50 protein-coding genes and 1 pseudogene (1 of these 51 running past the window's edge) are annotated in these 57671 nt (G+C 67.6%); 27 read left to right on the top strand and 24 right to left on the bottom strand.

The features are described 5' to 3' along the window. The 4 genes in view from Vse01_RS19710 to Vse01_RS19695 are tightly spaced (at most 1 nt apart) and all read right to left on the bottom strand, a layout consistent with a single transcriptional unit that may run on beyond the window. Positions 1-1699: the 5' portion of an ABC transporter ATP-binding protein gene (locus Vse01_RS19710; RefSeq protein WP_093409582.1), read on the bottom strand. It extends 110 nt beyond the left edge of the window; only the first 1699 of its 1809 coding nucleotides appear in the window; its start codon is at positions 1697-1699; its stop codon lies beyond the left edge, outside the window. Next, positions 1696-3417, bottom strand: coding sequence for an ABC transporter ATP-binding protein (locus Vse01_RS19705; RefSeq protein WP_093409585.1), 1722 nt, complete (start codon positions 3415-3417; stop codon positions 1696-1698). The genes Vse01_RS19710 and Vse01_RS19705 overlap by 4 nt, the downstream gene beginning before the upstream one ends. A gap of 1 nt (position 3418) precedes the next feature. Then, positions 3419-4468 (bottom strand): Gfo/Idh/MocA family protein, encoded by a 1050-nt coding sequence (locus Vse01_RS19700; protein ID WP_204019258.1) that lies wholly within the window; start codon positions 4466-4468, stop codon positions 3419-3421. After that, on the bottom strand, positions 4461-5714 hold the full coding sequence (locus Vse01_RS19695) for an aminotransferase class III-fold pyridoxal phosphate-dependent enzyme (RefSeq protein WP_170863593.1): 1254 nt from the start codon (positions 5712-5714) through the stop codon (positions 4461-4463). Before Vse01_RS19695 ends, Vse01_RS19700 begins: the two co-directional genes overlap by 8 nt. Positions 5715-6083: 369 nt before the next feature. Between Vse01_RS19695 and Vse01_RS19690 the strand changes: the two genes are divergently transcribed. The 6 genes from Vse01_RS19690 to Vse01_RS19665 all read left to right on the top strand — a co-directional run bounded on the left by Vse01_RS19690 (position 6084) and on the right by Vse01_RS19665 (position 11759). Continuing rightward, positions 6084-6968 carry a sugar phosphate isomerase family gene (locus Vse01_RS19690; protein WP_093409592.1) on the top strand — a complete coding sequence of 295 codons (885 nt, stop codon included), beginning with the start codon at positions 6084-6086 and terminating at the stop codon, positions 6966-6968. Between the two features lie 13 nt (positions 6969-6981). After that, positions 6982-7929: a PfkB family carbohydrate kinase gene (locus Vse01_RS19685; RefSeq protein WP_170863594.1), complete on the top strand. Its 948-nt coding sequence runs from the start codon at positions 6982-6984 to the stop codon at positions 7927-7929. Between the two features lie 129 nt (positions 7930-8058). Next, positions 8059-9003 (top strand): nucleoside hydrolase, encoded by a 945-nt coding sequence (locus tag Vse01_RS19680; protein ID WP_139233228.1) that lies wholly within the window; start codon positions 8059-8061, stop codon positions 9001-9003. A 298-nt stretch (positions 9004-9301) separates the two neighbouring features. After that, the gene (locus tag Vse01_RS19675; RefSeq protein ID WP_139233229.1) at positions 9302-10381 is read left to right on the top strand and encodes a trypsin-like serine peptidase; all 1080 of its coding nucleotides are present in this window, start codon (positions 9302-9304) and stop codon (positions 10379-10381) included. A 189-nt stretch (positions 10382-10570) separates the two neighbouring features. Further along, positions 10571-10879, top strand: a complete 309-nt coding sequence (locus Vse01_RS29650) for a transposase family protein (protein ID WP_307818689.1) — start codon at positions 10571-10573, stop codon at positions 10877-10879. A 49-nt stretch (positions 10880-10928) separates the two neighbouring features. Continuing rightward, positions 10929-11759: a TrmH family RNA methyltransferase gene (locus tag Vse01_RS19665; RefSeq protein ID WP_093409600.1), complete on the top strand. Its 831-nt coding sequence runs from the start codon at positions 10929-10931 to the stop codon at positions 11757-11759. 185 nt (positions 11760-11944) lie between these two features. Here Vse01_RS19665 and Vse01_RS19660 read toward each other — a convergent pair whose 3' ends face one another. Continuing rightward, entirely contained in the window at positions 11945-12337 is a 393-nt protein-coding gene (locus Vse01_RS19660; RefSeq protein WP_232511416.1) for an FtsX-like permease family protein, read from the bottom strand. A 123-nt stretch (positions 12338-12460) separates the two neighbouring features. Between Vse01_RS19660 and Vse01_RS19655 the strand changes: the two are divergent. Further along, a pseudogene (locus Vse01_RS19655) lies at positions 12461-12901 on the top strand (LuxR C-terminal-related transcriptional regulator); the annotation flags it as partial. 257 nt (positions 12902-13158) lie between these two features. Continuing rightward, positions 13159-14601: an endo-1,4-beta-xylanase gene (locus Vse01_RS19650; protein WP_307818688.1), complete on the top strand. Its 1443-nt coding sequence runs from the start codon at positions 13159-13161 to the stop codon at positions 14599-14601. 76 nt (positions 14602-14677) lie between these two features. Here the strand turns inward: Vse01_RS19650 and Vse01_RS19645 are convergent, their stop codons facing one another. After that, on the bottom strand, positions 14678-15286 hold the full coding sequence (locus Vse01_RS19645; RefSeq protein ID WP_093409605.1) for a nucleotidyltransferase domain-containing protein: 609 nt from the start codon (positions 15284-15286) through the stop codon (positions 14678-14680). Between the two features lie 334 nt (positions 15287-15620). Here Vse01_RS19645 and Vse01_RS19640 point away from each other — a divergent pair, with 334 nt between their 5' ends. Beyond that, positions 15621-18368 carry an ATP-binding protein gene (locus Vse01_RS19640; RefSeq protein ID WP_093409607.1) on the top strand — a complete coding sequence of 916 codons (2748 nt, stop codon included), beginning with the start codon at positions 15621-15623 and terminating at the stop codon, positions 18366-18368. An 85-nt stretch (positions 18369-18453) separates the two neighbouring features. On the opposite strand, the gene Vse01_RS19635 is transcribed toward Vse01_RS19640, so the two are convergent. The 4 genes from Vse01_RS19635 to Vse01_RS19620 all read right to left on the bottom strand — a co-directional run bounded on the left by Vse01_RS19635 (position 18454) and on the right by Vse01_RS19620 (position 23002). Further along, positions 18454-19395, bottom strand: coding sequence for a DUF5996 family protein (locus Vse01_RS19635; RefSeq protein ID WP_093409610.1), 942 nt, complete (start codon positions 19393-19395; stop codon positions 18454-18456). Positions 19396-19474: 79 nt separating this feature from the next. After that, entirely contained in the window at positions 19475-20200 is a 726-nt protein-coding gene (locus tag Vse01_RS19630) for a flavodoxin family protein (RefSeq protein ID WP_093409612.1), read from the bottom strand. Between the two features lie 147 nt (positions 20201-20347). After that, positions 20348-21616 carry a glutaminase gene (locus Vse01_RS19625; RefSeq protein WP_093409615.1) on the bottom strand — a complete coding sequence of 423 codons (1269 nt, stop codon included), beginning with the start codon at positions 21614-21616 and terminating at the stop codon, positions 20348-20350. Between the two features lie 417 nt (positions 21617-22033). Then, the gene (locus Vse01_RS19620; RefSeq protein WP_093409617.1) at positions 22034-23002 is read right to left on the bottom strand and encodes a glycoside hydrolase family 6 protein; all 969 of its coding nucleotides are present in this window, start codon (positions 23000-23002) and stop codon (positions 22034-22036) included. A 274-nt stretch (positions 23003-23276) separates the two neighbouring features. Between Vse01_RS19620 and Vse01_RS19615 the strand changes: the two genes are divergently transcribed. Continuing rightward, positions 23277-24290, top strand: a complete 1014-nt coding sequence (locus tag Vse01_RS19615; RefSeq protein ID WP_170863595.1) for a LacI family DNA-binding transcriptional regulator — start codon at positions 23277-23279, stop codon at positions 24288-24290. A gap of 152 nt (positions 24291-24442) precedes the next feature. Here Vse01_RS19615 and Vse01_RS19610 read toward each other — a convergent pair whose 3' ends face one another. From Vse01_RS19610 to Vse01_RS19600, 3 genes are all read right to left on the bottom strand, one after another. After that, entirely contained in the window at positions 24443-25267 is an 825-nt protein-coding gene (locus tag Vse01_RS19610) for an alpha/beta fold hydrolase (protein ID WP_093409620.1), read from the bottom strand. A 19-nt stretch (positions 25268-25286) separates the two neighbouring features. After that, positions 25287-25856 (bottom strand): DJ-1/PfpI family protein, encoded by a 570-nt coding sequence (locus Vse01_RS19605; RefSeq protein ID WP_093409622.1) that lies wholly within the window; start codon positions 25854-25856, stop codon positions 25287-25289. Positions 25857-25940: 84 nt separating this feature from the next. Then, complete coding sequence (locus Vse01_RS19600; RefSeq protein WP_093409625.1) at positions 25941-26684, bottom strand: GntR family transcriptional regulator; 744 nt, start codon at positions 26682-26684, stop codon at positions 25941-25943. Positions 26685-27126: 442 nt separating this feature from the next. Here Vse01_RS19600 and Vse01_RS19595 point away from each other — a divergent pair, with 442 nt between their 5' ends. The 9 genes from Vse01_RS19595 to Vse01_RS29645 all read left to right on the top strand — a co-directional run bounded on the left by Vse01_RS19595 (position 27127) and on the right by Vse01_RS29645 (position 36505). Further along, positions 27127-28512: a sugar ABC transporter substrate-binding protein gene (locus Vse01_RS19595; RefSeq protein ID WP_232511418.1), complete on the top strand. Its 1386-nt coding sequence runs from the start codon at positions 27127-27129 to the stop codon at positions 28510-28512. A gap of 98 nt (positions 28513-28610) precedes the next feature. Continuing rightward, complete coding sequence (locus Vse01_RS19590) at positions 28611-29456, top strand: carbohydrate ABC transporter permease (protein ID WP_232511419.1); 846 nt, start codon at positions 28611-28613, stop codon at positions 29454-29456. Continuing rightward, the gene (locus Vse01_RS19585) at positions 29456-30367 is read left to right on the top strand and encodes a carbohydrate ABC transporter permease (RefSeq protein ID WP_093409632.1); all 912 of its coding nucleotides are present in this window, start codon (positions 29456-29458) and stop codon (positions 30365-30367) included. The genes Vse01_RS19590 and Vse01_RS19585 overlap by 1 nt, the downstream gene beginning before the upstream one ends. Next, entirely contained in the window at positions 30367-31434 is a 1068-nt protein-coding gene (locus tag Vse01_RS19580) for an ABC transporter ATP-binding protein (RefSeq protein WP_093409635.1), read from the top strand. The genes Vse01_RS19585 and Vse01_RS19580 overlap by 1 nt, the downstream gene beginning before the upstream one ends. After that, positions 31434-32510, top strand: coding sequence for an ABC transporter ATP-binding protein (locus Vse01_RS19575; protein ID WP_093409637.1), 1077 nt, complete (start codon positions 31434-31436; stop codon positions 32508-32510). The genes Vse01_RS19580 and Vse01_RS19575 overlap by 1 nt, the downstream gene beginning before the upstream one ends. Before the next feature lie 132 nt (positions 32511-32642). Further along, entirely contained in the window at positions 32643-34103 is a 1461-nt protein-coding gene (locus Vse01_RS19570) for an NAD-dependent succinate-semialdehyde dehydrogenase (RefSeq protein ID WP_093409640.1), read from the top strand. Next, positions 34100-34387: a hypothetical protein gene (locus Vse01_RS19565; protein ID WP_093409642.1), complete on the top strand. Its 288-nt coding sequence runs from the start codon at positions 34100-34102 to the stop codon at positions 34385-34387. The genes Vse01_RS19570 and Vse01_RS19565 overlap by 4 nt, the downstream gene beginning before the upstream one ends. A gap of 1 nt (position 34388) precedes the next feature. Continuing rightward, the gene (locus Vse01_RS19560) at positions 34389-35642 is read left to right on the top strand and encodes an iron-containing alcohol dehydrogenase (RefSeq protein ID WP_093409645.1); all 1254 of its coding nucleotides are present in this window, start codon (positions 34389-34391) and stop codon (positions 35640-35642) included. 224 nt (positions 35643-35866) lie between these two features. Further along, positions 35867-36505, top strand: coding sequence for an NUDIX domain-containing protein (locus Vse01_RS29645; protein WP_275415511.1), 639 nt, complete (start codon positions 35867-35869; stop codon positions 36503-36505). Between the two features lie 864 nt (positions 36506-37369). Here Vse01_RS29645 and Vse01_RS29820 read toward each other — a convergent pair. Both Vse01_RS29820 and kilB read right to left on the bottom strand, forming a co-directional pair. Beyond that, a complete protein-coding gene (locus Vse01_RS29820) occupies positions 37370-38068 on the bottom strand; it encodes a glycosyltransferase (protein WP_373870686.1) in 699 nt (232 codons plus the stop codon). Between the two features lie 58 nt (positions 38069-38126). After that, positions 38127-38627, bottom strand: a complete 501-nt coding sequence (gene kilB, locus Vse01_RS29950) for a plasmid transfer protein KilB (protein ID WP_507762951.1) — start codon at positions 38625-38627, stop codon at positions 38127-38129. Positions 38628-38857: 230 nt separating this feature from the next. On the opposite strand from kilB, the gene Vse01_RS19545 reads away from it, so the two are divergent. Then, positions 38858-39355, top strand: coding sequence for a hypothetical protein (locus Vse01_RS19545; protein ID WP_204019257.1), 498 nt, complete (start codon positions 38858-38860; stop codon positions 39353-39355). A 721-nt stretch (positions 39356-40076) separates the two neighbouring features. On the opposite strand, the gene Vse01_RS19540 is transcribed toward Vse01_RS19545, so the two are convergent. Together Vse01_RS19540 and Vse01_RS19535 are read right to left on the bottom strand one after the other, a co-directional pair. Beyond that, the gene (locus tag Vse01_RS19540; protein WP_093409652.1) at positions 40077-40760 is read right to left on the bottom strand and encodes a response regulator; all 684 of its coding nucleotides are present in this window, start codon (positions 40758-40760) and stop codon (positions 40077-40079) included. Continuing rightward, positions 40757-41986 carry a sensor histidine kinase gene (locus Vse01_RS19535; protein WP_093409655.1) on the bottom strand — a complete coding sequence of 410 codons (1230 nt, stop codon included), beginning with the start codon at positions 41984-41986 and terminating at the stop codon, positions 40757-40759. The genes Vse01_RS19540 and Vse01_RS19535 overlap by 4 nt, the downstream gene beginning before the upstream one ends. A 343-nt stretch (positions 41987-42329) precedes the next feature. Here Vse01_RS19535 and Vse01_RS19530 point away from each other — a divergent pair, with 343 nt between their 5' ends. Beyond that, positions 42330-43121, top strand: coding sequence for a hypothetical protein (locus Vse01_RS19530; protein ID WP_093409658.1), 792 nt, complete (start codon positions 42330-42332; stop codon positions 43119-43121). Positions 43122-43155: 34 nt separating this feature from the next. Continuing rightward, positions 43156-43530, top strand: coding sequence for a hypothetical protein (locus Vse01_RS19525; protein ID WP_093409660.1), 375 nt, complete (start codon positions 43156-43158; stop codon positions 43528-43530). A 697-nt stretch (positions 43531-44227) separates the two neighbouring features. Here the strand turns inward: Vse01_RS19525 and Vse01_RS19520 are convergent. From Vse01_RS19520 to Vse01_RS19505, 4 genes are all read right to left on the bottom strand, one after another. Beyond that, entirely contained in the window at positions 44228-44428 is a 201-nt protein-coding gene (locus Vse01_RS19520; protein ID WP_139233231.1) for a hypothetical protein, read from the bottom strand. After that, positions 44425-47187, bottom strand: a complete 2763-nt coding sequence (locus Vse01_RS19515) for a tetratricopeptide repeat protein (protein ID WP_139233232.1) — start codon at positions 47185-47187, stop codon at positions 44425-44427. Before Vse01_RS19515 ends, Vse01_RS19520 begins: the two co-directional genes overlap by 4 nt. Before the next feature lie 554 nt (positions 47188-47741). Next, positions 47742-48932: a sensor histidine kinase gene (locus tag Vse01_RS19510; protein ID WP_093409667.1), complete on the bottom strand. Its 1191-nt coding sequence runs from the start codon at positions 48930-48932 to the stop codon at positions 47742-47744. Positions 48933-48934: 2 nt separating this feature from the next. After that, entirely contained in the window at positions 48935-49588 is a 654-nt protein-coding gene (locus Vse01_RS19505) for a response regulator transcription factor (protein WP_093409671.1), read from the bottom strand. 169 nt (positions 49589-49757) lie between these two features. Between Vse01_RS19505 and Vse01_RS19500 the strand changes: the two genes are divergently transcribed. The 3 genes from Vse01_RS19500 to Vse01_RS29640 all read left to right on the top strand — a co-directional run bounded on the left by Vse01_RS19500 (position 49758) and on the right by Vse01_RS29640 (position 51855). Further along, the gene (locus tag Vse01_RS19500) at positions 49758-50648 is read left to right on the top strand and encodes an ABC transporter ATP-binding protein (RefSeq protein ID WP_093409674.1); all 891 of its coding nucleotides are present in this window, start codon (positions 49758-49760) and stop codon (positions 50646-50648) included. Further along, positions 50645-51640 carry an ABC-2 membrane transporter-related protein gene (locus Vse01_RS19495; RefSeq protein ID WP_093409676.1) on the top strand — a complete coding sequence of 332 codons (996 nt, stop codon included), beginning with the start codon at positions 50645-50647 and terminating at the stop codon, positions 51638-51640. Before Vse01_RS19500 ends, Vse01_RS19495 begins: the two co-directional genes overlap by 4 nt. Positions 51641-51726: 86 nt before the next feature. Beyond that, positions 51727-51855, top strand: a complete 129-nt coding sequence (locus Vse01_RS29640; protein ID WP_275415510.1) for a hypothetical protein — start codon at positions 51727-51729, stop codon at positions 51853-51855. A gap of 187 nt (positions 51856-52042) precedes the next feature. Here the strand turns inward: Vse01_RS29640 and Vse01_RS19490 are convergent, their stop codons facing one another. From Vse01_RS19490 to Vse01_RS19480, 3 genes are read right to left on the bottom strand one after another with little or no spacing between them, the layout of a single operon-like run. Next, complete coding sequence (locus Vse01_RS19490) at positions 52043-53386, bottom strand: MFS transporter (RefSeq protein ID WP_093409679.1); 1344 nt, start codon at positions 53384-53386, stop codon at positions 52043-52045. Continuing rightward, positions 53383-54210, bottom strand: coding sequence for an SDR family NAD(P)-dependent oxidoreductase (locus Vse01_RS19485; protein ID WP_232511420.1), 828 nt, complete (start codon positions 54208-54210; stop codon positions 53383-53385). Before Vse01_RS19485 ends, Vse01_RS19490 begins: the two co-directional genes overlap by 4 nt. Continuing rightward, positions 54207-55550, bottom strand: a complete 1344-nt coding sequence (locus Vse01_RS19480; RefSeq protein WP_093409684.1) for a flavin-containing monooxygenase — start codon at positions 55548-55550, stop codon at positions 54207-54209. Before Vse01_RS19480 ends, Vse01_RS19485 begins: the two co-directional genes overlap by 4 nt. A 125-nt stretch (positions 55551-55675) precedes the next feature. Between Vse01_RS19480 and Vse01_RS19475 the strand changes: the two genes are divergently transcribed. Together Vse01_RS19475 and Vse01_RS19470 are read left to right on the top strand one after the other, a co-directional pair. Continuing rightward, positions 55676-56806, top strand: coding sequence for a PucR family transcriptional regulator (locus Vse01_RS19475; protein WP_093409686.1), 1131 nt, complete (start codon positions 55676-55678; stop codon positions 56804-56806). A 337-nt stretch (positions 56807-57143) separates the two neighbouring features. Continuing rightward, positions 57144-57461: a hypothetical protein gene (locus Vse01_RS19470; RefSeq protein ID WP_093409689.1), complete on the top strand. Its 318-nt coding sequence runs from the start codon at positions 57144-57146 to the stop codon at positions 57459-57461. Positions 57462-57671 lie beyond the last annotated feature (210 nt).

The raw sequence follows: 57671 nt of genomic DNA, 5'->3' as shown, positions 1-57671 counted from the left end.
AGTCACCCTCCTCGACCACCCGCCCGTGGTCGAGCACCAGTAGCCGGTCCACGTGACGGATGGTGGCGAGCCGGTGCGCGATCACCAGGACCGTCCGGTCGGCCATGAGCCGCGTCAGCGCCTGCTGGATTCCAGCCTCGGTGAGCGGATCGATGCTCGCGGTCGGCTCGTCGAGCAGCAGGATTGCCGGTTGTTTGAGGAAGATGCGGGCCAGCGCGATGAGTTGGCGCTGGCCGGTGGACAGTTCCCGTCCGAGGCTGGCCATCTGATCGTCCAGCGCGAAGGGTATGCAGCGGGCCCAGACTTCACCGAGTTGGTCGACCGCCCGTTGCACGTCGGCCCGGTCGGCGCCGGGCCGGGCGTAGGCGATGTTCTCGGCGAGGGTGCCGGCGAAGATGAACGGAAGTTGTGGCACCACGCCAAGCCGGTGCCGGTATTCGGCCAGGTCCAGTCGGCGGATGTCGCGGCCGTCGATGAGCAACGCGCCCTGCTGAAACTCGTACCCGCGAAGGACCAGTTTTGAGAGGGTCGACTTGCCCGCGCCGGTACGTCCCACGACGGCCACTGTCTCGCCTGCGGCTATCCGCAGGTTGAGCCGGTCGAAGACGGGCGCCCCGGAACCGTACCCGAATCGCAGATCACGGATCTCGATCTCGCCGCGCAGGTCGGCGACTGGCTCGGCGGCGGTCTGCCGAACGCTGTCCTCGCTGTCGATGAGTGCGAAGACCCGTTCGCTGGCGGCCAGCCCCTGCTGGAACAGGCTCCAGAACGAGGCGGCCTGGGTGAGCGGCAGCCACAACAGCCCGAGCGCGTGCAGCGCGAAGTACCAGTCCCCGGCGGAGAGGCTCCCATCGATGGCAAGGCTGCCGCCGCCGACGAGTAGCGCGGCGGTGCCCAGCACCGAGATCATGGTCAGCACCGGCAGGATGACCGTGTAGATCAGGCCCTGCCGGACGTAGACCAGATAGGACAGTCGGTTCACTCGCCGGAAGTCCTGGTAGAGGCTCTCCTCCCGGCCGAAGCTCTTGGCTATCAGGATGCCCACCATCGACTCGTGCACGGTCGAGTTGACCTGGGCCATGACCTGCCGGGTGCGCAGGGCGGCGACGCGGGCGATTCGGCGGAACAGCAACGCGACGCCTACCAGGAGGGGCGTCACGACCAGCAGGATCAGGCCGAGACGAGGGTCGACGGCGAACACCACCGACCCGAGTACCACTACCAGCACCATCTGGCTGAAGAAGTTCAGCGTCAGCGTCATGACCGCGCTGAAGGACTCGGTGTCGCCGGTCACCCGGCTCAGCACCTTGCCCACTGAATGCCGGTCGTGGAAAGAGGCGTCCCGAGCCAGCGCCGCCTCTGCCACCTCCCGTTGCAATCGCAGCACGAGGTCACCGACCAGCCAGGCGATGAGCCGCTGCCGGCCCCAGTTCATGGCCCATGCCGCCGCCGCGGCGACGATGACGAACGCGCTGATCGTCCAGGTGAGATGGCTGCCATCACGCACCTGGTCGATCATCCGGGCGATGGCCACCGGAACCGCTGAAGTCAGTATCGAAGCGCCCACTGTCAGGACCACGGCGAGCGCGATACGCCGGGTACCCGGGCGCAGCCGGTGGCCGATCCGGGCGATCAACTCGCGGTTACGGTAGACCCGGTCGTAGTCGTCAGGATGCAACCCGGCGAAGAGGTCGCTCATCGGTATATCTCCTGATACAACGCGCAGTGATCGATCAGCTCGGCGTGGCTGCCAAGGCCGGCCACCTCTCCCCGGTCGAGCACCAGGATCAGGTCGGCCCGCCGGATCTGGTCAGGGCGGTGCGACACGAGGATGGTGGTCCGTCCGGTGGTCAGGGCGTCGATCGCGTCGGTGATCTCTTGAGCGGTCCGCGCGTCGATCGCGCTGGTCGCGTCGTCAAGCGTGAGGATGGGTGGGTCGGCGATCAAAGCCCGGCTGATCACCAGACGTTGCCGCTGGCCACCGGAAAGGGTGCTGCCACCCTCGTTGAGTACGGTGTCGTAGCCCTGCGGCAGTTGGCGGATGAATCCGTCCGCGCGGGCAAGCTGAGCGACCTTGGACACCTCGTCCGAGCTGACTGGTCGGTGGACACCGAAGGCGACGTTGTCGAACACACTCTTGGAGAACAGGAACGCGTCCTGGTGCACGTTTCCGATCTGCCGCCGCAGCGCGCCCGGCTGCCAGTCCGAGATGTCTCGCCCGTCGATGAGAACCCGCCCGCCGGTGACGTCGTAGGTGCGGTTGACGAGCTTCGTGAGCATGGTCTTTCCGCTGCCCGTCGGGCCGACCACGGCGAGTGTCCGGCCGGCAGGCAGGTGGAAGGACACGTCCCGCAGGATCACCCGCCCCTGGTAGGTGAAGCTCACCCGGTCGAAGGTCACGCTTCCGGTCACCATCGCGGTGGTGCCGCCGGTTTGTTCACGCTGGTCGGAGTCGGCATCGGTCAACTCGTGCATCCGGGCGCAGGCCACGTATCCCTCCTGGATCACCGGGACGGACTGCTCCGACATCGAGATAGGCACCGCGAACAGACCCAGCCAACCGAGGTAGGTGATCACCTGGGCAAGGGCCAGCTCACCGGCGGAGAAGAGTGCCAGCGAGTGCACCGCCCCTGCCGCCATACCCAGCCCGAAACCCAAGGCCGGCAGGTACACGGCCTGTGCGTGACCGCGCCGGACATAGGCGTCCCGGTACGCCGTGGCTGCGGTGTCGAACTTTGCGAGCTCGTTCCGCTCCTGGCCGGATGCCTGCACCGTGGCCATACCGGTCAGAGTCTCGGAGAACTGTTCGTTGAGATCGGTGAACCTGCGCCGCAGCCTGCGGGTCAACGGATGCAACCGGCGCACGTGCCGCCAAAGCGCGAAGGTGAACACGGTGACGAGCAGCGCTGGTGCCAGCAGCAGCTCCGCGCGCATCGTGGCGATGAATATGATCGGGATAGCGAGCGCGATCACTCCGTTGAAGGCGGTCGCGACGCCGGGACTGATCAGGTAATCGACGAGTCGGGCGTCGTTGATGGTGCGGGCCAGGATGTCCCCGATCCGCTGCCGGTCGTGGAATGCCTGACCCTTGTCCAGCAGGCTGCGGAAGAGCTGGTCGCGGGCATCCCGCTTGACCCGCTGCGCGACGATCTCCATCGATCCGGCGGAGAGCAGGTCCGCCAGGAACCGTCCGACGCCCAGCGCGGCGATCACCAACGCAGCGTTCACCACCACTGTGAGGGCCGGGTCTTGACGAGTCAGCTCGTCGAAGGCACGGCCCACGTACAGCGGTATCAGGGTGGCGAGCAGGTGCGCGGCCACCGTGGCGACGGTGAATAGCAACAGCAGCCAGCCCTGCGGCCGAAGATGGACCGACAGCCAGCCCAGAGTGCCAGCCCTGCCGGTCCGGTCGGCCATGCTAGCGCACCTCCACACGATCGGCTCGGCGGCTCTTTCCGTTTCCGCCTGCCGGAGCAGTCAGGTGTGGTGCTGAACCGAGCTGAGCCAGGGCCTGGTCGATGAGTATCGAAGCACCGAGCGCGTCACCGATGATCGGCGCGGGCTTGTCCGTCGGCGCCTTACCGCGGCAGTGGTCGAGGAACGCGGCGAGTTCCGGCCCGAAGCCGCTGCGCGCCCAGCCGTCGTCGAGGTTGCGTGTGCTGTGCAGCAACGTTCCGGAAGGACGTCCGGCATCGACGTCGAGCCGGATCTGCTCCAGCGATCCGGCAGTGAACCGGCTGCCGTCGACCGTGTGCACACTGAGCCCCACGAGGAAACTCTTGGTGTGATTGCCCATCCGCAAGGTGGTCAGCGAACCGTCCTCGTGTCGCAGGGTGACGTTGATGAGGAAGCGATGTTCACCGTTGCGGATCGCGTGCGCGTCCACCCGCCGTACCTGCGCGGGCGAGAACCAGCGAGCCAGGTCGAAAGCGTGCACCCCGTTTTGCCGGAGCCAGGATTCCAGGGTCGTGTCGCACCCCCACTGAGGCGCGGACGGATGCCGACTGTAGAAGTCGATGGTCGTCTCGACCGGCGCGCGCCGCGCCGCAGCGGTGAGCGCGTGCAGATGCTGCAGGGTTTCGGCATACCGGAAGTTGAAACCCACCTGGACGTGCAGACCGGAACCTTGGATCACCTCGTCGAGCTGCCTCAGGGCAGGGGTCGACGGAGCCGCCGGCTTCTCAACGAAGCAGTGGACGCCCCGCCGCACGAGGTAGTCGGTGATCTGGAAGGACGGTATCGGGGGGACCGCGATCAGGGCGGCGTCGATGGTGCTCAGATCGAGTTCCTCGACCGCACCGGCCAACACGGTCGCCCGGGTGACGGCGCCCATCGACGCAACCAGGTCAGGATCGGGGTCGACGCAGGCCACCGTCTGGTGGGCGGGCAGGCGATGCAGGAACGGTTGAAGGTTCTGGCGCATCTGGCGGCCGCAGCCGACCAGCGCGAGACGCAGCGGGTCACTCATCATCTGCCTCGCCATCAGTCGACCACAGGCGCAGCGCACGAGTGGCTCGGTCCTCGAGGTCGGCCCAGTCGGTCTGGCCGTGGGCGAGGCAGACGAAGGACGGATGCCCCTCCAGCAGCAGGATTCCGTTGGCCGCGAATGCGGCGAGCAGGTTCTCCCGGCGGGTCTTGTCCCCGAGAACGTCGTCGGAATAGACCAACTCGAACATGCCTCCACCGAGCACCGGTTGGGCCCACACCGAACCGGCCACGCCCGCCGACTTGGCCGCCTGGGAGAACGTCTCCGCTACTCTGGTGCCGATTCGTCCCAGTTCGGCCCAGCCGTCCGGCGAATCGCCGATCGGCTGTTCCAGGATGTCCCGGGCGGCCAGGGCGGCATAGGCTGCGAGCATCTCCTTGGAGAAGGTGCCACTGAGCCGGGCGCGTTCAGCGTGGATCAGTAGTTCGGGCCGTCCGATCAGGACGCTGATCGGCGCTCCGTTCGCCAGCGCCTTGCCGATGACGATGAGGTCTGTTTCCAGCCCGAGATCGTGCGCGTAGCCAAGAGGGGATATCCGGCCACCGGTCTTGGTCTCGTCGAAGACAGTGAGAAGTCCCGCTTCGTGGCACATCGCGAGTGCCTGGGCAAGCACAGCGGGAGTCGTGAACGACGCCAGGTAGGCATCGAAGACGAAGCAGCCCAGCCGGTCCCGGTGAGTGTCGATGATCTCGGCGAGGGATTCCAGTCGCAGGTCGACCCAGTTGTGCACGGCCTCGTCACCAGTGACTCCGCGCATCCCGTCGACATAGCGGAGCTTCTGGCGAAACGGTGAATGCAGCGGCTCATGCCACTTGAGCGAATTCGCGACCTGTGAGTCGTGCCAGCCTATGTACCCACTGCGGATGACACCGAGTCGACCGGTTTCCATCGCGGCGATACGCAGTGCGCCCGTTATCGCCTCCGAAGCGGTCTTGAAAAAGGCTCCCCGCGCACCCGGCCGTGGCGCGAGCAGTCGATCCAGATATTCTTCATGAAAGCGCGAGTACCCGGGCATCATGACGCCGTTGCTCAGGTAGCGGCTGAACCGCTCGGTGAATTCTGGTGTCGCGTGGCCGAGAATCACTGGCCCGTAGCCCATGACGAAGTCAAGGTAGGTCGCTCCATCGACAGCCTCGACCTCGCCCCCCTTTCCCTTGGAGAACAAGAGCTGCTTGTTGTTGGACCGAAATTTCTTGGTGATCTTCGAATGGGCAATTCGCTGGCTCACGACTGTGCGACTCCTCAGCAAGAGAAACGATCCACGCTTCAATCGAGGTATCGGTGGACTCAAGATCGTTACGCGGCCACGACACCGAAACAGGTTAACGTACGGTTACTGGGGCGTGACGCTAGTGGAATCATCGCCTGATGTCAACGTTCGAAAATGGTTGTGGATCGACACCATACGGGTGGTTTTTATCGTATTTGAACTATGCGCCAGTGGCTCCTGGCCGCAGCCTGGGCTGCCACAGGGTTCGTTGATGCGCATAAGTGGGGCTTGGGCGAATCGGCGTGATTCGCCTTGATTTTTCTTGCCTTATCGAAATCATTGATCTCAGCGCCGGTCTCCGATATTTTATCTGGCGAGGAGTGTGATATGTTTCGGTATCCCCGGTATGCGCACGAGCTGACCGATGAAAACCTGACGATGACAGCCGAAGAGCTGGCAAAGGTCTCCCGCTACCCGCTGACAATCCACCGAGACACGGCCGACCTGTATGAGCGGCTCGCCCGAGACATGGCGGATGAGCTACGCACCAACAATGATCGCGGTGCACCCACCCGGTGGATACTGCCGGTCGGCCCGAAAGCGCAATACCCCATCTTGGCGAACATCTGCAATGCCGAGGGGATCAGCTGGGCCAACGTTTTCGCGTTCCACATGGACGAGTTCCTGGACTGGCAGGGCCGGCCACTGCCGTCCACCCATCCGTTCAGCTTCCGTGGCTTCTGCGACCGCAATCTGTACAACCTGCTCCGACCGGACCTGCGGCCGAATCCTGACCAGATCATCTTCCCGGACGTGTTCGCCCCGGATCAGTTCGCCGTCCGGCTGGCAGAGGTCGGCGGCGCTGACACATGCTTCGCCGGCTTCGGATACCGGGGTCACCTGGCCTTCAACGAGCCGCCGTCGAGCCGCTGGCACCACTACAGCGTGGACGAGTTCGCCGAGTCCACCACCCGCGTGGTCACCTTGCTGGAGGACACGATCGTCGCGCACTCACACCGCACCACCGGTGGCTACACACAGGCCATCCCCCGGATGGCGGTGACCGTGGGGATGGCCGAGATCCTGTCCGCGCGACGGCTGCACCTGATTACCGATGGCGGCGCCTGGAAGCGCTACATCGTACGAGTGCTGCTCCTGACCACTGAACCTGACGTGTCGATGCCGGTCACGCTCGCCCACCGACATCCCCACGTCGAGGTCACGGTCGACGCGAGCAGCATCGCACCGTGTGCACTGGGAATCACGCCATGAGCGGGCCCCTGCCGTGACAGTCCTCGCGGTCGGCGCCTACACCGTCGACTTCTACATTTTCGGTGATCGACTGCCGTCGGTGGGCGAGACTGTGGCGGCGACCGGCACCGCGTCCGCGCACGGAGGCAAGGCTGCCAACGTAGCGGTGGCCGCGGCACGGCTCGGCGGGCGAGCACGCTTCATCGGCGCGGTGGGCGGAGACCAGGAAGGTGCCGAGGCGCTGGCCACGCTGACCCGCGACGGGGTGGACGTATCCGCTTGCCCACGCACAGATCCGCCCACCGCACGCAGCTTCATCTGCCTGGATTCCCGTGGGCAGCAGTACATCATGACCTGGGCTGGTGCGGCGGACGGTCTCACAGCTGACGTGGCCGCCGCAGGAGCCGCGCTGTTGCGGCCGGGTGCGGTCCTGGTGCTACAGGGCGAGATTCCGGTGGCGGTGTCGGCAGCAGCAGCCGCCGCCGCGGTGCCCGGCGTCACCGTGGTGCTCAATCCGAGCCCGGTTGAGCCCTTCACCCAGCCGAGGTCCGATCCGGACGCCGCTCGACTGCTGGCTCGCGCGGACCTGGTGGTGCTCAACGCCGCCGAGTGTCGACGGTTGATCGGCGAGCGCGCCGGTAGCACGCCCAGCGGCCTCTCCGCCGAGGCCGCGCAGTTGCGCCGACAGATCAGGACCGCGACCGTGGTGGTGACCGTGGGCGCTCAGGGAGCGCTTGTCATCCGCGAAGGCAGTGAGATGCACGTGCCAGCGCCTGAGGTGAAGGTGGTCGATACGACAGGCGCTGGCGACGGCTTCGTCGGCGCGCTGGCCGCCGGCATTGCGGCGGGCATGCCGCTTGCGGAAGCGGTGCTGCTGGCCTGCCGCGCCGCCGCGGTGTCGGTGACGCGGCAATTCTGCATACCGAGCTATCCCCGTGCGAGCGAGTTGAGCCATGCCCCACTGAGTCCGCGACAGTGCTAGCCCTGTGTCGAAGTCCCTGGCCGGTCCACGTCGGGCCCAGACGACGGCCGGCCGCGTTCCGGCCTGGCGACGCGTTTCACCTGCGAACGGTATTCGGCATTGGCATGCCATCTGAATCGGAGGACCTTTGTGACTGAGACCCGGACACCTGCCCGCGCCGTGATCATGGATCACGACGGCTCCCTTGACGATCTGCTGTCGTTACTGCTGCTGACCCGCTACGACGTGGACCTGCAGGGGGTCGCCGTCACGCCGGCCGACTGTCTGCTGGCGCCTGCGTTGTCAGTCACTCACCGGATTCTCGACTTGGCCGACCTCCCGCACGTGCAGGTAGCGCCCGGCAGTCTCTCCGGCCCCCACCCGTTTCCGATGGCATGGCGAACAGACGCGCTGCGGGTGGAGGCGCTGCCCGTGCTCAACCGCTTTCCGCCGCGGGAGCGTACGTCCGGACCGGTCCTCCCGGCGCACGAACAACTCGTGAAGTGGATCGAACAGGCGGCCACCCCCTTGACCATTCTCGTCACCGGGCCGCTCACCAACCTCGCCTGGTGCTTGGACAAGCACCCATGGCTTGAACAGGCGATCGGCGAAATCGTCTTCATGGGAGGCGCGTTCGACGTGGAGGGCAACGTGGAAGAACCGGGCCACGACGGTTCCGCAGAATGGAACGTCTACTGCGACCCGAAGGCGGCCCAGCGAGTCTTCGCCACCCAGATACCTATCACCCTCTTCCCGCTCGACGTGACAAACCAGGTACCGGTCACCGATGAATTCGTCCGCGCGTTCGGGGCGCACTACGGCAATCCGGCTAGCGATCTGGCAGGTTCGTTGCTCGCCATGACCTTTGGCACCGTCGAGACGGTTGGCTCGCCGTACTGCTGTTGGGACAGCCTGGCCACGTCGTATCTCGCCGCACCTGAGCTGTTCACCTTCGACCAGGTGCGGTGCACTGTCGTGGTGGATGGCGCAAGCGAGGGGCGCACGGTACGTGCCGACGACGGACGCGTCGTGCGATGTGCGATCACGGTGAAGCAGGAGGACTTCTACCGGCATTGTCTCCAACTGCTGACCTGAAACGCTCGGGCCCGACTGGTGCGTTTGCTCTGCAAGCCCGACGGCGCGGGAGAGCGATTGCCTCCACGATGCGCTTGCCGGCATCGGGCCCGCCGGGCGGGGCCACGACAACGACGGCAGATCGGCGACCCTGGATCGGCAATTGATCGACGGACGTCTGTCTCTTTCTCGACATCGGCAACCCAACGGTGTCCAACCTGGTTCAGGATGGCCGCATGACCAGCCGTTCAGGACCAAAACTCGAGATCGACCGGGGCGATCCCCGGCATCTCACACGACCCGGGAAGAGGGATGTTCGATGGGAGCAAGAACAATCGGTGGTCGGCGCCTAAGTTACCCCATCCTGGCCCTGGCCTTGGCCCTGCCGCTGTTGACCGTCGGTCAGCCGGCGAAGGCGGCTCCGCACGCCGACGGTGACAGCATCCGTCAGGTGGGCACGGCCGTCAGCGCCGAGGCGTGGGCGGCCGGCAGACAGCGGTACGGCGCGCAGGTGACTGCCGACTCGGCGATCGAGGCGTACTGGACGCCCGAGCGGATGCGCAATGCCAGGCCCGTCGAGGAGTCTCCCTCGTACAAGGCCGCGGCGCGGCGTTTCGCCCAGAGTGGCGGGACATCGTCCGCCGCGCCGACCAACCGGTCCAGGCCGGTGGATGTGCCTCCGCTGGCGGGCCTGATGGGCACCCCGGGCATGTCCACGCAGGCCATCAACCCGAACCTCGGCTCCAACCACCCGACCGCCCGGTCCAACGGCAAGGTCTTCTTCAACATGGACGGCGGATCGTGGGTCTGCTCCGGCGCGGTCATCAACTCGGTCGGCTTCAACACCGTGTGGACGGCTGGCCACTGCATCCACGGCGGTCCCGGCAGCAGTCTCGCCACCAACTGGTCGTTCGTCCCGGCGTACGACGATGACCTGGCCAACCCTCGGCCGCACGGCACCTGGACGGCCCGCGAGCTGTGGACCTGGAGCAGTTGGATCGACAGCTCCAACTGGGAGGCCGACATGGCCGTGGCCATCATGAACACCCGGAACGGCGTCCGCATCGTGAACCAGTTCGGGGGCCACGGCTTCCGTACGCACCAGGGCTTCACGGTCGGCATCAACAACTTCGGCTACCCGAGCGGCGCGCCGTTCGACGGCGGCAACCTGTTGAGGTGCAGCGGCAACTCGACCCAGTCCGGGGCGCGGATCCGCATCAACTGCGACCTGACCGCAGGCGCCAGCGGCGGCCCGTGGTTGATCAACTGGGATGGGAACTGGGGCTATCTCAACGGGGTCAACAGCACGCTCAACTCGTACGCGGCACCGACCCTGTGGTGGTCACCCTATTTCGACGACACCGCGTCGGAGTTGTACAACTTCACCGCCCCTCGCTGACCGATGTCCGGTGACAGATATCTCGTCCGGTAGTGCGCCCTTGACCTGAGCGGGCCTCCTCCAATGGCAAATGATCGAGCGACTGGTCGCCGTTGGAGCTGGCCCGCGCCGCGAGTGGAGCGGGTCGGACCGCATCGGTGATCATGGAGTTCGCTACGCTTCACGACGCCCCGAGGATCTCACCCGCCGGTGCCCTCAAGCCCGATCACCGCACTGTCCGTGGCCGCCGGCTACCCCGACGCGTCACCACCCGCCGTCACCGAGGATGAGGCGTCAGGACTGCTACGCGCCTTGTCGCGCGTACCGGATCCCCGCGACCATCGCGGGGTGCGGTACCCGATGACAGGTCTCCTCGCGGTCACGGTGTGCGCGGTCCTGGCTGGCGCATCGTCGTTCGCCGGGGGCGACATACCCCGTCCGTTCCTGAGATGCTGCCGGAGGGTCTTGCAGGAGTCGGAGCCCGTGGCCGTCCGGCCGGCATCCGCCCCGTGGCCGTGAACACGTGACAGGGGCAAGGCTCTGGCGGGCAACGTCGACGGAGGCGGGGTTGGCAGTGGTGCTGCGAGTGAGTGGCCGCAATGCTCGGTTCCAGCAGTGGGAAGCTCTCCTCGGCAACCGGACCAAGCGGCAGCGACGCGGCGAGTTCATCGTGCAGGGCGTGCGCCCGATCACCATGGCCGTCGCACACGGTTGGCAGGTCCGGGAGCTGCTCTACGACGCCAACGCTCACCTGTCCGGCTGGGCACGCCAGACCCTGGACACAGTCCGGGCCGAGACGTTCGCCGTCTCGCGTGACCTGATGCACGACCTCGGCGGTAAGGCAGACACAGTGCCAGAGCTGCTGGCCGTGGTCGCGCTGCCGGAGGACGACCTCCGCCGGATCCCGGTTTCTCCGACCATGCTCACCGTCGTGTTCGATCGGCCCACCAGCCCGGGCAATATCGGGACCCTCGTTCGGTCGGCGGACGCCTTCGGCGCCGGCGGCGTCATCGTCACCGGCCACGCCGCCGACGTGTACGACCCGAAGGCGGTCCGGGCGAGCACCGGCTCACTGTTCGCCCTGCCCGTGGTCCGGGTTCCCTCCCACCAGGCCGTTCTTTCCTGGGTCGCGGACATCCGTGCCGACGGCGTCGGCATGAGCATCATGGGCACCGATGAGCGCGGCATCCTTGACGCCGCCGAGTACGACTTCACACAACCCACCCTGACGTTGATCGGCAACGAGACCACCGGTCTCAGCTCCGGTTGGCGCGAAGCCTGCGACCAACTCGTCCGGATCCCCATGTTCGGGTCCGCCAGCTCGCTGAACGCGGCGACCGCCGCGACCGTCGTGCTGTACGAATCGGCACGCCAGCGGGCCGCCGCCACCCGGCGATAGCGCACCGATCGCAGGCCTCCGCCGGCAGCTGACCACCGAGGCCGACGACCAGGACGTGCTCCCCCAGCGCCGGTCAGGACGCTTCGGCTTTGGACGCTCGGTCCTTGGTGGAGAGCCTTCGCGGACGCTGCTGGAGGAAACAACCGCCCGACCCGGGCCTCGTGACGCGGACGGCGGTGGGGGGCTCACGCCACGACGTCGACGGGCGACCGCGCGGGTTGGTGGCGTAGTGACCGCCAGGTCGGCAGCGCGCTCGCCAGCACCGCCAGCAGCAGGCAGAGGCCCACCACCCCGCCGACCACCGACCACCGACCACCGACCACCGACCACCGACCACCGACCACCGACCATGGCACCACCAGGTCGACCGGTACACCGGCCTGCTCGGCGAGTCCGGCACGGATGCTCAGCAAACCGACGAACGCCACAGCGCCTCCGAGCAGCGCCCCGATCAGCACCACCAGGGCGGACTCGGCCGCGACCAGCCAGATGACCTGCCGGCGGGTCGCTCCGGCCAGCCGGATCAGCCGCAGGTCTGGCACCCGGCCGACAGCGGCCATCAGCAGCGTGTTCGCCACCGCGACAGCCCCGTAGCCGGCAGAGACACCGATCAGCAGCAGCGTGGCCAGCCAGACGAGGCGATCCTCCGCACGATCCGCCTCGGCCGCCCACCCTTCGACGTCGATGATCCGCGCTCCGTCGACACCCGGGTCGTCATCCTGACCACCTTCGACCTGGACGAGTACGTCTACGGGGCGCTGCGCGCCGGGGCCAGCGGGTTCCTGCTCAAGGACACCCCGCCGGCGGACCTGCTGGCCGGCATCCGGGTGGTGGCCGCCGGCGAAGGGCTGCTCGCGCCGACGGTGACCCGCCGGCTGATCGACGAGTTCGCGCGTCGGCCCGAGCCGGCCCGGCCGCTGCCGCGACGGCTGGAGGCGGTGACCGAGCGGGAACGGGAAGTGCTCACGCTGATCGCCCGCGGCCTGTCCAACACGGAACTGGCCATGCACCTCAATCTCAGCCCGACCACCGTCAAGACGCACGTCGGACGATTGTTGACCAAGCTGGCGGTCCGTGATCGGGCGCAGCTGGTAATCGTTGCCTACGAAACGGGCCTGGTTCAGCCGGGCGGCCCACGCTGAGCGGCTCGCCGCACCGACGGGAGCCATGAGTCGGTACGTCGCCCGACTGCGCAACGACTGCATCCTGGTTGCCGACCTCACGGCCATTTCCGGAATGTTTCCGGAAGTTGTTGACAGTGCGGCAGGCCGGTATCGAGACTGACCGTTCCGGGGGCATGCATACACGTCGATTGATGACGTCCAGCACCAAGGGAGGGCCCGTGAACAGCGACCTGAGGCAGCGTAGGAAGGTTGCTCGAACAGCTTTGCCGACGGCGGTGTTGTTGCTGATAAGCAGCGCTGTCGCGGTCCAGTCGAGCGCCCCGGCCGCGGCGGCCGAGACCACGCTGCGGGCCGCAGCCGCCAACGCCGGGCTGTTCTTCGGCGTCGCAGCCTCACCCAACCGGCTCTACCCGATCGTCGGGCAGGAGTTCAGCCAACTGACGCCCGAGAACGACATGAAACCGGACAGGATCGCCACCTCCAGCGGCGGGCTGCAGAACACCAGCGGTGCGGACACCCTGGTCAACCACGCCCAGAGCAACAACATGCTGGTCCGCGGCCACACCCTGGTCTGGCACTCCCAGGCCGGCGCGTTGCAGGGTGCCAGCCAGGCGACGCTGAACACCTTCATCGGCAACGCCATCAACCGCTGGGGCAGCAGGATCGCGTACTGGGACGTCGTCAACGAAGCGCTGGAGGACAACAACACCGGCCGGCGACGCAACCAGTGGCCGCACTCCATGAACCGGGACGCCAACGGCGACGGCGACTTCTTCGACGCCGGCGACACCGACGTCATCCGGGACTCGTTCATCCGGGCCAAGCAGGTCGTGCAGGCCGGCGGGCTGACCACCAAGCTCTGCATCAACGACTACGACGTCGACGGCCTCACGGTCCAGGGCGGCACCCCGAACCGCAAAGCCAACGCGCTGTACGACATCGTCCGCAACTACCGGCAGTACATCGACTGCGTCGGGTTCCAGGCGCACTTCAACGACAACCCGAACAGCATCATCACCGACGACATCCAGGCCAACATCCAACGCTTCGCCGACCTCGGCGTCGAGGTACACATCACCGAGCTGGACATCGACGACGACCTGAGCAACAACGACATCGGCGCAGGCCAGGCGGAGAACTACCGCAAGGTCGTACGGGCCTGCCTCAACGTCGCACAGTGCACCGGCATCACCGTCTGGGGCATCTCCGACAGCGAGTCGTGGCGCTCCTCGGAGCGGGGCCTGCTGTTCACCGGCGGTAACGGCAGCTACCAGAAGAAGGCCGCCTACCACGCGGTTCTCGACGAGCTGAACAAGGGCCGCAACTCCACCCCGCCGCCGAGCACGCCGCCGGTGACGCCGTCCGTCCCGCCGACCACGCCACCTGTCGATCCGACCACCCCACCGCCACCGACCACGCCGCCGACCACCGGTTGCTCCGCGACGGTCTCGCTGAACTCCTGGACCGGTGGGTTCGTCGCCACAGTCAGGGTCACCGCCGGCACCGCGCCGATCAGTGGCTGGAGCGTCCAACTCACCCTGCCCTCCGGGGCCACCGTCACCAACGCGTGGAACGCCAACCGCAGCGGAAGCAGCGGCACCGTGCAGTTCAGCAACGTCAGCTACAACGGCTCAGTGAACGCCGGCCAGTCCACCGAATTCGGCTTCCAGGGCACCGGGACCGCCACCGGCCTGACCCCGGTGTGCACCGCCACCTGAACACCATCTGTCCTGGTCGGCCGGCAGACCGGCCGACCAGGACAGGCACCACGGCGACGACACGAGCCGAGGCGGGTCAACACGACCGCAGCCGGGCTCGCCATGGATGATCCGGGTGGACCAGACCGAGCGTCGCGTCCAACCAGCCGCGTTCCGCGCGGGACAGCAGCGGCAGCACGCCGGCGAAGTCGGCCTCATCCTTGTCGCGCGGGTGCTTTGCCTTGAACAGCAGTACGGCCTCGACAGCCAGGTACGGGATCCCGCCGTCGCTGCGCCGGATGATCTCGCGATACGGCCGCCGGATCCGCTGTTCGTCGCGGCGGCAGATCCAGACGTCCCCGTGGTGTGGCTCGCGGAAGACGTCGAAGCGCCACCTGCCTGCCGCCGGATCCCAGGCCCAGGTCTGATGCGAGTCGCCGGCCAAGGCGTCGGCCGTCAACGGCACCAGCGCGCCCCCGCCCGCCGGCACCCAGAAGTCGAGCTCGGGAAAGAGCGGCGGCAACAGCGCGAAATGCGCCGCAGGCACGGCGACCTCAATGTCCCCGTGGGCCCGGGTCTGCTCGCCGCGGAACAGATCCACCGCCCAGCCAGCCGCGACGTACCAGGGGACCGGCAGGTCGCGAAGGCGTTCGGCCAACTGGACCGGGTGCCAGGCCTCCCACGCATCGACATCGGGATGGTTCACGACGCGAGCGTACGGCGCAGGAGAGCGCCGATCGCATAAGCGCCGCCGTCGTGGTTGCGTGACGTACCCGCTTGGCAGTGACACCACGTCACACGCGATCGTGACACCGCGTCACTTACGTCTGCGGCGCGTCCGCGCTGTGATGGGACACGCTCGTCGTGGACCAGCAGACCACCGGCGTGCCACGTCGCGAGCGTCACGGCTGCCAGCCCAACGGTCCGGACCGCCCTGTCCCTGACCGCGACGCGGCCGTGCTCGGACGGTCGTCTCACGATGGGACAGGCTGGGCTATAGCGTTGAGCTGGGTGCGCCATCGCGGCCAGCGGGGGGAGCCATGGAACTTTTCGGACGGCACGCCGAGACCGCGGTACTGGACCGGCTGCTGAGTCGGGCGGCGGATCGCGCCGGCTCCGGGCTGGTGCTGTGGGGTGAGCCGGGCATCGGCAAGACCGCTCTGCTCGATTACGCCGTCGAGGCGGCGTCCGACGCGACGGTGTTGCGGTGTCGGGGCACTCGGATGGAGACCGGGCTCGCGTTCGCCGCGCTGCACGAGTTGCTGTGGCCGGTGTTGGACCGGCTGGAGACGCTCCCCGCCCCGCAGGCTGCGGCGTTGCGGGGTGCGTTGGGAATGAGGCGAGACCCGGCCAACCGCTTCCTCATCGGCGCGGCCGTGCTGTCGCTGCTCTCGGGTCTCGCGCGGGAGCGACAGGTGCTGGTCGTGGTGGACGACGCTCAGTGGGTCGACGAGGCGAGCGCGCTGTGCCTGGGGTTCGTCGCCCGGCGAGTGGCGACGGAGCGGATCGCGGTGCTGCTGACCGGACACGAGGATCCCGCCTCCGGGCCGTGGGAGGGTTTGCCGGCCCTGGCGGTCGGAGGTCTGGCCGACGAGGACGCGCGCCAGCTCCTGACCGCTGTCGTGCCGGGGATCGACGCGGCGCTGGCCGATCGGACGGTGCAGGCGGCGGGTGGCAACCCGTTGGCGCTGCACGAGCTGCCCACCCTCGATCGCGAGACCGACGGCGAGGCGCCCCTCCCGCACGCCGGGAACCCGGTGCCGGTGGGGCCGCGGTTGCGACGGGCGTTCTGCGCACGGGCCGAGGCCCTGAAACCGTCGACCCGGGCGTTACTGCTGCTGGCCGCCGCCGAGGGCCGGGGCGACCGGCACGTCGTGCAGCGTGCCGGTGCCGCCTGGGGCATCGACACCTCCGCCTGGGACGAGGCCCTGCGTTCGGGCCTGCTCCATGCCTCGGGAAGCCGCCTGGAGTTCCGGCACCCACTGATTCCGGCAGCCATCTACGACGGTTCCCCCTTCACGGAGCGGCAAGCTGTGCATCAGGCGCTGGCGGCGGCCCTGCCGCAGGACGCCACCATGGAGCGGGCCTGGCACCTGGCAGCCGCTGCCGACGGGCCGGACGAGGACGTCGCCACACTGCTGGAGCACGCCGCCGAGGAGTGCCTGCGACGCAGTGCGGGTCCGATGGCGGCTCGCACCCTGGGTCGGGCCGCTGAGCTGTCCCCGAAGCCAGCGGACGCCACGCGCCGGCTGGCCGCCGCCGCCCGCGCCGCGTGGCACGCCGGCAATGCCGAGGCGGCGCGGCAGTTGCTCGAAGAGGCTGAACGCCTGAGCGGTGTGCTTCCCGTCGTCCGGCAGAGCGGCGGGCTGCGCGGGATCCTCGAATTCGCGTACGGCATGCCCGAACGCGCCCACCATTACCTGACGAGCGACATGGCCGCGGTACCCGAGACCCGCCGTGCCGTGGAGCTGGGCACGGTCGCGGTCCGCGCCGCCTGGTCGGCCGGGCGGTCCGACCTCCAACAGGCAGCGCTACGACGCGTGCGGGCCGTGGACGTCGCCGCTGACTCTGCGGTGTCAGAGCTGATGCCCGTGTTGGAGAACTGGTGGTCCTGCTACGACTTGACCGGCGAGGCCATCCCGACGACCCGGGATCTGGCCAGCGACGTCGTCGGTCGGCTCGGTACGGTCGCATGGGAGTTGCTGCCGCCCGTGCCGTTGGTCCAGGCCTGGGGCATCGACGGCGGACTGCTCGACGTGCTGCGCATGCAGGCCGTGCAGCTGCGGCGACGGCACGAGCTCACCGCGCTGGCGCTGGTGCTGGCCCAGATCGCGGTCCTCGACACCGCCGCGGGCCGGTGGGGCGCCGCCGAGCAGGCGGCGACCGAGGGCCTGCGACTCGCCGAGGAGATCGAGGCGGATCACGTCGCCACGCAGAGCCGCGCCTGCATCGCCTTGTTGGCTGCCGCCCGCGGCGAGCATCGCGCCGTCGAGGAGCAGACCAATCGGATGTTGCAGGTCTCGGTGCCACGCGGAGTACGAGCGCTCAGCGCATCGGCGTACTGGATCCGTGGACGAGCGGCGCTGTTCGACGGTCGTCCGCAGGAGGCGCTGAGCGACCTGCTGTGCCTCGTCGAACCCGGCCACGAGGCCGCCCACACCACCTTCGCGCTGCTCGCCGCCCCGGACACCGTCGAAGCGGCGGTGCAGGTCGGCAACAACGACGTCGTCGGGTTTCAGCTCGCCATGGTGCAGGAGTGGGCGCAGCGTACCGACGCGACCTGGGCCCGCACGGCCGGCCATCGGCTCACGGCACTCGCCGACGGTGGATCGGCGGCCGAGGAGTCGTTCCGAGCCGCCCTGGACGTCGCGGGAGCGGGGACGCAGCCGTTCGAGTACGCCCGCACTCGGCTGCTGTACGGGGAATGGCTGCGGCGGGCGCGCCGCCGGGCCGACGCCAGTGCCCAGCTGGCCGCAGCAGCCGAGACCTTCGACCGCCTGGGCGCGGGCCCACTGCGCGTGCGGGCGCTGCGCGAGCAGGCCCTGACCGACCGACGGGCCGCACCTCGCGGGACCGATCCGCCGACCGTCGCCGGGCTGACCGCACAGGAGCTGCGGGTCGCGCGGTTGGCTGCGGATCGTCTGACGAACCGGGAGATCGCGGCACAGCTGTTGATCAGCCCTCGCACGGTCGGCCACCACCTGGCAAACGTCTACCCCAAGCTGGGCATCACCTCCCGAACCGAACTGGCCAGGATCAACTTCGATGGAGACCTGCGGCTCAGCTAGCGCGGTGTCCAGCGGGCGACGACCGGTCCGACCGTGCGCCGCCGACAGGTCGAGCACCGGTTGGCGCCCACCCCATTGGCGATCCTCACCGAGCGGAGGCCTGCTGCCACCGCAACGGGTCGTCCTCCAGCGCGGCGCGGTCCCAGTGCCCCAGGTCAGCAGCGGCTTCGTAGGTGGTCTGGAGGAACTCGGCGACCGCACGGTCCGGGTCCGGGGCGGTGCGGGCGACCTCGTACGGCAGCAGGAACTGCTTGAACTCGGAACTGAAGTACGCGCCCTCGGGGCGGACCTGCTGCTCGGCGAACCCCTCGGGTTCGGGATAGGCGTAGGAGTAAAAGGCGCCTTCCTCGCCGCCGCCGGGCCAGAACCCGCAGCTGGACAGTTCCCGGGAGTAGCCCTCGACCATCACCCAGTCCCCGCAGTTGGGCACGCCGCCCGGGTGCGGCGGGGCCGACCGGCCGGAGAAGCGGGTGCAGGCGAGGTCCATGCCGCCCCAGAAGAAGTGCACCGGGCTCACCTTGCCCACGAAATGCGACCGGAACTCGCCGATCACCCGATTCGCCTGCAGCAGCTGTCGCCAGAACAGGGCAGCCGCCTCGCCGTCGTAGGAGGCGTGTTCGTGGTCTTCCGCGAAGGGAATCGCCGGATCGACCTCGTTGGGGTGCGGCCGGATCGGTGCCTCGACATCTAGTTCGTCGAGCATGGCCATGACCCGCGAGTAGAACTCGGCGACCGGCATCGGCCGGAGCGGGAGGCTCCGCGCGCCGCCGTTGCTGCTGCGGACGTCGAGCCGATGGCCGATGAAGTCGAACTCGATCTCGAAGGCCCCCGTGCCGTACGGGATGGCGGACGTCGTCAACCCGCGAGGGCTCACGTACAGGGGCACCTGCCACCAGTGGTTGAGCAGCGGAGCATGCGCCATACGGATCTTGCCCACGATCTGGGTCCACATGTGCAGGGTCTCGCGGGTGGGGGTCCAGTCCGAGACCCGCAGGCTCGGCCAGCTCGTCGGTGCCGGGCTTGTCATCGCTACTCACATCCTTGGCGCTGTCACCGGAAGGGTGACGGTCGTCGTGATCGGGTCCCCGGTTCAGCCGGCCGACGCGTCAGCGGTACTCGGGGTTTGCGGCATCCGGATGGACCCCTGCGTCCCAGGCAGTGCGCTGGTTGCCGTACGCCGGGAACCCGCCGGCACGACGCATCATCGACGCGAGGTGGAGCAGGTTGTAGGTCATGAACGCGGTGTTGCGGTTGGTGAAGTCGTTCTCCGGCCCGCCGGAACCCTCGTCAAGGTAGGACGGCCCGGGCCCGACCTCACCGAGCCAACCCGCATCGGCCTGCGGCGGGACGGTGAAGCCGATGTGCTGCAAGCTGTAGAGGATGCTCATCGCGCAGTGCTTCAGGCCGTCCTCGTTGCCGGTGAGCAGGCAGCCACCGACCCGCCCGTAGTAAGCGTACTGGCCCTGCTCGTTGAGCACGCCGGAGTAGCCGTAGAGCCGCTCGATCACCCGCCGGGTCACCGAGCTGTTGTCGCCGAGCCAGATCGGTCCGGCGATGACCAGGATGTCGGCTGCCAGCACCCGGGCCAGCAGCGCGGGCCATTCGTCGGTGTCCCACCCGTACTCGGTCATATCGGGGCGAACCCCGGTGGCGATGTCGTGGTCGACGGCGCGAATCTGGTCCACGCTGACCCCGTTCGCCTCCATGATCGCCACACTGCGGTCGATCACCCCCTGGGTGTGGCTACGGCCCGGGGAACGGTTGAGGGTGCAGTTGATGTAGGTCGCGCGCAGCCCGGTGAAGTCGGGCTTCTCGATCCCCGTCGCGGTCATGGGGTCCTTTCCTGGTATCGGTCGTGCCGTCGGCCCGTCGGCCCCGCCGGGTCCACGTGACGAGTGTCGGACGCTGCGGCCCTGGCCGGATCGGCCGGTCAATCGGTCGGTCCCGCCCGGTCAGCGCGGTCAAGCAGAAAGTCGCGATCACACGCGATCAACCACGTCGATGACCGTGAGTCGACCACCATCGCCGGGATCCGGGTCCGGGATCATCGTCTCCGGATCCACGAGATAGACCTCGTGACCGTCGAGCGTGAGCCGACGCGCGACCTCCAGGAGCATCCGTCGGGCCACATCGTCGATGGAGTGCACCAGCGAGACGTCGAGAACCACGCGGGGCTCCGCAGGCGCGCTCTCCACGAGCTCGCGAACGATCCGCTCGGCTCCCGCGAAGCGGATTCCGCCCTGCAACCGGAGAACCCGGGTCGCGTCCGCTCCACCGCCTCGTACCCGATTGGAACGCACAACCGCGCGCGCTGCGGGAGGGACCTCCATCACATGCAACCCCATGTCGTACGAGAACCGCTCGAACAGCGACACTCCGCGCACGCTGTTGCCGTGCCGGTCCAGTCGCGGCGAGAAGGTGGCGATGCCGAGCTGACCGGGGAGGGCGCCGATCAGTCCCCCGGCCACGCCGCTTTTCGCCGGAATGCCGACCTGCGTGGCCCAGTCGCCAGCGGCGTCGTACATTCCGCAGGTGGCCATGACGCTCAGGACCTGGCGCACCACCGCCCCGTCCACCACCTGCTCGTTCGAGAGGGGATTCGCCCCGCGGTTGGCCAGCGTCGCCGCCATCATCGCCAGATCTCGGGTGGTCACGAGCACCGAGCACTGACGGATGTAGCCGTCGACGACGGTCCTGGGGTCCTCGGTGAGGATGTCGTGGCTGCGGAGCATGTGCGCGATGGCGAGGTTGCGGTGCGCGTTCTCCATCTCGGATGCGCATACCGTCTCATCGACGGTCAGCTGACGGCCCGCAAACGCCGAAAGCCCCTGAACGACGCGGTCGACCCGCTCGACGGGCTTCAGGTTCTCCGGTCCGGCGAGTGAGTGAGCGGTGATCGCGCCAGCGTTGATCATCGGATTGCGGGGACGCCCCGTGTCGCTTTCGAGGGATATCTCGTTGAACGCCTCCCCAGACGGCTCGACCCCGACCTTGGCGAGCACTCGATCGAAGCCGCGATCGGAGAGTGCCATCGCGTACACGAAGGGCTTCGAGATCGACTGGATCGTGAACGCGGCATCGACGTCGCCGGCACCGTGGACCGTGCCGTCGACCGTGGCGAAGACCGCTGCGAGACGGTCAGGATCAGCTGTCGCGAGTTCGGGAATGTACCCCGCCGGCGCCCCGGAGGTGTCCGATTCGACATCTCCAAGTACCTCAGCCAGATAGTCGGGAACGACTGACCGCATCCGTCCTCCTCAGGTCCTCGCGGAGGCTGCCAATGCGGGGCCTCGCGCACCAGCAGCCTGGCAGGCTGCGGTGCGGGTTCGCAGCTCGACGGCCTCGACACTCTCCATCCAGCGGCGACGCCGACAAGCGCCGCAGCCCGCCGGCCCGGTCGGTGAGAGCATGCGGCCCGAATCAGGTCGATCCACTTGGCCAGCGCGAGCACCTCGTCGAACCGATAGCGGAGGAGGTCGCAGGTCTCCGGCGTCGAGAGGTGGCGCAGCGCCGGTATGCCGAAGCCCGGTGCGACACACGTTCTTCGCCTACTGACACCCGGCGCCTCTCTGGGTCCGATGCCTGGACGCAGAGAGGCGCCGTCCGAGTGGCAGGGCACGGAGAGCATCGGCCGCGTGCAGCCCTCATGCCCTCCGCGCGCTGCGCTAGTAACCGTAGATCATCTTGTAGGCCACCTCGGGCAGGAACTGCCCGGCGCTGGATCCGCCGCCGACTCCGCAGTTGCCGTCGGACTCACCCGGCGTCTTGAGCCACAGCAGCATTTCCGCGCCGCCGCCCATCCGGCTGGGCGTACCGATCCTGCGGCCGCCCGGGTTGCACCATTGACCGTTGGAGCCGTTGCCGTTGCGACTGGTGTCGATCACGTACGGCTTGCTGTATCCGAATCTCCACAGCGCGGAAGCGACCTGATTGCCGTAGTTGGTGTTCTCGCCGGTGGTGAAGTAATTCGAGACGTTGAGCGCGAAGCCGCGTGCATTGCCCACGCCGGCCATGTTGAGCCGCTGCGCCATCGTCTGGGCATCGACCCAGCGGGGATTTCCGGCGTCGATGTAGGCCCAGGTGTTGGGCGCCTTGGACCGGAACTGGCCGACGGCGCGGGAGAGCATACCCACTCGGTCGTTGATCTGCGCCTGGCTCATGCAGTTGAAGTCGCCCAGGGAGTCGGGTTCGAGGACCACTACGGCAGGACGGCTGCCGATGGCGGAGGCGAAGGAGGCGATCCATGAGTCGTAGGCGGCGACGCTGCCGGCGCCGCCACCGGAGTGGCCGCCGCACGCGTCCCGGCCCGGAAGGTTGTAGGCCACCAGCAGCGGAAGCTTGTCAACCGCATCTGCGGCGCCCACATAGCCCCGGACCGCGCTCCCGATGTCGCCGCTCCAGTTGCCGAACCATCTGGCCATCGGCTTCTGCGCGATCTCGGTGCGGATGGCGGCGGCGCGTCCGTCGCCCGGGTTTGCGGCCGCCCACCTCGCCGGGCTCGAGTTGGGGTCGACGTAGAAGCCGCTGGTCTGGCTGACCGGATCCGCGTGCGCGGCTGGCGCCCCGAGCAGGATCACGGGAACCGCCAACGCCAGGGCGGCGGCAATTCCCCAGGGACGGGTGAAGCGTTTCATGGATAGCTCCCCTCTGGGTAAAACTGGAAGCGCTTCCAGTGATGTTCATCCATGCATTGCCGTCCGATGTTCGGTAAATTTCAGGCAGATGTCAAGAGAGCCCATCCCCGTGACAAGATCTGGATCACAGATTTCTGGGACCGCTTCCAGGCTGACGACGACAGCGAGCCACCTCGACGCCGTCGATGCCGGCCGATACGATCGGTAAGCGGTAACGGCACCGGCCGGCGGTAGCGGCTGCCCCGACGTCGGGCAGGAAGGACTCGGCATCGCGATGGCAGCGCAGCGGCCCCGACGGCAACCAACCCTGGACGAGGTGGCCGAACGCGCCGGCGTGTCACGTTCCGCCGCGTCCCGGGTCATCAACAAGGCGCCGCATGTCAGCCGCGCCACGCGCGAAGCCGTGGAGCGCGCCATCAAGGAGATGGGCTATCTACCCAACCGCACCGCCCGTGCCTTGGCCACCCGACAGACGGGGATCGTCGCGCTCGCGGTCTCCCATGACGATCCCGAACTGTTCGCCGACCCGTTCTTCGCCCAGGTCATCGTCGGCGTGTCCGCAGCGCTGGAGGAGACCGACCTTCACCTGCTGCTGTGCCTGGCCAGCTCCGGCCGGGGCCGGTCCCGGCTGACCAACCTGCTGCACACGCGCGGCGTCGACGGCATCATGCTGATGGCACTGCACGGCGACGATCCGCTGACTCACATCGTGCGTCGGGCCGGGCTGCCCGCGGTGTACGGCGGGCGGCCGTTGAATTTCGAGCCACAGTGGTACGTCGACTCCGACAACCTCGGCGGCGCGCGACTCGCCACCGAATACCTCATCGGGCTCGGCCGAACCCGGATCGTCACCATCACCGGTCCCATGTCCACCGACGTCGGCCGCGCTCGCCACCGCGGCTACCGCGAGGCGATGATCATGGCTGGACTGACCCCGTACGCGACGGCAGAAGGCGACTTCACCGAGACCGGCGGTGCCGCAGCGATGAAATCACTGCTGGACAGCCACCCCGACCTCGACGCCATCTTCGCCGCCAGCGACGACACGGCGGCGGGGGCCCTCCGCGTTCTCATCGACGCCGGCCGGTCCGTGCCGGCCGACGTGGCAGTGGTGGGCTTCGACGACCTCGGCATGGCCGAACGAACCGATCCGCCGTTGACCACTGTTCACCAGTCGGTGCAAGCCCTGGGCAGAGAAATGACCCGGATGCTCGTCGACCTCATCGCGGGGCACGAACCCTCGTCCATCATCCTGCCCACGAAGTTGGTGCTACGCGACTCGGCATGATCCGTGATCCAGGCCAGCTGGCTGGGAGGTGGCGTCGCTCGTATGTGGTGGGCCGGCCACACGGATCGCTGAAGACACCGATTACCGGACTTGCCACGCTCCCCTCGGGTCGAGTGCCCAGCACCGTGTGCCGCTCGACTGCGTCGCGCCTCCTATGCCTGAACAAGGTCCCGGCGGAGGAAGCAGGACAGCAGTTGGCTGAACTCGTGCGGGTGCTCGATCGCCGGGACGTGCCCGCATCGGCCGAGCACGTGCAGCCGGACATCGGCCAGGTGCTCAAGCAGGGGTTGGGTTGCGGTCCTGAGCGGGGTGACCCGGTCCTGGGCGCCGTGCACGAGCAGCACCGGCGCGCGGATCGCTGCCAGCGTTTGCGCCGAGAGGGTGAGCTCGTCGACCCATCGTGCCCTCGGTGGCGGGAACAACGACGCGTATGCGGCTGCCCCCGCTCGCATCGCCGCGGCACGGGCGTCGACGGCCGAATCGGTCACGAGCGCCTGGTCGTGGACGAGGCGGCTCAGCATGTCTCGTGCGCCCAGGGGACCGGCGGGGGCGGCCCAGAGCGCGTCGAGATCGGCGGAGAGCGGCGCCCCGGGGGCGCCCATCGTCGCGACCGCCACGACCCGGGTGACCTGCTGGGGGCGTGCGGCCGCCAATGCCAACGCCACCGCACCGCCCATCGAGTGACCCACCACGGCGTAGCGGTCGACACCGAGGGCGGCCATCAGGCCGGCGGCCTGCTCCGTCCACAGCCGGAGCCCACCCCGGGCACCCGCCGGGACAGGTGTACGGCCGAACCCCGCCTGGTCGGGAGCCACCAGGTGCCAGGACGTGCCCAGCGCCTGCGCCGTCGTTGCCCAGGCGCCGGACCCGGTCGTGCCGGGTCCGGAGCCGTGCAGCATCAGCACCGCGGGCCCGGTGCCGCCCTCAAGGACGTGGACGGGAGAGCCGTCGACTGTGACGGTCCGACGTGTCGTCACCGGGGCGGGCCAGGCGTGCTCATGCCGATGCGGGGTCGACGGACTTCGAGAAGAGCTCCATCATCGCCCTGCCGAACTGCGGCATGTCGGGCCACCCCCGGCAGGAGACGAGGTTGCCGTCCACCACGTCGGGAGCGTCGATGACGGTGGCGCCCGCATTTTCCATGTCGCCGGTGATGGGTGGGAAGCACGCGGTCTTTCGACCCTTCAGTAGCCCGTACACCGCCGGCACCTGCGCCCCGTGGCACACCAGCGCTACGGGCAGGTTGCGCGCGAAGAAGTGCTCGGTGATCCGCCTGACGTCGGCGTCGACCCGGATCCACTCGGGGGCACGCCCCCCGGGGATGATGAGGGCGTCGTAGCGCTCGACGTCGACCTCGGCCCAGGGCACGTCGACCGGCAGCTTCCGGCCGTTCTTCTCCACGTAGGCGTCGGAGTTGGGGTCGAACTCGTGGATGACCAGTTGCACGTCACGCCTCGTCCGTGACGAGACGTCGACGTCCCAGCCGCCCTCCTGCACGCGATAGTAGGGATACATGGTGTCGAGTTCCTCGGCGGCGTCGCCGGTCAGGAGCAGCGCTCTGGGCACCTGCTTCTCCTCGCATCCTGGGGGCGGGTGGGGTAGATCCAATCCGATCCGATTCGGTTAGCATTCCCCGGCCCGGCCCGCCCGTCAACCCTCCGCCGCCACCCCGTCCGCGTCCTTGGCCTCGTCGAACAATCGTCGGAAACGCTCGCCGGAGCGCAGGATGTGCCGACGCATCGCGTAGGCGGCGGCGTCGGGGTCGCGCGCGGCGATCGCGGCCACGATCTCCTCGTGCTCGGCCATGGCCAGGTGAGTGACCTGGGTGTCGTGGTGCAGCCGAAAGAGGTGCACGTGGCTGTGCAGGCGAGCGAGCGCTTCCCGGATGACCTGGTTCTCCGCGCTCAGGGCGACGAGGTCGTGAAAGGCGGCGTCGCGTAGACCGAAGGCGCCGTACGCCGTGGGCCCGGCGCCCCCCTCCAGCTCCGCCATCTCCTCCAGCATTGCTCGCAGACCGGCCACCTGCTCCAGCGATGCGCGTTCGGCGGACCTGCGCGCCGCCGCCGGCTCGAGGAGTAGGCGAACCTCGAGCATGTCCTCGAATCGGCGACGGGTGATCTGGGGTGGAATGCGGTAGCCGGCATGGGGCACCCGCACGACCAGGCCCTCGGCCTCCATGCGGTTCAGGGCGTCCCGGATCGGCGTCTGCGAGACCCCCAGTTCCCGCGCCAGGACGTCGATCGTGACGCGGGAGCCAGGCTCGATCCGCAGCGACATCAGCTGTCCGAGCAGCGTGTCGTACACCTCGTCGGCGAGCCGGCCGCCAGATCTTCCCGACGACGTGCCGCCCGTCACGGCTCGACGGCCCCGCGCGATCATTCCTTCGTCGTCCATCGTGACGTGAGGCCCTTCTTTGCGTCTTCCGGAACCTGTTGACATCAGTCACAACTCTGCGACATGCTGACGCCCCAGCCGGATCGTATAGGAAAAGTGGCGTACGACCGCCATCCTGCACCGTCGCGGAACCACCCGCGATCGCTCTACTTCGATCACCTGGAGCTCCCATGAGCGTGCTCGACGTCCTGCGCGGTTCGTCCCCGGGCCGCAGATGGACGGGAGGACTGCTCGACGGCACGAAGATCGAGTACATCACGCCGCACTCGTGACGCCGGTCCGCGGGTCAGCCGCCGCGACAGTCCGCCAACCCGCCCGAAACCAACCCGGCAACTGCTCGGCGAAGCACCTAGCGAGGTCGTAGAAGTCCCCACTGAGAAAGCAGGCAAAGGATATGCGGTATCAACAGCGAACAGGACGAACATCCGTTCCCGGGCGAAAGGTGCAGCTGGCGACGGCGGCCATGCTGCTGGTGGCCACGACCATGGCGGCCTGCGGCGGTGGCCAGGACGACGGCGAGCAGGCGAGCGCCCCCAAGGCGCCGGCGACCATCCCGGAGCTCACCACGGACCCGCTGACCCTCAGCTTCATCTGGTTCGACTGGCCTCCCGCCCAGGCCCTGGAAGACTTCGCGAACGCGGAGTACACAAAGGAACGGTCGAACGTCACCGTCAAGGTCAACACCGTGCCGAACGCGAACTGGCACGATGCGATGTTCACCCAGTTCGCCGCGCGCAAGACCGACTTCGACATCGCGATCCTGGACTCGCAGCACATCGGCGAGGCCGTGACGAACGGCAACATCCTGGACATCACCGACTTCGTCAAGAACAACATCGAGGTCGATGCCTACAACCCGTACCTGCTGGCGGCCTACGGCCAGTTCCCGCAGGCGGAGACCGGTCAGCGCGACGAGAACGCCAGCCTGTACGGGCTGCCGCTGCTCGGCGACACCTGGACGATGATCTACCGCAAGGACCTGATCGGTGACAAGCCACCGCAGACCTGGGACGAGATGATCTCGGTCGCTGAGAAGTGTCAGGCGGACAACCCCGGCGTCAGCGGGCTGGCGTTCCACCAGGCCAACGGCTCCGACGCCGCAGCCGTCACCTACAACACGGTGAACGGTGTCTACGGCGGCAACCTCTGGGACCCGAAGACCCGCAAGATCGACGGCGTTCTCAACGACGCCGCGGGCCAGGAGGCGATGGACGTCCTGGTCAACAAGATGAAGCCGCTGACCGCCAGGGGCTCCGGCAACTGGTTCATCGACGAGGTGAACGCGGCGGTCGCCCAGGGCAAGGCCTGCATCGCATTCAACTGGATCGCCGCGAGCGGCGGCCTGCTCGATCCGAAGGAGTCGACCCTCGGCACCACCCGGGAGCAGATTCTCGACAAGTTGGGATTCGCCACCCTGCCGAGCCAGAAGACGAACCTGGTCCCGCTCGGCGGCATGGGGATGCACGTGTCGGCCTACTCCGCCGAGGCGAACCAGGTGGAGGCGCTGAACTTCATGAAGTGGTTCCAGCGGGCTGACATCCAGAAGAAGTGGGCCGCGGCCGGTGGGGTGCCGTCGCGTACGGACGCCCTGTCCTCGCCCGAGTTCCTCAATGCCGGGCCGTTCAACCAGGTGTACGCCGACTCGGTGCCGCGGATGCGGGACATGTGGAACGTGCCCGAGTACGCGCGCCTCGTCGACATCGAGAACACCAACGTCAACGCGGCTCTCAACGGTGCGAAGAGCCCGAAGCAGGCGCTCGACGACATCGCCAAGGAACAGCAGAGCGTGCTCGACTCCAGCGGCCGCAAGGGCGGCGGCGGGCTGTGAGTGACCCCGTACCTCTGACAACCGATGCCGGGCAGGTGGCGGCGGCGCCGTCACCTGCACCGGGTCGGTCCCGCCGGCTGAGCGACCGCGGGCTGGCGGTGGCCTTCATCTCCCCCGCGTTGCTGCTGTTGCTCGCGATGTCGGTGTTCCCGCTGCTGTGGGCGCTGTACCTGTCTTTCACCGACTACTCGGCCACCCGCGGGGGGCCCGCCCGTTTCGTCGGGTTCGGGAACTACACAGCCGTCCTGACCTCGGCGCAGGTCCACCAGCGGGCCCTGACGACGTTGATCTACGTGGTCGGTGCGGTCGGCCTGCAGACCGTGCTCGGTTTCGGCATCGCCTACCTGATCTCACGCCGCACGCACGGGCGAGGAGTGCTTACCACTCTGTTCCTGGTGCCGATGATGCTGTCGCCGGTCGTGGTCGGGCTGTTCTGGCGCTTCATGCTCGACGCGCAGTTCGGCGTGATCAACAGCATGCTCGGCTCGCTCGGCCTGGGGCAGGTGGAGTGGCTGACCCGGCAGCGCACGGCGTTGATCTCCCTGATCGTGGTCGACACCTGGCAGTGGACGCCGTTCATCATGCTCATCGCGTTGGCGGGGCTCACCGCGGTGCCCAAGTACCTGTACGAGGCCGCCTCGATCGACCGGGCGTCGGAGTGGTTCCGGTTCCGCACCATCACCCTTCCGTTGGTGTGGCCGCTGCTGCTGATCGCCGTGTTGTTCCGGGCCATCGAGGCCTTCCGGCTGTTCGACCTCGTCTACATCCTCACCAACGGCGGCCCGGGTGTCTCCACCGAGACGTTGTCGTTCCACGTCTACAAGGTCGCGTTCCTGGGCTTCAACACCGGAACCGCCTCGGCGTACGGGATCCTCATGGTCCTCGTCGTCATCGTCCTCACGCAGCTCTACCTGCGCTACCTGAACAGACTCAAGGAGGGCTGATGGCCGTCTCCGTCGACGAGGCCGTGTCCACAGGTCCTGCCCGGGACCGCACGCCCCCCGTGCGCCGTCGAAGCGGCCGGGGTCGCTCGGTGCTGGAGGTCGCGCTGCTGACCGTGCTGGCCGTCGTGATGCTCTTCCCGGTGCTGTGGATGATCGAGACGTCCATCAAGGAAAACCGGGACGTCTACGCCGTCCCCGCCGAGTTCATCGGCTTCACGGTCACGATGGAACATTTCAAGGACGTGTTCGTCGGTCCCGACGGCGGTCGCTCGGCCCTGTCCGTCGCGTTCCTCAACTCCGTCCTGGTCGCCGGGGCCTCCACGGTGCTGGCCACCCTGCTGGGTGTCCCGGCGGCCTGGGCCTACTCACGCTTCGCCGTGAAGGCCAAGAAGGACCAGCTGTTCTTCATCCTGTCCACCCGCTTCATGCCGCCCGTGGTGGTGGTGATCCCGATCTTCCTCATGTACCGCCAGGTCGGACTCATCGACAGCAAGCTCGGCCTGATCCTCATCTACGCCGCGTACAACCTGCCGTTCACCATCTGGATGATGAAGGGGTTCGTCGACGAGGTGCCCGCGGAGTACGAGGATGCCGCGATGCTCGACGGGTACACCCGTCTGCAGGCGTTCCGGCGGTACACCCTTCCCCTGCTCGTGCCCGGCATCGCCGCGACGGCGGTCTTCGCCCTCATCTTCTCGTGGAACGAGTTCGTGTTCGCCATCTTCCTCACCTCCAGCGACAGCGTGCGCACCGCCCCACCCGCCATCGCCGGCCTCATCGGTGGCACCACGACGGACTGGGGTCTGGTGGCCGCCGCCTCCGTGGTGTTCGCCCTACCGGTGCTCGTCTTCGCCTACCTGGTCCGCAAACACCTCATCGCCGGTGTGACGCTCGGGGCGGTGCGACGCTGATGGCCGGCATCGAGGTGACCGCCCTGCACAAGCGTTACCCGGACGGCACGGTCGCGGTCGAACAGGTGGACCTGTCGATCGGCCACGGCGAGTTGTTCGTGATGCTCGGCCCGTCGGGTTGCGGCAAGACGACCACGCTGCGGGCCATCGCCGGCTTGGAGCGGCAGACGACGGGCGACATCCGCATCGGCGACACGCTTGTCAACGACCTGCCGCCGGCCGAGCGGGACATCGCCATGGTGTTCCAGTTCTACGCCCTCTACCCGCATCTGAAGACCCGCGACAACCTGGCGTTCCCCCTGCGGGCCGAGGGGCTGCCCAAGTCGGAGGTGCTCAAGCGGGTCGACGAGGCCGCCCGGCTGATGCGGCTCGGTCCGCTGATGGATCGGCGACCGCGTCAACTGTCCGGCGGGGAGCAGCAGCGTGTTGCGCTCGCCCGCGCCCTGGTGCGCCGGCCGCGCGCATTCCTGATGGACGAGCCGCTCACCAACCTGGACGCGGAGTTGCGGGCGGACATGCGTACCGAGATCAAGCACCTGCAGGGAGAGTTGGGGGCGACCATGGTCTACGTCACCCACGACCAGGTCGAGGCGATGTCGCTCGGTCACCGGATCGCCATTCTCAACAAGGGTCGCGTCGAGCAGATCGGCACGCCGCTGGAGGTCTACGACCGTCCGGCGAGTCTCTTCTGCGCTGCCTTCATCGGCTCTCCGCCGATGAACCTGATCGAGGTGGAGGTGGCCGACGGGGCGTTGCGCGCTCAGGGCGGGCTGGCCCTCACCCCACCGCCCGGTCTGTCCCGCGACTGTCACCTGGTCGCAGGTGTGCGGCCGGAGGCCCTGGAGGTCACCGCACCGGGGGCGGAGCGTTCGGTCCCGGCCCGTGTGGTCTCGGCGGAGTGGCTGGGCGACGAGATCATCTACGTTGTCGACCACGGCGGCCAGCACGACGTGCGGGTGCGGATGCCACCGACTGTCCGATTCGCAGCTGACGCACAGGTCGGGCTACGGCACACCGGCGGGACCCCGGTGGTGTACGACGTGAGCACGGAAGAGTTGGTGGCCTGATGGGAACCGTGGCAGCGCACGGGCTGTGCAAGTCCTTCGGCAAAGTGCAGGCCCTGGACGGGGTGACGCTGGACGTGCCGGACGGCTCGTTCTTCGTCGTGCTCGGGCCCTCCGGGGCAGGCAAGACGACTACCCTGCGGGCGATCGCCGGTCTGGAGAAGCTCGACGCCGGGTCGGTGCACCTGGACGGCGCGGACGCGACCGGTGACGCCCCAGCCGAACGCGACCTGGCCATGGTCTTCCAGAGCTACGCCCTCTACCCGCGACACACGGTGTACGAGAACATCGCGTCGCCGCTGCTGGCCCGGCGCTGTTCGTCCAGCGAGATCGCCGCTGCCGTCGAGCGGATGTCGCGCCTGCTGCACATCGAACGGCTGCTGCAGCGTCGTCCCGCGCAGTTGTCCGGTGGTGAGATGCAGCGGGTCGCCCTGGCCCGGGCGCTGGTCCGTAGCCCGCGCGCGTTCCTCATGGACGAGCCGCTGACGAACCTCGATCTCAAGCTCCGCGTCGAGATGCGTACCGAGCTCACCCGCATCCACCGCAGCCTCGGCGCAACCTTCATCTATGTGACAAACGACCAGGTGGAGGCCCTGTCCATGGCCGACCAGGTCGCGGTCCTCAAGGAGGGGCAGGTGCAACAGGTCGGAACGCCGACCGAGGTGTACGAGCGTCCCGCCAACCAGTGGGTCGCCGGATTCGTCGGGAGCCCGCCGATCAGTCTGCTCGCCTGCCGCGCCGAGGGAGATCGTCTGGTCGGTGCGCAAGGCTGGACGCTGCCTCGGCCCCACTGGACCACGGCTGAGGACGGTCGTGCGCTGCTGCTGGGCCTGCGCGCGGAGGACCTGTCCGTCGAGCAGCGTGGGCACGCGTCGTTGTCCGGGGAGCTCTACGGGCTTGAGCCGCTCGGTGACCGAACGGTGGTCGACGTCCGTGTGGGAACGGAGATCCTCAAGGTCAAGGCACGACCCACAGTCACCGGAACGCCGGGCGAGCGGCTGCAGGTGACGGTCGACCTGGACCGCGCGCACCTGTTCGATGCGGGCACCGGGCTGTCGCTGCCCGAGGCTGGGCGGTAACCCAGGCCACCGCCACATCCGACCCGCTCGGCAACCTCGCCTCCGACGAGGCTGGACCCCGTCCGGCTACGCGCACAGCGTGGTCGCCGAGGCACGCCAGACAACACCAAGAAGATCAAAGGAGGCGACGCAATGAGTGACCCGATGAGCGTCCTGGCCCCCGAGCACCGGCGACTTCGGATCGGCGACGCCTGGTGCGACGCCACCAGCGGAGCCACCTTTGCCGTCGAGGACCCGGCCACCGGCAAGACCATCGCCGAGGTGGCGGACGCCGACGTCGTCGACGGGCTCGTCGCACTGGACGAGGCGAGCAAGGCAATGGCGGAGTGGGCGGCGACCCCACCACGGAAACGATCAGAGTTGTTGACGGCGACGTACCGGGCACTGACCGAGCGATCCGAGGAGGTCGCCCGACTGATAACGCTCGAGATGGGCAAGCCGCTCGCCGAGGCCCGGGCAGAGGTGGCCTACGGCGCCGAGTTCTTCCGCTGGTTCGCCGAGGAGGCGGTGCGGATCGAGGGGCGTTACAGCACCGCTCCCGCAGGTGGATATCGCATCCTCACCGTGCCGAAGCCGGTCGGCCCGTGCGTCTTCGTGACGCCCTGGAACTTCCCGTTGGCCATGGGCGCCCGCAAGATCGCTCCTGCGCTGGCCGCGGGCTGCACGACGATCACCAAGCCAGCAGCCCAGACCCCGCTCACCATGCTGTTCCTGGCCCGCATCATGGAGGAGATCGGCGTCCCCCCGGGCGTCGTCAACGTGGTGACCACCAAGCGGTCCGGCGAGGTGGTCTCCGCACTGCTCGCCGACAGCCGGACCCGCAAACTCTCGTTCACCGGGTCGACCGAGGTCGGGCGCGTGCTGCTACGACAGGCTGCCGACAACGTGCTGCGTACCTCCATGGAACTGGGCGGCAACGCGGCCTTGATCGTGTGTGCCGACGCGGACCTGGATGTGGCGGTCGACGGCGCCATGGTGGCCAAGATGCGCAACATCGGGGAGTCCTGCATCGCGGCCAACCGGATCTACGTCGAGGAGCCGGTGCGCGAGGAGTTCACGGCGCGCTTCGCCGAGCGGATGGGCGCGCTGTCGGTGGGCCATGGTCTCGATGACGGCGTGGACGTCGGGGCGTTGATCGACGAAGCCTCGGTCGCCACGATCGACGAGCTCGTCGCCGACGCGGTCGATCGCGGCGCCCGGGTCTTGGTGGGCGGCGAGCGTCCGACCGGGCCGGGCCACTTCTACCCGCCCACAGTCCTGGTCGACGTGCCCGAAGATGCGCGGATGCTCAAGACCGAGATCTTCGGCCCGGTCGCGCCGATCATCTCGTTCACGTCCGACGACGAGGTGCTGGCGAAGGCCAACGACACCGAACACGGCCTGGTCGGATACATCTTCACCCGTGACCTCCAGCGGGCGCTCCGGTTCACCGAGGGGCTGGATACGGGGATGATCGGCATCAACCGAGGTCTGATCTCGGACCCGTCGGCTCCGTTCGGCGGCGTCAAGCAGTCCGGGGTCGGCAAGGAGGGGTCGCACGAGGGCATCCTCGAGTACCTCGACCTCACCTACGCGGCGATCGACCTACCGTGACCGACCCGCCGCTCCGGGCGCCCGCCGAAAATCATCGCGCCCTGCGTACGTACGACCTGACCGGACTGCGCCCGGCGGACGGACCCCGGGTCATGGCCGGCACGAACCCGCTGACACCCGGGACGCCTGCCATTCCGCCGGCGTGCCAACCACCGCCGCAGCCGCTAGTCCGGGTATCCGGCGCGCGCGCCTGCGGCACCCGGGCGGCCACCCTCGCCGACGCCGTCCAGGTGACCTGGACGTCCGCCCTGCACATCGCCGCCGACGTTTCGGAGAGGCACTGACATGCTTGAGACCGTCCGCGGACCACGCCAGCTGATAGTGGGCGAAGGGGTCGCACAGAACATCCCACGAGTGGTGGCCGAGAGTGGCTCACGCGTCCTCATCTTGACCGACCAGGTCCTTCTGCGGCAGCCGGGCGTGGCCGAGATCGTGGCCGCCGTGCAGGAGAAGGCCGACGTCGTCAAGGTGTTCTCCGACGCGACTCCGGACGTGCCACTCACCGATGTCGACCTGGCTGTCTCAGCCGCCGCAGAGGTGGACGCCGACGTGATCCTCGCCATCGGGGGTGGCACGGTCATCGACCTCGCCAAGATCGTCGGCGTCATCCGGCGGCACGGTGGGACGCCACGCGACTTCTACGGCGAGTCGAAGGTGCCGGGGCCGACGATCCCTCTCATCGCTGTCCCGACGACGTCGGGCACCGGCTCCGAGCTCACACCCGTCTCGGTGTTGACCGACCCGGACCGCGAGCTGAAGGTGGGGGTCTCCAGCGTCTACATCGTGCCCGACTTCGCCATCGTCGACCCCGAACTCACGTACACCTGCCCGGCGACCGTCACCGCCCACTCCGGCATCGACGCGTTCTGTCACGCGGTGGAAAGCTACACCGCGCGGCCCCGGGCCCACGGACCGCGCGACCCGGTGGAGCAGGTGTTCCTCGGCCGCAACCCGATCACCGACCACTACGCGCTCCTGGCCGCGGAGCGGATCGCCCGTAGCCTGCATCGTGCTGTCAGGGACGGAGGCGACACGGACGCGCGGGCAGACATGTCCTACGGGTCCATGCTCGCCGGAATCGCCTTCTCCCACGCGGGCAACGCGGCCCCGCACGCTCTCCAGTACCCCATCGGCGCAGCCACGCACACGCCGCACGGCCTGGGCGTCGGGCTGCTGCTGCCGTACGCGCTGGACGCGGCCAAGGACGCCGTCGCCGACCGGTTGGCCATCCTCGCCGGGGTCTGCGGGCTCGACGTGACCGACGCCTCGGACGCTGAGGCCGCGGACACGTTCCTCACCTGGCTCGACAGACTCCTCGCCGACATCGGCATCCCGCCCACCTTGGCGGACATCGGGGTGGCCCGCGCCGACCTCCCCCGCTTCGCGCAGATGGCAAGCGGCGTCACCCGCCTGATCCAGAACCATCCAGGCCCGACCGACACCGCCAGCCTGACCGCGATCCTCGAAGCGGCCTGGACCGGGGACCGGGCCCGAAGCGCCCTCACGTCGAGCAGAAACAGTGACCGGCCTTCCACTTGACGCCGAGTCCCACGCCGTCCTGCTGAGCAGGTTTACGTGTCGTCAGGCGGGTTCTCCCCCGGCCGCCTCAGCCGCGATCCAGCCAGATCAGCCGGTGAAGTCAGCAACGTACCCGGCGAGCGACATGCCATCCGACGCACCACCGCCGACGGTCACCCAGCCCGCATCCCCCGGGCCGTCGGCGCGACCACGCCCCCGGCCGGATACGCGACGACCCGCGTCGGATGTTCGAAGTGCACAGTCAGGAAGCGCCAGGCCGCCCTGTTCAGCTCCGGTTGCCGGGAATTGCTGCTTTCGGTCGCCCGCACGAAACAGCAGCGGAGCACCCGTGCGATCCCGCAGCACCCGGCCGAGGGCCAGCCGCTCCGGGCAGCGTCCGCAGGTCAGAAACCCTTCGTCGGAGCATCGAAGCCGGCAGAGAGGCGGGTGCGGTGGATGATCTACGGGTGACGGAACGCAGACGAGCGGCAGCGGTGATCGTTCGCGATGGTTGCGTACTGATGGTTCGGGAGCGAAGCCTCGGACCGTCCGGGCGACACGACGGCCTGGAGTACTGGACGCTCCCAGGCGGTGGCATTGCGGACGGAGAGACCCCCGAGGAAGCCGTGCGACGCGAGGTTGAGGAAGAGGTCGGACTGACCCCACTCAGTACTCGCTACCTCATTGATGTGCCTTATCCGTCAGGGCTCACGGCATGCTTCGCGGTGACTGTGGCCGACGGTGAGCCCCGGGTCGGCCACGACGAACTGCCCTGCGATTGCCCGAGCCTGGTTTCGGTGGACTGGGTCCCGCTGCCAGCCGTGAACCCCGAAACAATGGGTGCTCCCATCCCAACCATGATCGTGGTGTGGCCCGCACTCTGACGGTCGCGCAAGCAGTACAGCCACCGCGCATCTCCGACCGGTTGACGGGCGAAAGGGACGACCACAATGGACAAGCCGAGGCAGCCAGCGGGACCAGGTGGGGACCTCACGGTCCGCGCGAGGTATGGGCGGCATGCGGCCGACTGCACGGCCTGGAGCGCTACCGGACGGCGCACCTGACCGCCGTGGTCCCCTGAGCCCAAATCGGCGACCCGGATACCTCGCTGAGCGGGTTCTTCATACCGCGTTTCTGAACTGTGATATCAACGGTACAATGTGAAAATGAGGATTATCGGCATCGAGGGGCCGTGTCTTTCGGGGAAGTCAACCCTCATAGCGGACTTGGTTGGCCGTCACAGATCAGTGGTCCATTGCTCTGAATATGTCACGGCTGCCCAAGGCGATCAAACGCCGCCGTTTGATCCAGGTTCCACGGCTGGACAGGTCGCAGCCTTCCGATACTTTGCTAATCTCGAACGACATCGAGTGGTTACTCCTCCCACCATACAATCCCGTACCACCCTGCTCCTCGATAGAACCATTGACACGCTTTTAGCACATTGTTACGCCCTTGATCTATTGAAGGGGTACGGCAGCTATCCGACGGCCAGAGCTTCCCTGTCCAACATGTCTTACCTGGTGCCAGACATCACGATTCTTCTAATCGCCGACACTAAGATCCTCCGAGGCCGACACAGTGGACGGGCAGACCTTCCGGGCGAGTACTTGGATGATGAGTTCGTGGAGGCGTTCTATGAGTACTTTTTCAGGGAGCGTTTAGTTTCAAGAAGCCTTTGCCTGGTTCGAGTTACCAACGGACCGGTAGCGCTACCGCCCGGACTCCTTGACCCACTGCCGATCACTTCACCTGATCGACCCCTGTCGCCAGGCGCGCCATACCCATTCGCTTCGAGGAAAGAACCTCACCGCTAGAGAATTTTGTATGGTAAACATTCGCCAGCTGGGCCACGCGTCATACCTACGACATGATGGCCATACGATTGCATCTTGAATCAGCACCCCCCCAACTCCGCCGTCTTCGAGATCCTTAGAACTGGCCCTTCGGTACAAATCAGCATCTTCACCCATCACTAACTCGGGATCATAGCCGCGCGCCTCATCGAATAAGTCTCGCCTGAAGATCTGACTAACGCCCTGACATGGCCCTCCGCGACTGCGCTTCCAATCCCAGTACGCACACAGAAGCCATGAACCAAGCTTCTTCGGCATGTAGATCGCTCTAAAAGCGCCAACTCTGATTGGTCGCCTATCGAGCTCCCCGACCAATATCGAGAAGGCATATTCCGAAACTGTCACGTCTGCGTCGATAAAGACGAGATAGTCGCCAACCGCTGCCCGCGCTCCGGCGTTTCTTGCCGCCCCTGCTCCTCGCTGGCCATGCCTCACTACAGTGGCCCCGGCAACTTGGGCTACTATCCGAGTGTGATCGGAGGAGGCGTTATCCACCACGATAAGCTCGAACCGGACTCCAGTCCTCTGCGCCGAAATTTGGATCGATGAGAGTGTCTTCGGAAGATAGCTTTCCTCGTTGTATGCAGGCACGACTATCGAGAAGAATGGCCGCTCGGGAGAGCGTAACGGTGGTGAACTTCGTTCTGCGTCAGTCACCCCGCATCCCACCGCTCCGCGCACTTCGGAAACCGTCCAACAACCCCGCAAGTTCCGAACGCGCCTCTCGTGACTGCCTAACGGCTTGTTCCAGGGAGGACGCCTCTTTGAGCGACGTTAATTCTTCGAGCAATGACTCGAGCCGTTCATGCAAGCTAGCATTGTCCGAGATAGTGCGGAACTGGAATACCGCCTGCCATGCCTTTCGTCGCGCCTCTCGCACCTTTGTGGACAACTCGTCATCTCCGAACGAGATGTCCTTCCCGTCGGCGCGCTTCTCCCACACCCTGTGTAGCCGGCTGAGTTCTATACTTCGGTAGTCGAGAATCGCCGCCGCCGCAGATGACAGGGCCGCTGCGGCAGTCTGCCTTTCCTGTACCGCCAGGTGGCGTATCGCTTCCGACCTGGCCTGTCGCTGTGACAGGAACCCCGTCAAGCCTGAGCCAAATAGCGTGCCCACAACACCAACAACTGCTACCAGGACCGATTCCATTTCCAGCCTCCTTTCCGTCCTCGATGATTCGCGCGTCGCGCCGGGTTCTTCCGTTGGCATATATGTTCGCTGCAGATCAATGGGGTTCTGGTTTCGCGCATGGCGAGGCCGTCTGTCGCGGCGGCGGGCGTGTCTTTTGGAGTCCTCCGGTCGTTGGGTCTCGGAAGATCTTCCAGGCTGAAGTGGAGTCGGTCGCAATGCGAGAAACTAGCGCCGAGTTCTTTTTGACTATGACAGAAGTTGCTGGCACGCTTATCGGCACATTCCTCATTGGAATCTTTTTCTACCTCGACTCGGACCTGCACAAGACCCGCCAGGGCGCAGCTGCGGCCGACCGTTACCTCCGCTCTGGAGTGCGGTGGGTCTTTTTGGTCTTGGCCGTGCCGCTCATCGTGTCCCTCACACTCGCCGGCCTGGAGCCGATATGGGGTGCTCTTACCTTCATCGCGCTCTCGGCCCTGCTCGTTGCCGCAACTGCCGACACGACCCACCGTATAGTCGCTCGCGGCAGCTCAGCCATCTCGACCGCGTTCGTTGTCAACGAAATCATCTCCACGGCAGCGGTCGCCGTCCTTGTCACGCTGCCGTGGGTGCTTGGTGGCTGGGTGCCACCGCCATCTGCCTTCGTGCCCTCACTTCTGCTGGCCTTGGGATCTGGCTTCTTCAGCACCGTGGCGCTCGTCATGACTCTCTTCGGGCCGGCCCGGCAAGACGACACCCCTGCGTAGCACCGGCCGTGCGCCTGGCCAGCATGACCGATCCGTGCTCGAGCAGGTCGCGGGCTACAGTAGCGTCGGCCGTGCTCAGATAACTTGCCGGCACGGCGCGACCGGTCGGGATTCGTCGAGGGTGCCTGCGGGTCCGAGGCACAGGTAGTAGGCCAGGTCCGTGGGGTCGGTGATGCTGCGGCGGATCAACAGCCAGTGCCCGTGCCGAACCGACGACCCCTCGTTACCACCAGTAGCCATTCCGACCTTGTCATTGGCTGCCGAAAGTCAGCACTGAGCTGCGCAGACATGATTAAGCGATGATCGCTACTTGTCACTGGTTGTCACTCACGGGCGGGGGTTTTCGGGGGGTAAACGGGGGCCGACAGGGCGCGCCAGTCCATCGCGTCCCGCTCCCTACCAGCAGAACACCCGTCACCAAGGGAGCGGCGCGCTCCTACCCATCGCTGCACGCCCGCCACAGGCATGGGGGTTCGTGTCGGTGGGGCGACGTCGACCACCAATCCATAATCGTCGTTCGCGGCGAGCTGCGACTCACGCCCAGGTAACCCGGCCGCTGGCGTCGGCGAGCAGGTCGAACGAGCACACGAGCGCGCCCTGCTCTCGGCGGCGGCCGATGACGTACCACCGCGGTCCCGGTCGGCCGGATGGTACTGGTGGCGGCGGTGACCGTGCTCGCCGGCCTGGCCGCGGCGATCGCACGCGAGCGGCGCCCGTGAGTTCATGACCGGGAGCCGGGCGTGGCGTCGCGTCCCGGGGTGACCAGGCCACTCTCGTACGCAACCACGACGGCCTGTGCTCGGCTGGCGAGGCTAAGCTTGGTCATCGCCCGATGTAGGTGGGTCTTGACCGTCGCCTCGCTGACCACCAGTCCGCGTGCGATGTCGCCGTTGGTCATGCCGGTGCCGACCAGCCGCAGCACCTCGATCTCGCGAGCGGTGAGCCCCCGCAGGTCAGGTAGTGGCGTTTCGGGGAGGTGGGAGTCTCGGGTGTATGCCTCGATCAGGCGTCGGGTGACCGTGGGGGCGAAGAGCATGTCACCGGCCGCCACGGTCTGAATGGCCGCGATGAGGCGATCCGGTGGCGTGTCCTTGAGGAGAAATCCGCTGGCGCCGGCGCGCAGAGCGGCGTAGACGTACTCGTCCAGGTCGAACGTGGTCAGCACGAGGACCCGTGGACGGTGCGTCGCGTCGGCGAGGATGCGTTCGGTGGCGGTCACCCCGTTCAGGCGTGGCATCCGGATGTCCATCAGGATCACGTCCGGACGGCGAGCCTCCGCCTGGATCACCGCCGTCTGGCCGTCCTCGGCCTCACCGGCCACGGTGAGACCCGGTGCGGCATGGATCAACGCGGCCAGCCCGGCGCGAATCAGCACCTGGTCATCGACGACGAGCACGCTGGTCATGCACGGCCCTCCCCTGGCTCAGCCCACTCCGCTTCCGCGTCCGGCGTGGGTAACGTGAGCAAGACCTCGAATCCACCTTGTGGCCGGCTGCCGGTGACGAGAGTTCCACCATAGACTCGGGCGCGTTCGCGCATCCCGATCAGTCCGTGCCCGGGCTTGGCGTCTTCTCGTGATTCGGCCATGCCGCGGCCCGCATCGCTTACCCGAACCACGAATCGGTCGGCGTCGTAATGCAGAGTCACTGTGGCGCAGGTCGGGCCGGCGTGCCGCAGGACGTTTGTCAGGCACTCCTGGATCACGCGGTACGCGCACAGGTCAAGGCCGGCCGCGAGGGGGCGTGGCACGCCGACCACCACCACCTCGACTGGAACGCCCGCCCCGCGTACCCGCTCCACCAGCTCGTCGAGGCGGTCGATGCCCGGTGAGGGTTGGTAGGTCTCGCCGTCGGGCGCACCGTCGACCTCGTCCGCGTCGACGTGCAGCACCGCCAGCACCCGACGCATCTCCCGCAACGCCTCACCACTCGTCCGCAGGACCGTTTCCAGCGCGGTGCGCGAGGTTACCGGATCGGACTCGAGTACGTACCTGGCCAGCCCCGCTTGCACGGAGATGACCGACATGTGGTGCGCGACCACGTCATGCAGCTCTCGCGCGATATGCACCCGCTCCTCGGTGACCGCACGGCGGGCCCGCTCCTCGCGGTCGCGGCGCAACCGCTCCGCGAGTACGGCGAGGCGTCGGTTGCGCTCCGCCAGTTGCTGGGCGCGGTTCCCGAAGTGCCATACGACAGCAGTCCAGACCACGCTCTGCGCCAAGGCAGCCCACGCGAAGCCGGTGCCGAGGGCGAGTCCACCGTATAGCCATACCGTGGCCACCACAACGGCGGCGGTCACGCTTATCCGGGATGGCCGGTGGGCGGCCACCGTGTACAGCGCCAGCAGAGCTCCCGCGCTGTTCACCACCGGCCAGTAGCCGGTGGCGATATACCCCACCCAGAGTGTGCAGTACAGGAGCAGCACGGAGCTGGGAGCCCGCCGGCGCGCCACCAGAGTCGCGTTGACCAGGCATGTCAGTGCGTAACCCACGCCGTCGAGCTCGCGGAACTGCTCCGGCGGATCCTGCCGGCCGAGCACCAGGCTGACCGCGGCGGTCGCCCCCGCCAACGCCACATCTACCAGCAGCGGATGCCGGTCCGACAGTTGCCTCAGGTGCGCCACCGCTCGCATGCCCGCGAAGGTTAACGGGGCGGGCGGCGGCGCCTACGACGAGGGTTTACCCGACGTGCTCTTTGTTCAACCACTGGTAGCAATACATCAATCGATGGATGGATGATGTGACACGGCATGATTTCGTACCTTCGTTCCCAGCCACAGCCACTCACCGGAGGAGGCGAGGATGGGACGACGAGGTCGGGTGACAGCACTTCCGTGGACCGGCTTGACCCTGACTGCCGCGTTGTTGGCGTCCGGATGTTCGGGGACCGCCGCGGAGGCGGACCACTCCCTTGGAGTCCCGGACCTGCCGCCACCCGGGGCAGCCACCTCAATTGTCCTGCCACTGGACGACTATGTGATCAGCCCGGAGGAGCAGGAGCGGGCGGATCGAGCCCAGGCGGCACTGGAGGTGTCGTGTCTGAGCCGGTTCGGCCTGACCTGGTCCGGGCCGGACGAGCCGGACCTGTTGGCCGGCCGGGCGATACTCGCCGCAGGGCTGGCCGAGCGGTTTGGGCTCGTCGATGAGGCACAGGCAGTCGCGCATGGCTACCACCCGCCGCGCTGGAGCACACGGGGGTTGATCGCCTCGCGGGAGCACGCTCACCACCACGAGCCTCCGGCGGATGTGGCCGGGGTGCTTTTCGGACAAATATCCACTATAGATGGCGATTCGGTGCCGGCGCAGGGGTGCCGGGGTGAGGCCTCTCGCCAGCTTTCGGCCAACACCCGTCCGCTGGCCACCATTTCGCTTGTCACGCGCCTTAAGGAGGAGGCGGCGCGGGAGGCCGCCACCGATGACCGGGTTACCGCGATGTTCGACGCGTGGAGCGCCTGCATGGCGGAGGCCGGCTACCACTACTCGACACCGATGAGTGCCGCCCGGGACCAACACTGGCGCCGCGCCCCGAAACCGTCGCCCCAGGAGATCACTGTGGCCAGAGCGGACGTCGCCTGCAAGACAGCGGTCGGCTATCTGGACACCATAGTGGAGGCCACCGCCGAGTCCCAGCGAACCCTCATTGAGTCCCACGTTGACGAGCTGGATCGGGTGAAGCAGTCGCTCACCGTCGCGGCGCACAACGTCACCACGGCTCTCAGCTCGCACGTCCTGTCCGACCAGGGGAGGTGGAGCCCAACCCATCGATGAAATCTGTCAATCGAAACTCGGATCGGAGGAGACTATGCGACGCAGGATCAGCGCGCTACTGGCCGCAATCGGCATCGGCACGGCGGCCTTGTTGGCCGCACCGACCCCGGCGAGCGCCCACGGCGTGAGCCAGGGCAACGACTACGCCCGACATTCGTACAACGGTAGGGTCCTCACCATCTGTGACGCGGAAGACGACGGGCACCGGGTCTGGGCGGGGTACTACACCAGCGCGTCGTACTCGTACCAGACCGCACCTGTAATCTACGGCAGCAACACGTCGGGCGTTGACTGCACCACGTACGAACTCTCCCACGTGCTGACGAACCTCCGGGTCGTTGAGGACAAACCAGGCAGCAGCAGTAACTACTACGGGTCGTGGCATGGCTACCCGGTAGCGGGTACCTGACAACTCCGGGCCAGGGCACTCACGGCAGCGCCGCTGATCATGGATGCCCTGGCCCGGCAGCGTGCCGGGCGCGGCAGGATGGAGTTTGTGACCACCGATCCGCCTCTCCCGCTGCTCGGCCCAGCGGGCGTCGACCAGTTGCATCGGCGGAGACAAGTGCGCACCGGCCGGCAGATCCGTACCGGCAAACAGCGCCCACAGCACGTCGAATCGATACAGTATCGCCTGACGCTCGACATGAGCGCTCGCGGCGGTGAGCTCTGGCCGCAGGATACCCAGGTAATCAACTCTCTTGACGTTCCATTCCGCCTCAGCGATCATCCGCCGAACATTCGCCGCGTAGTTAATACTCCAGCCGCACCTGGTGGAGTTGGAGTCTTCGCTGGTAGTGGGTTGTTCTAGCGCAGTATTGGTGTCGTCGTCGCCATCGTGACCATCAATGGATGTGGTCGAAGGGTCGGGCGGTGGTGATCAGGTGTGCCAGGAGACGTCGGACCTCGCCGAGGGGAGGGGAATGAGGCCGTCATCGGATCCAGCGCCCCCTTTTGGCCTGTGCGGCGGTGACGGCGAGGTAGGCGTGGGCGCACAGAACGTGAATGCTGTCTGGCTGCCGTTGAGACGGCTTTGAGCGTGGGCCACGAGAATCACGAACTTGGACCCCGACCGCGGAAGCGCTGTGAAGGCAGGACCGTTGCCTTCAGGTAGCCCCCCGGCGCTCTGAGTCCGCCGTGTCGGTCGGCACGTGGCCGGGATCGGTCGGCGACGGAAAAGGCGCTGCCGTCGAAGCGGCCACGCGGCACTTGGCCAGGTTGCTGCGCGCGATGCCGAGATCGTGGTCGTACACCATGGGGAGCGCCTTTTGGAGTTCTTCGAACAGCGCCACGGAACGTTCGGTCACCTCCAGCGCTTCCTGGTGGCGGCGAGAGCGCGCAGGCTCAGACCCAGGTTGTCCAGCGCTGCTGCGATCTCTGAACGGAATGCGCCGGGGTTCTTCGCCTCGAGTTGCTCCCACACCTTCACGCAGGCCCGGCAGGCCGGCTCCGCCTCGTCGTGGCGGCCGAGATAGCCGAGGAACAGGCCCTGGTTGCCGAGATATTTAGCAAAGTCACGAAGGAAGGCGTCGGACGACTCGGAAAGCTTCGCCACGATCCGGACGGCCGCGTGGACCGCCTCGACGGCCTCCTGATCCCGGTTGGCAGCCGAGAGGCGGACACCGAGGGAGTTCAGAGCCTCCGCGAGGACCGGCTGGACCTCGTCCGCGTCTCTCCGGGTCGCGTGATCTCGCAGCAGTGCGACGGCCTCCTCTCCGGTGGTGATCGCTTCCTGGATGCGGCCGACGTCGGCCTGTGCGGAGCTCAAGCAGTGCAGTGCCTTGCCGAGTGCCGGCGTGAGTTCCTGGCCGCTGGCCTTGACCAGCTGGCGGTGCAGGTCAACTCCCTCCTGAGCTGAGCTAAGTGCCGCGTCGAAGTTGCGGACACGCCGGTAGCGGAGGCTCATGTTCGTGTGGGATTTGGCGTACTCCTCCAGGTAGGCGCGAGGGTCGATGCGCACCAGCCGCTGTAGCAGCTCCTGGGATTCTCGGCCCACCGAGATGGACTCGACGAGTTGCCCTGTCGCCCCGAGCCGGGTCGCCAGGTTGGTCAGCGCAATGCTGAGCGAGAAGACATCGGATGCTGTCCCGCCTCCTCCGAATGAGCGCCGCCGCAGATCGACAGCGAGGCGTGAGGTCTTTATGGCCTCGTCGTACCGGTTCGCCGCGAACAGAAAGGTGCCCAAGTCGTCCAGGGTCGCGGTGTACTCGCCGAGATAGCGGTCGGGATCCGCTGACATCAGCGTGTCGTAAGCCTTCACCACCTTTTGCGCGGCCGCCATACCCTCGCCGAGACGATTCGTCATGTGCAGCTGCATCGCGCGTTTGTGCAGCGACCGGGCCAGCAGGGGCAGGTAACGGTCCGGGTCCCGGTCCGCCGCGGCCTCAAAGACGTCGCAGACGGTCCCGATCACGTTGATCGCTTCGGTGCGGTTCCCCGCCTCCCACAGGCGGTGACTGACAGTGAACAGCCGCGCGGCGCGCTCCTCGTCGTTGGCCGCGGTGTCGGCCCACCGGCGGCACAACACGGCCGCGGTGGCCGCACACGATAACGCCGGATTAGGAAGAATCACTTGTATGTCCGCGAGATCTTGATCGCTGAGTGGGCACTGCGCAGCGAACTCGGCCAGGGCGGTGTCGACTTCGCCGAGGTCGGCCCGTTCGATCACCGTCGGCAGGAATCGTGCCGGATCGCGACCGACCACCTGCAGCAGCACGTGTGCTGCAGCCGGTGTGTGGCTGCTCGCCGCACATAGGAAGGTCAACGCCTCGGTGACGTCGTCAACGTCAGCATCGGCGATCATCGCTTCCAGAAGGCCCGGGTGTTCGCGGATGCTGTCCACCACGTAGCCCTCGACCAGCCGAGCGGGCAGGTGCGGCCGTAACCACCGGTCGCCGGCCTCTTGCGGATACAGGTTGCGGACCCACAGTGCCAGGTCGTCGATCAGAGCGTCGGGTGCGCTGTCGAGCATGGGAATGCGCCGCATTAACCGTGCCGCTTGCGGCGGCCCGGCCGCGCCGAACAGGGCCGCGGCGATCACCGACGCGCGTAGCACGGGGAGCCCGAGGTCCGCGAGGTTCGCCTCGGTTGCTCGGGTCAGCCAGCGTTGCTCCTCGAGCTGGAAGACCTCGCGGACGGCGGTGCGCGCTGCGATGAGCCCGTTCAGCTCGTTCTCGACCGCGACGAAGGCGGCCGCGCTCAGCAGCATCGCGCTATGCCGCGGGTCCTCGTCCACGCGCACGGTCGGGGGCGTCGTGTCGGACCAGGCCGCGTACGCTTTGACCGCCCGCTGAAACACCTGCTGAACACTTTTCGGGCTCTGCGCCAGTGGGCCCACCTCGATCGCTGGGATGGCCGGCAGCAGCTGGGCCACCTCATGGTCGGCTTCGGCGCGCAGTCGCCGCCACCACTTTCCGAAGTCGCGGGCAAGCAGAATCACCCTCGGCCGTTGCTGTGGGCTCAGCGCCGCCAGCGTCGCCAGGGCCGCGGGCAGATCGGTACGGGTGTTCGCGTCGTCGATGATGAGCACGGCTGGTGCCGTGGCCGTGGCCGTGCACTCCACCGCCGCCACGGCGGCCCGGCTGCGCGGCCATCCGGTAAGCCTGCTCGCGTCCTGCAGATGCTCGGTCAACTCGATCGCCAGCCGGGTCTTGCCAGTTCCCGCCCGGCCCACGACGCACATCACCGGAATATCGTCTGCACCGAGACACCAGCGCAGCGTGGCACGGACCAGCCGGTCGTGCGAAAGGTTGTACGGCACAACGCGCTGTTCGGGGTGTAGTGCCAGCAGCGTGCCGTGGTCGTCGGGCCAGTTTTCGCCGCCCGGACCGGTGGTGGTCAGATCGGCCCAGCGGCGGTCGAAGTCGCTGGCGCGGGCGCGCCGCTCCCACACCACCGCTCCAGTGAAGGTGGCCATACCGGCGACCAGCCCGAATCCGGCCGCTACCGGAGCGGGCACGAAGTTGGCCAGCGCGGCCGCGGATCCGCCGAGCACTGTGGCCAACCCCGATACCGCGAGTCGCCCGGATCGGCTTCGGCGGAACGTGGCGAGGATCGACGAAGACATACCGCCAGCATGCTGTCTGTTCACCGGCGCAGCAATCGCTCAATGGCTCACCATGCGTTGCGCTCCGGACGATACCGTACCCGGATTGAAAAGCTCTTCCCCCCGAGCGGATTCCGACCTGGACGTCGTCCGGTGAGGTGAAGGCCCGAAGTGCCCCTCGGTTCAACTGCGTCCGAGCTGGGTCGGCCGCTGAGCGCTTCGACTGAGTAACGCTACCGATAGTTGAGACGCCGTGAGGCCTCTGGTTTCGCGCAGGTCGGCGTAGGACCCGACGACATCGCGGCCAACTACGTCGAACAAATGTGATGGCCGCCGTTTGCGGACTGGTGACACGTTCCTTACACCGACAGCCCCGGGTACCGAATCGTGTAGTGGGGGTCGCTACCTATCTAACAACCGTATCGATGGCGAGCCAACGTCAACGGACCGTGACCGAGCGCGCTGAGCGTTGGAGCACTCGACCAAACGAATACGAGAACCTGCCAGTCACCCTGGCTTATCAGCAAGGCGTGGCGGCCCGGACCATCTGCCACGAGTACTCGCTGCGATGACAACTAGGAAACGATCCGGCGGATCCGGTGGCGGGCGAGGGAGTGCTGCTCGGCCGTCGCCAGCTCGCCGGCGCCCACCATCGAGAACACCACCTCGACGACGAGGCCGCCGTGCGGCCGCGGGTGCGCGGTGAGCTCCGCGCCGTGCGCCCGGGCGATCGCGCGGACGATGGACAGCCCAAGGCCGTGATGCCCGCCGTCAGCCGTGCGGTGCAGCCGCTGGAACGGCTCGAAAAGACGGTCCACCTGATCCGCGGAGATGACCTCGCCAGTGTTGGCCACGGTGAGCACCACCCGGCCGATCTTCCGGTGCATGCTGACCGCGACCGTGCCGCCGGGCACGTTGTGGTGGATGGCGTTGTCGCAGAGGTTGACCAGCAATCGGCCGAGCAGCACCGGATCGCCCAGCACCGACACCGGCCGCAGCGAGGTCACCACCTGCACCCCGCGCCGTTCGGCCTCCAGCGCCCGCTCGCGCAGCGCCAGCTCGACCAGTCCGGTCAGGTCAACCATCTCGTCCGCGGCCCGACCCTGCTCGCTGCTGGAGAGGGTGAGCAGCGACTCGAGAAGCTGGCCCCGCTGATCGCTGATCACCAGGAGCCGCTCGAAAGTGTGCCGGAACGATTCCAAGCTGGCGCCCGGATCGATGAGCGGTTCCTCGAGCAGCGCCCGTTCCACGGTCAGCGGGGTGCGCATCTCATGGGCGGCGTTGGCGACGAATCCCCTGTGGGCGTCGAGCGCGGTCTCCAACCGGCCGAGCAGGCCGTCGACGGTGTCGGCCAGATCCTTCAGCTCGTTGCGGTTGCCGGGCAGGGCCAGCCGCTCGTGCACGTTGCGATCGGAGATCTGGCGCAGGCGCTCGGTCATCGTCAGCACCGGGCGCAGCACGCGGCCGGCGATCAGCCAGCCAAGGAACAGCGAGATCAAGGCCATGATGGCCAGCGCGATCAGCGGCTGGAGCAGCCCGCTTCCGGCCGTGTCGGCCGCGTCGATAGCGGGCAGCGTGCCGTCGGCGGCGGGGCCGGGCGACGGCGGGCCGGACATCGGGCCGGACGGGAGCGGCGGCGGCGTCACGGGATTGAGGCTCTTGGCCAGCGCCCACATGATCACCAGCAGGACTGTGCTCGACATCACGGAGACGAAGACGTACAGCAGCGTCAGCCGCAGGCGGAGAGGGTGTTGTCCGAGTCGCATGATCAGATCCGGTATCCGGCGCGGGGCACCGTCTCGATCAGCGGCGGATCGCCGAGCTTGGTCCGCAGCCGGTTCACGGTGGCCTTCACCGTGGTGGTGAAGGGGTCGGTCGCCTCGTCCCAGACGCGGTCGAGCAGCTCCTCGGCAGACACCACCCGGCTGCCACAGGTCAGCAGATATTCCAGCACAGCAAACTCCTTAGGACTCAAGTTAAGCCGGGCCCCGGCTCGGGTTGCGGTGCGCTGCGCCGGGTCGAGGCGCAGGTCACCGTGCTCCAGCACGGGCGGCGCTGGGGGCTGCGAGCGCCGGGCCACCGCCCGGATCCGGGCCACCAGTTCCGCGTATGCGAAAGGTTTGGGAAGGTAGTCGTCGGCACCGATGCCCAGTCCCTCCACCCGGTTCGCGATGGTGCCCGAGGCGGTCAGCATCAGCACCCGGCTCAGCGATCTCTGGCTGACCAGCGTGCGGCACACATCGTCGCCGTGCACCACAGGCAGGTCGCGGTCGAGGACGATCACGTCGTACGGGACCACCGTCGCCCGCTCCAGCGCCGACCCGCCGTCGTATGCGACATCGACGGCCATGCCCTCGCGCCGCAGCACCCGAGCGACCGAGTCGGCCAGGTCCGGCTGATCTTCAACCACGAGTACCCGCATGACACGCGTTCCTGTCTGTGTGACTCAACTGTCGACGACGGTTCCGGACTGACGCTAATAGGACTCCTGTCACAAGCCGGTCACAACGGCACGGACCGTGCTGTGACCGCCCGCTGTCTACAAATTCTCACTGACAGCAAGAGTCCCGGAAACAAGGCAGGAGGATGTGATGACCCTGGCCATCCATACTGAATCTCTCAGTAAGCGCTACCGCCGCCACCTCGCGCTCGACGACTGCACGCTGGCGATTCCAGACGGACGGATCGTCGGTCTGGTCGGTCCCAACGGTTCCGGTAAGTCGACCCTTCTCGGGTTGGCGTCCGGCATGATCGCGCCGACCAGCGGAAGCATCGAGGTGCTCGGTCAGCGGCCGGCGGTCAGCGCGGACCAGCTGGCTCGGGTCGGATTCGTCGCTCAGGACGCGCCGGTCTACAGCCGACTGACCGTTACCGACCACCTCGAGCTCGGCGCCCGGCTGAACCCGAAGTGGGATCAAGCGTTCGCCGAGCGGCGAATCCGCGAGCGTGGGCTCGACCTCAAGCAGAAGGCCGGTTCGCTCTCCGGCGGTCAGCGGGCCCAGCTCGCGCTGACCGTCGCCGCAGCCAAGCGGGGCGAACTGCTCGTCCTCGACGAGCCGGTGGCGGCGCTCGACCCGCTGGCCCGGCGCGGGTTCATGCGGGACCTGCTCGACTTCGTCGACGAGCTCGAGGTGAGCGTGATTCTCTCGTCGCACCTGCTCGGCGACCTGGCGCAGGTCTGCGATCACCTGATCGTGCTGGCCAACGGCCGGGTGCATGTCTCCGGCGACGTGTCGGACCTGCTCGCCGTCCACTACCGGATCACCGGCCGTGCGGGCGACCCCTACCGGCTGCCAGCCGACGCCGAGCTGATCCACACCGAGAACAGCCGCGACGAGTCGTCGGTGATCGTACGGTCCACCTCGCCAATTCCCGGGGCGGAGGCCGTGGACCTTGAGGACATGACCCTCGCCTATCTGACCCGGGCCACCACCACCGGCCCGGTCGGGCCGACCGCAGCAATGACGGGAGCCGACCGATGATCTGGCTGGCCTGGAGGCAGTTCCGCGCCCAGACACTGGTGGCCGCGGGGGCGCTCGCGCTCCTCGCGATCTACCTGATCTACCTGGGCAGCGAGATCCGCAACTTCTACGACACGAGGATCGCCAACTGCACCCAGCAGGCATGCTATCTCGCACGGCTGGACCTGCGGGCCACCTACGACGACGCGATCTCGGTCATGGTGGTGCTGCTCATCGCCGTACCCGGCCTGATCGGGGTCTTCTGGGGCGCCCCGCTGGTGACCCAGGAACTGGAGCAGCGCACCGATCGGCTGGTGTGGAACCAGAGCGTCACCCGCACCAAGTGGTTGGCAGTCAAGCTCACCGTGATCGGCCTGGCCAGCATGGCGGTGGCCGGCCTGTTCAGCCTGCTGCTGACGTGGAGCGCAAGCCGGTACGACGAGGTGATTGGTGAGCGGTTCGCGGCGCTGAGCTTCGGCTCCCGCAACATCGTACCGATCGGGTACGCGCTGTTCGCCTTCGTGCTCGGCACCGTGGTCGGCATGATCGTCAAGCGCACGCTGCCGGCCATGGCGATCACCCTGATCGTCTTTGCCGGGCTCCAGTTGCTGATCCCGACGGTTGTCCGGCAGAACCTGATGCCCCCGGTCACCGACACCGTGGCCGTCGACGCCAACGTGCTCAACAGCGGCGTCGGGATGAATCTGAAGGAGGACAACACCTTCGACATCCAGGGATACACGGCCAACGGGAGCTGGGCTCTCGAGTTCTCGTCACCGCTGTACAAGGCGGACGATACGCCGTACCGCGGCGAGGACGCGAAGCCCTGCCTCATCCCGGACGACCGGGAGGCCGGCGACGCCTGCACGACCGCGCAGAACCTGCACTTCGACTACCTCCACCAGCCGGGCCACCGATACTGGACGTTCCAGTGGATCGAACTGTCAATGTTCCTCGGCCTGTCTATTTTGCTGACCGCGTTCGGGTTCTTCTGGCTCCGGCGCCGCTCCTAGCTTGATCTCTAACCTGTGGTCAATTTGTATCGACCCTGGCTGATCTCGGCCGCAGCCCTTGGGAACACGAGGCCTTGTTCTCGCTCATGGTCGACACGATCCGTCCGTATGCGCCCTGGCCGAGCCGGGAGGGCTGCAACAACGGCCAGCACCGCGCCCAGGCGCTGCTCGACGCCGGCGTGCGCCGGGTTCTCATCGAACGCGTCGCCGATTGATCAGCCGTCGATGCGGCGGTGCGGGACGCTATGGCAGCGGTGGCACCGCGTGATCGCCGAGGCCGAACCGGCGCAATGCCGGCAACGTCAGCCCCCATTCTGGCTGCTGGCTCCCCGCCCGATGCTCGGGACGCTGGCCATGCAAGCTTTCGCTCGGCGACCGGTGCCCGGCCTGAGCACGCAACGCTCAACCGGTGTGGCGTGTCCGATCCAGCTTCCAGCGCACTTGGAATGTCAGCGCCGCGGCCATCAGCACCGCCGGGACCACGGTGAAGCCGATCAACAGGGCGGTGTGGGCGGACTCCGGCTGCGTCACGGTCTGCCCCTCGGTGGTGGAGATGAAGCCGCCCAGGGCGAGCACGGCCGAGTACACGTACGGGCCGATTGCGGTGCCGGTGGCTTCGGTGGCAGTCCAGACACCGGTGTAGGCGCCAGCCCGGACGGTACCGCGCTGCTCGGCGGCCGCGACCGCATCCGGGACCATCGAGAACGCGAACAGCTGCAGCCCGGCGAACGCGATGCCCAGGACGCCGACCACCGCGACAGCCGGCCCGGTGCCGTAGCCGAGCAGCGGCGCCAGCGAACCGGCCACGAAGACCGCCTGGCAGATCAGCAGGCCACGCTGCTTGCCGATGCGCCGGGACACCTGCATCCACACCGGTCCGGCGACGACCGCTGGACCGAGGAACGCCCCCATGAACAGGGCGGTTAGCCCAGAGTTCTCGAAGACGTACTTGGTGTAGAACGGCAGCGCTGCGAGGAACAGGTGAGTAGTGGTGCCGGTGAACAGGTAGGACAGCACCAGCGCGCGGAAGTCGGGATCCCGCCAGGCGACCGCGATGTCACCGATGGTCGAGTGGGCCGCCTGCTGGTCGGGCATCCGGAAACCGGCGTGGGCAGTGAGACGCCGTACCCCGGTCAGTGCGACCAGCCCGGAGATCACCATGACGCCGGAGAGCAGCAGGGCCATCCAGCCGTAGTCGCCGCGCCGTCCCGACTCCACCAGCGCCGGTGCGGCCACACCGGCACCAAGCAACCCGAGGGTGAGGAAAAGCATCCGGAACATGAACACCCGGGTGCGCTCGTGGTACCCGACTCGAAGATCGGACGGGGTGGTCAGGTAGGGCACCTGGAAACACGCGAAGAGCAGGTTGCCGGCGATGAACCAGCCGCCCACCCAGAGCGCCGCCGATGCGCCGGAGAAACCGGCGGGCACCGAGAACATCGCTACCATGGCCACCGGAAGCAGCAGACCGACCCGCAGCATGCCGAGCCGGTGTCCGCTGCTGCGCGCTTCCCGGTCGGATCGGCTGCCCAGCATCGGATGCACGATGATGTCGATGATCTTCGGCAGCAGCAGGGTGAGACCGGCCAGGAACGGCGAGACACCGAGCGTATTGGTGAGGAAATAGAGCAACAGCAGGCCGGGAACGGTCACCCAGACGCCCATCCCGACCGACCCGGTGGCGTACGCGATCAGGTCACCTGCCCTGGTCCGCACCTCGCCCGCCGCCCCGCGCAGCGCCGTCATCGGGTCGCCTCGTGCCGTGCGACCACACCCGCGGCAAGCTCGGCGCCCTGGAACGCGCCGGAGCGGACCCGGCCGGCGAGGATGCGCGCCACGATCCGATCGGTCAGCGCGGGCAGGTGACGGGCCAGGAAGAACTCGACCGCGCCCCGCCGGGTGGTGGGTAGATCACGGCGAGGACGACGACTGAGCGCGGCGCGCAGCACGGTCCGGACCACCCCGTCCAGCGGCTCGTATTGGCTCATGCCCTCCAGCGAGAGCCCGGCCGCGGCCGTCGAGTCGTGGATCGGGCTTCGTACCGCCGACGGGTACACGCAGGTGACGCCGACATGGGTGCCGAGCTCCAGACGCAGCGCGTCCGCGTACGCGACCAGGGCGCGCTTGGAGGCACCGTACGCAGCGGCCAGCGGCAACTGCATGACGGCCATCCGCGAGCTGAGCATGACTATCCGGCCACCAGAGGCGACCAGCGCGTCCACACATGCGGCGGTGACCCGCCAGGTGCCCAGCAGGTTGATGTCGAGCTGGCGGCGTACTTCCGCGCCCGGCGCCAGCTCGGCCGGGGCGGGCCCACCGATCCCGGCATTGTTGATCAGCAGGTCGAGCCCACCGAGCTGGTCAATTGCTTCGCGTACCACCGCCGGCACCGCGTCGTCGTCGGTGATGTCGCAGGCCAGGACCCGGACCGGGTCATCGGCACGGGGGGCCAGGTCCAACCCGACGACCTGGGCCCCCAGCTCGTCCAGCCGGGCACAGATGGCCCGGCCGAACGTGCCGGAGGCACCGGTGACGAGGACACGCAATCCGCGGGGGTCTCGGGCGCTCAAACCACACTCTCCTCGGCGGTGAAGGTGCGTCCACCCCCGGCGAGACGATTCCGGCCAGCCGCGATCTCCCTGGGCAGGTCGGCGACGTACCGGTCGAAGTCGATACGCATGTGCGGCCGCGCGTTCGTGCCCCACCGCGCGATGGCGGCGCGCAAGGCTCGCTGCACGGCGTGCTGCTGTTCGTCGATGCCGGGCAGGGCATAGCCGCCGGAGAGATACGCGGCGACCAGTTTGGCCTGGACCTCCACGACCGGCAAAGCGGCACCGGTGGACTGCATCAGGCCGACGAATGCCAGGCTGGGGTCGTCGAGATGAAAGACCCGCTGGTACAGCGGCAGCTGCTGGGGGTCGGGGCCCAGCCATTGCGGGGACAGGAACGGGATACTCACCCGGTACCCGGTGGCCCAGACGATCACGTCGACCGGGTCGGCGCTGCCGTCGGTGAACATCACCCGTTCCCCGTCCAGCCGTTCGATGCCGGGACGTGGGGTCACCTCGCCGTGGGTGAGCCGGTGCAGGATCGTGTCGCTGATCGTCGGATGGTTCTGGAACAGGCCACCGGCCGGGGCGGGTAAGCCGTACCTCTGCGGGGTCCCGACGGCGAGCCGCAACAGGGTCTCGGCGATGCGCTGCCGCAGCCGCCACGGCAGGACGGCGAGGGCGCCGCCGGTCGCGTCGGCCGGGCGGCCGAACAGGTACTTGGGGACGATGTGAACGCCGCGCCGGGCGGAGAGCAGGACCGGCCCCCGAGCGACGTGCGAGGCGTCCACCGCGATGTCCATGGCCGAGTTGCCCATGCCGACGATCAGCACCCGCCGATCCCGGAAGACGTCCGGAGTGCGGTAGTCGTGGGCGTGCATCTGGGTGCCGTGGAACGTCCCCGGATAAGCCGGATCCGGATAGCGCGGATCCCAGTTGTGGCCGTTCGCGACCACCACGGCGTCGTACCGCCCGGTGTCACCGGACTCGGTCGTCACCGCCCAGAGCCGGTCACGCTCGACGCGGGTGACCGTGCTCCCGAACCGGATGTGCGGAATGAGCCCGAACGACTGCGCATAATCGGCCAGGTAACTGGCGACGCGACTGGCCGACGGATAGTCAGGCCAGTCCGCGGGCATCGGAAAATCCGCGAACTCGGTGCGGCGTTTGCTGGTGTTCAAGTGCAGGGAGGCGTACGCCGGAGACAGGCCGCTGCTGTTGTCCCTGACCCACAGGCCACCGGGCCGGTCACCCTTCTCGTACGCCACCACCGCACAACCGGCGTCGAGCAGCGCCTTCACCGTGGCGAGACCGGCCGCTCCCGCACCGATCACCGCCACCCGACTCGAAGAAACGGCCATGGTGCTCCTCGACGGTTGTAGCTTCCGCCAAACCGTAGGGCCTGGCACGGGGCGACCATATGGCGTGGACCACGCAGTTTCGGGTTCTTGTTGTAGCGCACCACAACGGCGGGGAGCATGACAGGATGACGCATCCGGACGGCTGGACGACGGTGGTGGACCTGATCGAACGCGTCGTGGGCGATGACGAACTGCTGCCGTCGGTGGTCGCCGGAGTCCGTACCACCGTGCGGGAGGTCTCCGCACTGCCCACCTCCGACATCGCCGGGCACACCCGCGCTCTGCTGGTGGCCGCAACCCGCGCACTGGCCGCACGGCGCGGCCCCACCGAAGCTGAGCTGTCGTTCGTCGCGGACCTCGGTGTCACCCGTGCCCGGCAGGGCGTGCCGATCGAATCGGTGCTGGGCGCGATCCACTTCGCCGAGCGCGCGATCTGGGCCCGGGCCCGGGAACTCGCCCGGGACCAAGGCGTCAGCGCCGAGCAACTGCTGGACGTCCGGGACCTTTACGACGACTGGGCCGAGGCCGTCCGGGCCCGGCTGATCAGCGCGCATCGGGCTACCGGAGCCACCACGGATCCGCTTCCTGGGCGCCGGGACACGGCACTGCTGCGGCGGCTGCTCCAGGGCGGTTCGGCGGCCACGCTGGCAGCCGCCGAGGCCGGCCTTCCGGTCACCGACGGGCTGTGGGTGCTCGTCGCCCGGCCCGGGGAGACCGCCGCCGGCATCGAACGAGCCGTGCGCGAGCACCCGCCGGTGCTGTGCGCAACCGTGGACGACCTGATGGTCGGAGTTCTGACCCGGGCTCCGTCCGCCCGCCTGAAGGGGACCGGGGCCGTGGCAGGGCTCGCCGGTCCGGCCGAACCGGAGAAACTCGCGCCGGTGCAGCGGCTCGCCACCGCGGCCCTGACCGCCGCCGAGTCCACCGGCCGCACCGGGCTGATCCACATTGCCGATGTGGCCTGGCTGGCGGCGTTGACCGAGCGGGCAGACCTGGCAACGGTGCTGCTCGACCGCTACGCGCCCGCTTGGGCGACACTCGGACCGACTGCCGAATCGGTGGCGCACGCCGTGCTCGCCTGGCTGGAGAGCGACCGCGATGTCGACCTCGCCGGGGCGAGACTTTTCGTGCACCCCAACACGGTTCGCAATCGGGTCCGGCGCTTCGCCGCCGTCACCGGCATCGACCCAGCGGGCACCTTCGGTGCCATGACCGCCTGGTGGCTATGCCGAACCTGGCTGCACGACGCGACCTGATCTCGCAGACACGCGAGAGAGCGATGTCGCGGATGTCGAAGGCGTACGTATTCGCATATCCAGTGGCCGGCAGTGGCGAGATGGATTTGAGATACTACGCGATATTGTCACCCGCCACCGGCGAGGTTGGACTCGAAGGTACCTGGCAGAGTATCTCCGGTTCCGCTGGAACACTGAACTTACCGCCGTAACCCGCGAACTGAACCGCCTTATCGCCGTCCGAGGAAAACCACCGACCTTCCGCCAGTTCGCCAAGCCGGCCGCAGGTGCGGCGAACCACTGGTTCAACGGCGACCTTGCCAAGCTGTACACGGCCATCGGCGAAAAGGCTCCAGCCATGACCCGCCGGGTTGACCTCCTGCCGACCACTGCGGACGAATTCGTCAATGCCGTCTACGTCGCACTTGGCGGCCAATATTACGACGACGAGCTTTATACTACCGATCCAGAAGCTGTCGCCCGCTACGACGAACTATCCAAGCTCGCCGCCCGCAGCATCTACTACCTCCAGATCGCCGAGGCCACCGAACGACAACCGGAGCCAGCCGAATTCGGCGTCAAGCATTACGAATGGAACTGGGCCGGAGGCCTCGAACGCGGCTGGCCCCTTCTCAAGCAAGCGATCAACCAAGCAATTGGTCGGGCGCTCACATAATTTGCGCCGTCAGGATCCTGAGCCCGAAGGGCTTCAGGTGCCCCGACGGCCTGGGCCTGGCCGCCGCTGCGGAGGTAATAACACCCGCGCTACAGGCGGACGTCGCCCTGATCATCGAAGCCCGTACGACTCGCTGCGAACATGCAGCCTGGGGTCCTGCCGGTGGACGGGGGGTGGCGGCGGGTGTGACGAGCCTCTTCACACTGTGGG

This window comes from Micromonospora sediminimaris, assembly GCF_016863575.1.
Classification (GTDB): domain Bacteria; phylum Actinomycetota; class Actinomycetes; order Mycobacteriales; family Micromonosporaceae; genus Micromonospora; species Micromonospora sediminimaris.
This window is presented reverse-complemented; position numbering and strand designations above follow the sequence as displayed.

Coding starts and splice junctions, on each gene's coding strand:
- Vse01_RS19615 (WP_170863595.1), top strand. CDS start 23,277: ATGGCAGCGCAGCGGCCCCGACGGCAACCAACCCTGGACGAGGTGGCC.
- Vse01_RS19545 (WP_204019257.1), top strand. CDS start 38,858: ATGACAGAAGTTGCTGGCACGCTTATCGGCACATTCCTCATTGGAATC.
- Vse01_RS19560 (WP_093409645.1), top strand. CDS start 34,389: ATGCTTGAGACCGTCCGCGGACCACGCCAGCTGATAGTGGGCGAAGGG.
- Vse01_RS19490 (WP_093409679.1), bottom strand. CDS start 53,386: ATGACGGCGCTGCGCGGGGCGGCGGGCGAGGTGCGGACCAGGGCAGGT.
- Vse01_RS19700 (WP_204019258.1), bottom strand. CDS start 4,468: ATGAGTGACCCGCTGCGTCTCGCGCTGGTCGGCTGCGGCCGCCAGATG.
- Vse01_RS19630 (WP_093409612.1), bottom strand. CDS start 20,200: ATGACCGCGACGGGGATCGAGAAGCCCGACTTCACCGGGCTGCGCGCG.
- Vse01_RS19515 (WP_139233232.1), bottom strand. CDS start 47,187: ATGTCTTCGTCGATCCTCGCCACGTTCCGCCGAAGCCGATCCGGGCGA.
- Vse01_RS19470 (WP_093409689.1), top strand. CDS start 57,144: ATGACCCGCCGGGTTGACCTCCTGCCGACCACTGCGGACGAATTCGTC.
- Vse01_RS19690 (WP_093409592.1), top strand. CDS start 6,084: ATGTTTCGGTATCCCCGGTATGCGCACGAGCTGACCGATGAAAACCTG.
- Vse01_RS19585 (WP_093409632.1), top strand. CDS start 29,456: ATGGCCGTCTCCGTCGACGAGGCCGTGTCCACAGGTCCTGCCCGGGAC.
- Vse01_RS19570 (WP_093409640.1), top strand. CDS start 32,643: ATGAGTGACCCGATGAGCGTCCTGGCCCCCGAGCACCGGCGACTTCGG.
- Vse01_RS29645 (WP_275415511.1), top strand. CDS start 35,867: ATGTTCGAAGTGCACAGTCAGGAAGCGCCAGGCCGCCCTGTTCAGCTC.
- Vse01_RS19500 (WP_093409674.1), top strand. CDS start 49,758: ATGACCCTGGCCATCCATACTGAATCTCTCAGTAAGCGCTACCGCCGC.
- Vse01_RS19535 (WP_093409655.1), bottom strand. CDS start 41,986: ATGCGAGCGGTGGCGCACCTGAGGCAACTGTCGGACCGGCATCCGCTG.
- Vse01_RS19640 (WP_093409607.1), top strand. CDS start 15,621: ATGGAACTTTTCGGACGGCACGCCGAGACCGCGGTACTGGACCGGCTG.
- Vse01_RS19540 (WP_093409652.1), bottom strand. CDS start 40,760: ATGACCAGCGTGCTCGTCGTCGATGACCAGGTGCTGATTCGCGCCGGG.
- Vse01_RS19525 (WP_093409660.1), top strand. CDS start 43,156: ATGCGACGCAGGATCAGCGCGCTACTGGCCGCAATCGGCATCGGCACG.
- kilB (WP_507762951.1), bottom strand. CDS start 38,627: ATGGAATCGGTCCTGGTAGCAGTTGTTGGTGTTGTGGGCACGCTATTT.
- Vse01_RS19480 (WP_093409684.1), bottom strand. CDS start 55,550: ATGGCCGTTTCTTCGAGTCGGGTGGCGGTGATCGGTGCGGGAGCGGCC.
- Vse01_RS19635 (WP_093409610.1), bottom strand. CDS start 19,395: ATGACAAGCCCGGCACCGACGAGCTGGCCGAGCCTGCGGGTCTCGGAC.
- Vse01_RS19600 (WP_093409625.1), bottom strand. CDS start 26,684: ATGGACGACGAAGGAATGATCGCGCGGGGCCGTCGAGCCGTGACGGGC.
- Vse01_RS19575 (WP_093409637.1), top strand. CDS start 31,434: ATGGGAACCGTGGCAGCGCACGGGCTGTGCAAGTCCTTCGGCAAAGTG.
- Vse01_RS19475 (WP_093409686.1), top strand. CDS start 55,676: ATGACGCATCCGGACGGCTGGACGACGGTGGTGGACCTGATCGAACGC.
- Vse01_RS19495 (WP_093409676.1), top strand. CDS start 50,645: ATGATCTGGCTGGCCTGGAGGCAGTTCCGCGCCCAGACACTGGTGGCC.
- Vse01_RS19580 (WP_093409635.1), top strand. CDS start 30,367: ATGGCCGGCATCGAGGTGACCGCCCTGCACAAGCGTTACCCGGACGGC.
- Vse01_RS19510 (WP_093409667.1), bottom strand. CDS start 48,932: ATGCGACTCGGACAACACCCTCTCCGCCTGCGGCTGACGCTGCTGTAC.
- Vse01_RS19705 (WP_093409585.1), bottom strand. CDS start 3,417: ATGGCCGACCGGACCGGCAGGGCTGGCACTCTGGGCTGGCTGTCGGTC.
- Vse01_RS19625 (WP_093409615.1), bottom strand. CDS start 21,616: ATGCGGTCAGTCGTTCCCGACTATCTGGCTGAGGTACTTGGAGATGTC.
- Vse01_RS19620 (WP_093409617.1), bottom strand. CDS start 23,002: ATGAAACGCTTCACCCGTCCCTGGGGAATTGCCGCCGCCCTGGCGTTG.
- Vse01_RS19505 (WP_093409671.1), bottom strand. CDS start 49,588: ATGCGGGTACTCGTGGTTGAAGATCAGCCGGACCTGGCCGACTCGGTC.
- Vse01_RS19675 (WP_139233229.1), top strand. CDS start 9,302: ATGGGAGCAAGAACAATCGGTGGTCGGCGCCTAAGTTACCCCATCCTG.
- Vse01_RS29640 (WP_275415510.1), top strand. CDS start 51,727: ATGGTCGACACGATCCGTCCGTATGCGCCCTGGCCGAGCCGGGAGGGC.